Annotated in this window: 45 protein-coding genes (2 of these 45 only partly in view); 9 read left to right on the top strand and 36 right to left on the bottom strand. The window is 68.5% G+C overall.

The genetic code is table 11. The features are described 5' to 3' along the window. From BLQ28_RS13150 to BLQ28_RS13120, 7 genes are all read right to left on the bottom strand, one after another. Positions 1 to 1,178, bottom strand: the 5' end (the start) of a protein-coding gene (locus BLQ28_RS13150) for an efflux RND transporter permease subunit (protein WP_093239804.1). Its footprint begins 1,999 nt before the window's first position; 1,178 of the gene's 3,177 nt are visible here — the first part of the coding sequence; its start codon is at positions 1,176 to 1,178; its stop codon lies beyond the left edge, outside the window. Next, positions 1,175 to 2,698: an efflux RND transporter periplasmic adaptor subunit gene (locus tag BLQ28_RS13145; protein WP_093239802.1), complete on the bottom strand. Its 1,524-nt coding sequence runs from the start codon at positions 2,696 to 2,698 to the stop codon at positions 1,175 to 1,177. The genes BLQ28_RS13150 and BLQ28_RS13145 overlap by 4 nt, the downstream gene beginning before the upstream one ends. After that, the gene (locus BLQ28_RS13140; protein WP_093239799.1) at positions 2,695 to 3,930 is read right to left on the bottom strand and encodes a TolC family protein; all 1,236 of its coding nucleotides are present in this window, start codon (positions 3,928 to 3,930) and stop codon (positions 2,695 to 2,697) included. The genes BLQ28_RS13145 and BLQ28_RS13140 overlap by 4 nt, the downstream gene beginning before the upstream one ends. Before the next feature lie 76 nt (positions 3,931 to 4,006). Further along, positions 4,007 to 4,393 carry a hypothetical protein gene (locus BLQ28_RS13135; protein WP_093239796.1) on the bottom strand — a complete coding sequence of 129 codons (387 nt, stop codon included), beginning with the start codon at positions 4,391 to 4,393 and terminating at the stop codon, positions 4,007 to 4,009. Between the two features lie 80 nt (positions 4,394 to 4,473). Continuing rightward, positions 4,474 to 5,190, bottom strand: coding sequence for a peptidoglycan DD-metalloendopeptidase family protein (locus BLQ28_RS13130; RefSeq protein WP_256327284.1), 717 nt, complete (start codon positions 5,188 to 5,190; stop codon positions 4,474 to 4,476). Positions 5,191 to 5,328: 138 nt separating this feature from the next. Continuing rightward, complete coding sequence (locus BLQ28_RS13125) at positions 5,329 to 6,468, bottom strand: DSD1 family PLP-dependent enzyme (protein ID WP_093239794.1); 1,140 nt, start codon at positions 6,466 to 6,468, stop codon at positions 5,329 to 5,331. Positions 6,469 to 6,481: 13 nt separating this feature from the next. Continuing rightward, positions 6,482 to 7,153, bottom strand: coding sequence for an HAD family hydrolase (locus BLQ28_RS13120; RefSeq protein ID WP_093239791.1), 672 nt, complete (start codon positions 7,151 to 7,153; stop codon positions 6,482 to 6,484). A gap of 72 nt (positions 7,154 to 7,225) precedes the next feature. Here BLQ28_RS13120 and BLQ28_RS13115 point away from each other — a divergent pair, with 72 nt between their 5' ends. Both BLQ28_RS13115 and BLQ28_RS13110 read left to right on the top strand, forming a co-directional pair. Next, the gene (locus tag BLQ28_RS13115) at positions 7,226 to 8,146 is read left to right on the top strand and encodes a LysR family transcriptional regulator (protein WP_093239788.1); all 921 of its coding nucleotides are present in this window, start codon (positions 7,226 to 7,228) and stop codon (positions 8,144 to 8,146) included. A 125-nt stretch (positions 8,147 to 8,271) separates the two neighbouring features. After that, positions 8,272 to 9,234, top strand: coding sequence for a TauD/TfdA dioxygenase family protein (locus tag BLQ28_RS13110; RefSeq protein WP_093239785.1), 963 nt, complete (start codon positions 8,272 to 8,274; stop codon positions 9,232 to 9,234). Positions 9,235 to 9,305: 71 nt separating this feature from the next. On the opposite strand, the gene BLQ28_RS13105 is transcribed toward BLQ28_RS13110, so the two are convergent. From BLQ28_RS13105 to BLQ28_RS13090, 4 genes are all read right to left on the bottom strand, one after another. Continuing rightward, entirely contained in the window at positions 9,306 to 9,917 is a 612-nt protein-coding gene (locus BLQ28_RS13105) for an alkylhydroperoxidase domain protein (RefSeq protein WP_093239783.1), read from the bottom strand. 5 nt (positions 9,918 to 9,922) lie between these two features. Further along, positions 9,923 to 10,570 (bottom strand): CMD domain protein, encoded by a 648-nt coding sequence (locus tag BLQ28_RS13100; RefSeq protein WP_093239780.1) that lies wholly within the window; start codon positions 10,568 to 10,570, stop codon positions 9,923 to 9,925. A 5-nt stretch (positions 10,571 to 10,575) separates the two neighbouring features. After that, positions 10,576 to 11,682 (bottom strand): putative FMN-dependent luciferase-like monooxygenase, encoded by a 1,107-nt coding sequence (locus BLQ28_RS13095; protein WP_256327283.1) that lies wholly within the window; start codon positions 11,680 to 11,682, stop codon positions 10,576 to 10,578. Positions 11,683 to 11,835: 153 nt separating this feature from the next. Then, positions 11,836 to 12,546, bottom strand: a complete 711-nt coding sequence (locus BLQ28_RS13090) for an SDR family oxidoreductase (RefSeq protein ID WP_093239774.1) — start codon at positions 12,544 to 12,546, stop codon at positions 11,836 to 11,838. Positions 12,547 to 12,682: 136 nt separating this feature from the next. Here BLQ28_RS13090 and BLQ28_RS13085 point away from each other — a divergent pair, with 136 nt between their 5' ends. Then, the gene (locus tag BLQ28_RS13085) at positions 12,683 to 13,576 is read left to right on the top strand and encodes a LysR family transcriptional regulator (RefSeq protein ID WP_093239772.1); all 894 of its coding nucleotides are present in this window, start codon (positions 12,683 to 12,685) and stop codon (positions 13,574 to 13,576) included. Between the two features lie 85 nt (positions 13,577 to 13,661). On the opposite strand, the gene BLQ28_RS13080 is transcribed toward BLQ28_RS13085, so the two are convergent. The 5 genes from BLQ28_RS13080 to BLQ28_RS13060 all read right to left on the bottom strand — a co-directional run bounded on the left by BLQ28_RS13080 (position 13,662) and on the right by BLQ28_RS13060 (position 16,243). Then, a complete protein-coding gene (locus BLQ28_RS13080) occupies positions 13,662 to 14,075 on the bottom strand; it encodes a hypothetical protein (protein WP_143012484.1) in 414 nt (137 codons plus the stop codon). Positions 14,076 to 14,181: 106 nt separating this feature from the next. After that, positions 14,182 to 14,676 carry an arsenate-mycothiol transferase ArsC gene (locus tag BLQ28_RS13075; RefSeq protein ID WP_093239766.1) on the bottom strand — a complete coding sequence of 165 codons (495 nt, stop codon included), beginning with the start codon at positions 14,674 to 14,676 and terminating at the stop codon, positions 14,182 to 14,184. Between the two features lie 46 nt (positions 14,677 to 14,722). After that, positions 14,723 to 15,334, bottom strand: coding sequence for a prepilin-type N-terminal cleavage/methylation domain-containing protein (locus BLQ28_RS13070; RefSeq protein WP_093239764.1), 612 nt, complete (start codon positions 15,332 to 15,334; stop codon positions 14,723 to 14,725). Continuing rightward, on the bottom strand, positions 15,335 to 15,730 hold the full coding sequence (gene gspI, locus BLQ28_RS13065) for a type II secretion system minor pseudopilin GspI (protein WP_143012483.1): 396 nt from the start codon (positions 15,728 to 15,730) through the stop codon (positions 15,335 to 15,337). Between the two features lie 15 nt (positions 15,731 to 15,745). Continuing rightward, a complete protein-coding gene (locus BLQ28_RS13060) occupies positions 15,746 to 16,243 on the bottom strand; it encodes a prepilin-type N-terminal cleavage/methylation domain-containing protein (protein WP_176801101.1) in 498 nt (165 codons plus the stop codon). Between the two features lie 179 nt (positions 16,244 to 16,422). Between BLQ28_RS13060 and BLQ28_RS13055 the strand changes: the two genes are divergently transcribed. Then, positions 16,423 to 16,890, top strand: a complete 468-nt coding sequence (locus tag BLQ28_RS13055; RefSeq protein WP_093239759.1) for a type II secretion system protein N — start codon at positions 16,423 to 16,425, stop codon at positions 16,888 to 16,890. Between the two features lie 30 nt (positions 16,891 to 16,920). Here the strand turns inward: BLQ28_RS13055 and BLQ28_RS13050 are convergent, their stop codons facing one another. From BLQ28_RS13050 to BLQ28_RS33500, 16 genes are all read right to left on the bottom strand, one after another. Beyond that, complete coding sequence (locus tag BLQ28_RS13050; RefSeq protein ID WP_143012482.1) at positions 16,921 to 17,553, bottom strand: transposase; 633 nt, start codon at positions 17,551 to 17,553, stop codon at positions 16,921 to 16,923. Positions 17,554 to 17,650: 97 nt separating this feature from the next. Next, positions 17,651 to 18,265, bottom strand: a complete 615-nt coding sequence (locus tag BLQ28_RS13045) for an RNA polymerase sigma factor (protein ID WP_093239754.1) — start codon at positions 18,263 to 18,265, stop codon at positions 17,651 to 17,653. Positions 18,266 to 18,383: 118 nt separating this feature from the next. Next, on the bottom strand, positions 18,384 to 31,295 hold the full coding sequence (locus tag BLQ28_RS13040) for a filamentous hemagglutinin family protein (RefSeq protein ID WP_176801100.1): 12,912 nt from the start codon (positions 31,293 to 31,295) through the stop codon (positions 18,384 to 18,386). A 77-nt stretch (positions 31,296 to 31,372) separates the two neighbouring features. Further along, a complete protein-coding gene (locus tag BLQ28_RS13035) occupies positions 31,373 to 31,723 on the bottom strand; it encodes a FecR/PupR family sigma factor regulator (protein ID WP_093239748.1) in 351 nt (116 codons plus the stop codon). Positions 31,724 to 31,795: 72 nt separating this feature from the next. Beyond that, positions 31,796 to 32,779, bottom strand: coding sequence for a FecR family protein (locus BLQ28_RS13030; RefSeq protein ID WP_093241598.1), 984 nt, complete (start codon positions 32,777 to 32,779; stop codon positions 31,796 to 31,798). A gap of 8 nt (positions 32,780 to 32,787) precedes the next feature. Further along, positions 32,788 to 33,336: an RNA polymerase sigma factor gene (locus BLQ28_RS32965; protein WP_176801099.1), complete on the bottom strand. Its 549-nt coding sequence runs from the start codon at positions 33,334 to 33,336 to the stop codon at positions 32,788 to 32,790. Then, positions 33,333 to 33,986 (bottom strand): STN domain-containing protein, encoded by a 654-nt coding sequence (locus BLQ28_RS32960; RefSeq protein WP_176801098.1) that lies wholly within the window; start codon positions 33,984 to 33,986, stop codon positions 33,333 to 33,335. The genes BLQ28_RS32965 and BLQ28_RS32960 overlap by 4 nt, the downstream gene beginning before the upstream one ends. 384 nt (positions 33,987 to 34,370) lie before the next feature. Then, positions 34,371 to 35,657: a substrate-binding domain-containing protein gene (locus BLQ28_RS13020; RefSeq protein ID WP_093239744.1), complete on the bottom strand. Its 1,287-nt coding sequence runs from the start codon at positions 35,655 to 35,657 to the stop codon at positions 34,371 to 34,373. A gap of 212 nt (positions 35,658 to 35,869) precedes the next feature. Continuing rightward, entirely contained in the window at positions 35,870 to 37,075 is a 1,206-nt protein-coding gene (gene gspF / locus BLQ28_RS13015; protein WP_093239743.1) for a type II secretion system inner membrane protein GspF, read from the bottom strand. 14 nt (positions 37,076 to 37,089) lie between these two features. Next, complete coding sequence (gspE, locus tag BLQ28_RS13010) at positions 37,090 to 38,535, bottom strand: type II secretion system ATPase GspE (protein WP_093239741.1); 1,446 nt, start codon at positions 38,533 to 38,535, stop codon at positions 37,090 to 37,092. After that, positions 38,532 to 41,153: a type II secretion system secretin GspD gene (gspD, locus tag BLQ28_RS13005; RefSeq protein WP_218121929.1), complete on the bottom strand. Its 2,622-nt coding sequence runs from the start codon at positions 41,151 to 41,153 to the stop codon at positions 38,532 to 38,534. The genes gspE and gspD overlap by 4 nt, the downstream gene beginning before the upstream one ends. Positions 41,154 to 41,176: 23 nt before the next feature. Continuing rightward, a complete protein-coding gene (gspM, locus tag BLQ28_RS13000; RefSeq protein ID WP_093239740.1) occupies positions 41,177 to 41,803 on the bottom strand; it encodes a type II secretion system protein GspM in 627 nt (208 codons plus the stop codon). Beyond that, entirely contained in the window at positions 41,800 to 42,990 is a 1,191-nt protein-coding gene (gene gspL / locus BLQ28_RS12995) for a type II secretion system protein GspL (RefSeq protein WP_093239738.1), read from the bottom strand. The genes gspM and gspL overlap by 4 nt, the downstream gene beginning before the upstream one ends. Further along, entirely contained in the window at positions 42,987 to 44,012 is a 1,026-nt protein-coding gene (gene gspK / locus BLQ28_RS12990; RefSeq protein ID WP_176801097.1) for a type II secretion system minor pseudopilin GspK, read from the bottom strand. The genes gspL and gspK overlap by 4 nt, the downstream gene beginning before the upstream one ends. Before the next feature lie 4 nt (positions 44,013 to 44,016). Beyond that, positions 44,017 to 44,472 carry a type II secretion system major pseudopilin GspG gene (gene gspG, locus BLQ28_RS12985; protein WP_093239734.1) on the bottom strand — a complete coding sequence of 152 codons (456 nt, stop codon included), beginning with the start codon at positions 44,470 to 44,472 and terminating at the stop codon, positions 44,017 to 44,019. Between the two features lie 64 nt (positions 44,473 to 44,536). Beyond that, complete coding sequence (locus tag BLQ28_RS33500; protein WP_143012504.1) at positions 44,537 to 44,611, bottom strand: AgrD family cyclic lactone autoinducer peptide; 75 nt, start codon at positions 44,609 to 44,611, stop codon at positions 44,537 to 44,539. A gap of 157 nt (positions 44,612 to 44,768) precedes the next feature. Between BLQ28_RS33500 and BLQ28_RS12980 the strand changes: the two genes are divergently transcribed. Continuing rightward, on the top strand, positions 44,769 to 45,095 hold the full coding sequence (locus BLQ28_RS12980; protein WP_176801096.1) for a Rap1a/Tai family immunity protein: 327 nt from the start codon (positions 44,769 to 44,771) through the stop codon (positions 45,093 to 45,095). A 245-nt stretch (positions 45,096 to 45,340) separates the two neighbouring features. Here BLQ28_RS12980 and BLQ28_RS12975 read toward each other — a convergent pair whose 3' ends face one another. Together BLQ28_RS12975 and BLQ28_RS12970 are read right to left on the bottom strand one after the other, a co-directional pair. Continuing rightward, positions 45,341 to 45,976: a hypothetical protein gene (locus tag BLQ28_RS12975; protein WP_093239731.1), complete on the bottom strand. Its 636-nt coding sequence runs from the start codon at positions 45,974 to 45,976 to the stop codon at positions 45,341 to 45,343. A gap of 68 nt (positions 45,977 to 46,044) precedes the next feature. Next, the gene (locus BLQ28_RS12970; RefSeq protein ID WP_176801095.1) at positions 46,045 to 47,196 is read right to left on the bottom strand and encodes a tetratricopeptide repeat protein; all 1,152 of its coding nucleotides are present in this window, start codon (positions 47,194 to 47,196) and stop codon (positions 46,045 to 46,047) included. A 195-nt stretch (positions 47,197 to 47,391) separates the two neighbouring features. Here BLQ28_RS12970 and BLQ28_RS12965 point away from each other — a divergent pair, with 195 nt between their 5' ends. After that, positions 47,392 to 50,088, top strand: coding sequence for a bifunctional acetate--CoA ligase family protein/GNAT family N-acetyltransferase (locus BLQ28_RS12965; protein WP_093239728.1), 2,697 nt, complete (start codon positions 47,392 to 47,394; stop codon positions 50,086 to 50,088). A 43-nt stretch (positions 50,089 to 50,131) separates the two neighbouring features. On the opposite strand, the gene BLQ28_RS12960 is transcribed toward BLQ28_RS12965, so the two are convergent. Further along, complete coding sequence (locus BLQ28_RS12960) at positions 50,132 to 53,344, bottom strand: amidohydrolase family protein (protein WP_176801094.1); 3,213 nt, start codon at positions 53,342 to 53,344, stop codon at positions 50,132 to 50,134. A 167-nt stretch (positions 53,345 to 53,511) separates the two neighbouring features. On the opposite strand from BLQ28_RS12960, the gene BLQ28_RS12955 reads away from it, so the two are divergent. Both BLQ28_RS12955 and BLQ28_RS12950 read left to right on the top strand, forming a co-directional pair. Beyond that, positions 53,512 to 54,522 carry an Lnb N-terminal periplasmic domain-containing protein gene (locus BLQ28_RS12955; protein WP_093239725.1) on the top strand — a complete coding sequence of 337 codons (1,011 nt, stop codon included), beginning with the start codon at positions 53,512 to 53,514 and terminating at the stop codon, positions 54,520 to 54,522. Continuing rightward, a complete protein-coding gene (locus BLQ28_RS12950; protein WP_093239724.1) occupies positions 54,522 to 56,462 on the top strand; it encodes an esterase/lipase family protein in 1,941 nt (646 codons plus the stop codon). Before BLQ28_RS12955 ends, BLQ28_RS12950 begins: the two co-directional genes overlap by 1 nt. On the opposite strand, the gene BLQ28_RS12945 is transcribed toward BLQ28_RS12950, so the two are convergent. Next, complete coding sequence (locus BLQ28_RS12945) at positions 56,459 to 57,502, bottom strand: tetratricopeptide repeat protein (protein WP_256327282.1); 1,044 nt, start codon at positions 57,500 to 57,502, stop codon at positions 56,459 to 56,461. The two genes, BLQ28_RS12950 and BLQ28_RS12945, sit on opposite strands and share 4 nt — an antisense overlap. A gap of 82 nt (positions 57,503 to 57,584) precedes the next feature. Here BLQ28_RS12945 and BLQ28_RS12940 point away from each other — a divergent pair, with 82 nt between their 5' ends. After that, positions 57,585 to 57,671 carry the start of an ankyrin repeat domain-containing protein gene (locus BLQ28_RS12940; protein WP_093239721.1) on the top strand. It continues 1,596 nt past the right edge of the window, so only the first 87 of its 1,683 coding nucleotides appear in the window; its start codon is at positions 57,585 to 57,587; the stop codon falls past the right edge of the window.

The following is a 57,671-nucleotide window of genomic DNA, read 5'->3' as shown; positions in this document are numbered from 1 at the left end:
CCCAGCGACATGATGTTGGCGTTGACGCCCTGCCAGTGCATGACGATGAACGCGGCCAGCACGCCGACCGGCAAGGCCACAACCGCCACCAGCGCCGAGCGCAGATGGAACAGGAAGACCGCGCAGACCAGCGCGACGACGATGAATTCCTCGATCAGCTTGCCGCGCAAGTTATCGACGGCGCGGTCGATCAGCAGCGAGCGGTCGTAGGTCGGCACGATCTCGACGCCCGGCGGCAGGCTGGGCTTGAGCGCATCGAGCTTGGCCTTGACGGCCTCGATGGTCGAGCGGGCGTTCTTGCCCGAGCGCATGACGATCACGCCGCCGGCCACTTCGCCCTCGCCGTCCAGCTCAGCAATGCCGCGCCGCATCTCGGGGCCGACCTGCACCGTCGCCACGTCGCGCAGCAGCACTGGCGTGGCACCGGACACGGCGAGCGGGATCGTGCGGAAGTCGTCCAGCGAGCGCAGGTAGCCGCGCGAGCGCACCATGTACTCGGCCTCGGCGAATTCGACCACCGAGCCGCCCGATGCCTGATTGGCCTTCTGCAGGGCCTCCACCACCGCCTGCTGCGTGATGCCCAGCGCGCGCATGCGGTCGGGGTCGAGCACCACCTGGTACTGACGCACCATGCCGCCGATGCTGGCGACCTCGGCCACGTCGGGCACCGTCTTCAGCTCGAACTTGAGGAACCAGTCGTTGAGCGCACGCAGCTGCCCGATGTCGCGCGCGCCCGTGCGGTCGACCAGTGCGTATTCGTAGACCCAGCCGACGCCTGTGGCGTCAGGCCCCAGCGAGGCGTTGGCGCCCGCGGGCAGCTTGCTCTGCACCTGGTTCAGGTACTCCACCACGCGCGAGCGTGCCCAGTACGGATCGGTCTTGTCGTCGAACAGCACGTAGACGAAGGAATCGCCGAAGAAGGAATAGCCGCGCACGGTCTTGGCGCCGGGCACGCTGAGCATGGTGGTGGTCAGCGGATAGGTCACGAGGTCTTCGACCACCTGCGGCGCCTTGCCGGGGAAAGGCGTGCGGATGATGACCTGCGTGTCGGAGAGATCGGGCAATGCGTCGAGCGGGGTGCGGGCCACCGACCACCAGCCGGCAGCCACCAGGAACACGGTCGCGATCAGCACCAGGAAGCGGTTGCCGACCGACCAGCGGATGAGCGCGGCGATCATGGCTTGGCGCCTTGCTGCGGGTTGTTCACGCGCTGCACCGAGACCAGCTCGTAGCCCGTGGGGCCGCCTTCCCTGAACTCGAAGCGGACCGTGTCGCCGGGCTTGATGTCGGGGAAGGCCTCTGGCGTGGCCTTGGCGAAGCCCATCGTCATGGCGGGCCATTTGAGCGTTGCGACGGGGCCGTGCGAGATGGTGATGCCGTCGGGCGCCACGCTTTCGACCTTGCCTTCTGCCTTGTGGACCATCGCGGCTGGCGCCGAAGTGCCCGTGGTCGGCGAGGCTGCTGGCGCCGCCATGTTGCCCAACACCGAGCGCAGCCGCGCTTCGGAGTCGATCAGGAACTGGCCGCTGGCCACCACCTGGTCGCCATCGGCGAGGCCCGAGACGACTTCGATGTCGTCGCCGAGGTCCACGCCCAGCGACACGTCTCGCGGCTCGAAGGCGCCGTCGGCCTTGCGCACGATGACGACGGCGCGCTTGCCGGTGCGGATCACGGCTTCGGCGGGTACCACCAACCGGGTACTGCCGGCACTGGCCACCTGCAGCCGAAGCAGCATGCCGGGTACGAGCTTTCCGCTGCGGTTGTCGACCTCGAAGCGGGCCTTCAGGGTTCGCGTGGCCGCATTCACTTCGGGAAGGATCTCGTCCAGCGTGCCGTCGAAAGACTGCGACGCATCGGCCTGCAGGCTCGCCCTGACCTTCTGGCCGCGCGCGAGGTGCACCGCTTGTGCTTCCGGAATTTCGACCACCGCCCAGACTTTTTCGAGGCCTGCGATGCGGAACAGCGTCATGCCTGGCGTGACCGCGACGCCTTCGCGCACGCCCAGTTCGGCCACGACGCCATCGGCCGGCGCGGCGAGAACGTAGCGCGCCTGCGCGGTGCCCGTCTCTTCGCTGTGCCGGACGAGATCGGCCGGGATGGACATGGCGCGCATGCGCTCGCGCGCCGCCGCGATGAGGTCTGATGAAACACCGGACCGCTTCAGCGCAAGCAGCTCGTTCTGCGGGCCAAGCCATTCCGGCGCGAAGACCGTCGCCAGGGCCTGCCCCTTGCGCACACGCTCCATCGGCGCGCGCACCGACAGGTGTTCGACATAGCCGGCAACGCGGGTCTGCACGGCGACGCTGAGCCGTTCGTCGAACTGCACACTGCCGACCGCGTCGAACGACGTGGCACTGGCCTCCCGCCGCACGCTGGCGTAGCGGATGCCCAGGTTCTGCTGAATCGAGGGGCTGATCTTCACGCCCTGTTCTTCTCCACTGCCGCTCGCGCCCGTTGCGCTGTCGGCATACACCGGGACCAACTGCATGTCCATGAAGGGCGACTTGCCGGGCTTGTCGAAGCGCTGGCCCGGCACCATCGGGTCGTGCCAGTAGAGAACCTTGCGGCCATCGGCGGTCGCTGGCGCGGCCATCGACGTATCCGCAGGCTGGGCCGTCTTGCGGCCCAGGTAGAAAGCGCCCGTGGCGAGCAACAAGGCGGCCAGCGCAGCAGCGCCCATCGTGTGTGTTCTGTTCATTGCGCCACCTCGGCGGTCAGCGGCCGGAAGGCCAGTTGGATTCGGGTCTTGGCAAGGTCGCGCTGCAGCGTCAGCAGCTTGCGCTGCGCCTCGACCTCGGCGTGCCGTGCCTCGAACAGGACGACGAGACTGCCCTGGCTCGATTGGTAGGCCGCCAACGCGGCGGCCGTTCTTTGCGCGGCGGGCACGACGACGCCACTGCGATAGCGGTCGATGCGTTGCTGCAGGCGTTGCGCATCGCCTGACAGCGACCGGTACTCGGCGGTCGCGGCCCGGGTGGCTTCGGCCAGGTCGGCTTCGGCCTTGTCGACCAGGGCCCACCGGCTTGCGGTATCGCGGTCCTGCCGCTCGCCGGGCGCCACGGCCAGCGGAATGCTCACGCCCACCGACACCATGTCGGCATAGCCGGTACGCTGGCCGTAAGACACCTCCCAGGTCCAGTTGGGCTTGCGGTTCGACGCGGTGACGTCGGCCGCGCGGCTGGCCACATCGACATCGCGCTGCATCGCCGCGACCGCGGGGTGGCCGGCGACATAGTCCTGCTCGCTGGGGAGCGGGATGACGTCGGGCGGCGCCAGCTCGCCGGGCGGCATGCCGACCCAGCGCTCGAACGCGACGCGGGCGGTGTTCTGCTGTTGCCGGATCTCGGCCGTCTCGTCTTCCGAGATGCCCCGCGCGCCGGCCAGTGCCAGCACGTCCTGGCTGCTTCCCGAGGCCGAGGACAGGCGTGTGCGCGAGGCTTCCAGCTCTTCATGGGCGTGGTGCTCCATGAGGGTGGCGAGCTTCAGGGTCTCGCCTGCGTAGAACGCGTCGAGGTACGCGAGCGCGGCTTGCAGGCGGGCATCGGCCGCGGCGACGCGTGCCTGTACCGCCTCGCGCCCGACCGAAGCGTCGGCCGCGGCCTGCCGCGCGGCCCGCTTGTCGGCGGACAGCCATTCCTGACTGATGCCGATGCGCTTCATCGTCATCGAATCGCGCGTGGTGTTGAAGCGATCCGGCCCTGTCGCGGGCAGGTTGTCGATGCCGACGCGCAAGGTCGGATCGGGCAACTGCGCCGCGGCACGGGAGGCCTCCGTGGCGCTCAGTACGCCGGCACGGGCGGCACGCGCCGCCTCGGAGCGCTGGACGGCAAGCCGAAGGGCCGCGTCAAAGGAAAGAGGTGCGGCCGCCGCAAGGCACGGCAGCGATAACGCGGCGGCCAGGGCGGCCGCGCGCGGAAAAGGAATGGACATGAAAACTCCGCAGACGAACGAGGCAATCGCTGGCGAGCGGACAAGCCGCGCCAGCACCGGTCAGTCGACGGAAATTTCAGACGCGAAGTCTGCGCGTGGCGAGAAAGACGGGGTCGGGTGGTGGATGCTGCTGTTCGGGCTGGGCCTGCACCGGGAGCGCATGGCCCTCCGACACGAGCACCAGTGGCATCACCACCACCTGCACGATGGCGGGCAGCGACGGCGTGGCCAGCTTCACCGGCTCGAACGACAGCGACATGTCGGCCGCGTGCTGGTAGCACAGCACGGGCTGCGCCATGTCCATGCCTTCGCAGGGCTCGCCCGACGCCATCATCTGCGCCATCGACGAGGTGTCGGGCACGCCCGGGCACACGTAGCTTGCCAGCGCCAGCTGCGAGAACAGCAGCGACAGGACCACGAGGAACGCGGTCGTGCAGCGATGGAAGGCGGAGCGGGACGACATGTGCGGCGGGAGTGTAGCGCCGTTGGCCCGGGCACGATGGCACCCGGGAAGCACGGCCCTCTTTTCAGCTCAGCGCTTTCTTATCTGGCCGGCAGGTACTGCCTCGGATCGACGGCCTTGCCGCGGTAGCGGATCTCGAAGTGCAGCTTGGCCTCGCTGCCCATCTCGGCGATCTTCTGGCCGCGTTGCACCTTCTGGCCCTGCTTGACCAGCATGGTCCGCACGTTGGTGTAGACCGACATGTACGAGCCGCCGTGGTCAACCATGATGACGCTGCCGTAGCCCCGCAGCGTTTCGGTGGCGGCCACCGAGCCCGCGCCGATGGACAGCACGGCCTCGCCGGCGCTGCCGCTGATGTCGATGCCCTTGTTGCTGCTGCCGTTGAAGCCCGCGACAACCGGACCCTGCGAGGGCCAGCCCCAGTCGCTGCGCCGGGACGCGGGCGGCACGACCGGATCGGGCTCCCTGGCCGGCGCCGTGGACCGGGGCGGCCTCGGGCGGTCGGCGCCGCTGGCGCTTCGCGAAGGCGCGGGCGCATCGGACGACGATGCGCCACCCGGCGGCACCACGCGCAGCACCTGCCCCGCTTCGAGGCGGTCAGGGTCCTGGATGTTGTTCCAGCGCGCGATGTCGGCGGCCGAGCGGCCCGACTTCGACGCGATGCGATAGAGCGTGTCGCCCTGCTGCACGACGTATTCGCCGGGCCCCGCCACCTTGGGTGCCGTGGTGCACGCCCCCACCATCAATGCCGCCATCAGCGCGAGGCTCGCGCGCCACTTCCTGCCTGTCACAACCACTACCGGATTCCTTCCTGGAAGACTGGGATCTCGCGCCCCCATGTGCCCGGGGTCGCGTTCGAAGAATCCGCAGAGGCTACCAGCAGTGGCTGAAGGGCCCTGTCGCCTTGACCCCAGAGCCCCTTCGGGCCCCGGAAGTCACCAGCCGTGGAAGCGCCCCCAGCGCGCCAGGCGGCCGTCTTCCGACAGCGCGTGGTACTCGGGAAACTGCGCGCCGGTGGCGCAGGCGTGGTTGGGCAGGATGCGCAGCCGCGTGCCGAGCGGAAAGCGCGCGGCAATGCCGCTGTCGGGTGCGCCTTCGCCCGACAGGATGCCGTGCTCCTGGTTGGCCGCGCTGAGCACATAGCCGTCGAGCACCTTGCCGTCGATGTCGCAGACCTGGCCGTAGCCGAAGTCGTGCCGCTGCTTTTGCGTGCCGCGGTCGCGGCTCATGGCCATCCAGCCCGCATCGACGATGGCCCAGCCTTTTTCGGCCTGGTGGCCGATGACCGTGGTGAGAACGCTCAGCGCGATGTCGTCTTCGGTGCAGACGCCGACATTGCGCATCACGAGGTCGAAGAACACGTAGACGCCGGCCCGCACCTCGGTCACGCCGTCCAGGCGCTCGGCCATCAGCGCGGTGGGCGTGGAGCCCACGCTGACCACGGGGCACGGCAGGCCCGCATCGCGCAGCCGTTGCGCGGCGCGCACGCAGCCGGCGCGCTCCTGCTCGGCGATGGCACGCAGCGCCTCGGGCGTGTCGAATTCGTAGCTGGAGCCGGCGTGCGTCATCACGCCGCCCAGGCGCATGCCGCCGTCGTGCAGCACGCGCGCCACGTCGAGCAAGGCGTCGTCTTCGGGCCGGATGCCGGAGCGGTGGCCGTCCGTGTCGACTTCGATCAGCACCTCGAACACCTCCCCCTGCGCGCGGCCGAACTCGGCAATGGCGCGCGCCGACGCCACGTCGTCGGTGAGGATGACCAGCGCGCAGCCGCGCCGGCGCAAGTCCAGCGCATGCGGCAGCCGGTGCGGCGCCATGCCGACCGCATAGAGGATGTCGGTGAAGCCATCGACGAAGAACTGCTCGGCCTCTTTCAGCGTGGACACGGTGATGCCCTGCGCACCCGCATCGCGCTGGGCCCGGGCGACCTCGGCGCACTTGGTGGTCTTGACGTGCGGGCGAAAGCGCACGCCCAGTTCGTTCATGCGCTGCTGCATGCGCGCGATGTTGTGCCGCATGCGCGTGCGCTCGACGATGGCGGCGGGCGTGTCGAGGGTGGCAAGGGTCGAAGAAGCCATGGGGTAATTCCGTTCAGAGTGTCTGGGCCGAAGCGAAGGTGCGCAGCCACGGCAGTGCCGGTGCGAGCGTGGCGCCTTGCAGCTCGGGCGGCGGCGCACCCTGCGGCAGCGCCAGGCCCACGCGGTTGTGCCAGTAGGTGCGCAAGCCGACCACCGAGGTGCCGAACATGTCGTAGCCCGAACCGGCGATGAAGGCGGCGTCTTCGGCCTGCACGCCCAGCTGGTCGAGCGCGGCGCGGTACGGGCGCGGGTCGGGCTTGTAGAAGCCGGCCTCTTCCGAGGTGACGACCGCGTCCCACCCGATGCCGAGCCGCGCGGCCGCCCGATGGCCGAGCTGGCGCGAGCAGTTGGTGACCACGGCCAGCTTGCAATGCGGCTGGAGCGCCAGCAGCAGTTCGCGCGCGCCGTCCCACACGGGCAGCGTGTCCCATTGGGCTTCGAGCGCATCGGGGGCAGAGTCGGCCATGCCGGCGTTGCGCGCGGCTTCTTTCACGAGTTGCTCGTAGGGCACGTAGGCGCCGCAGCCATAGGTCAGGCGCAGGTACTCGGCGCGCCAGGCGCGGCCTTTTTCTTCGGAGCCGGCGGCGGCGTTCCAGACGGTCGAGGAGTCGAGCAGCGCGGTCAGCAGGTCGAACAGAACGGCGCGTGGGTAGGTGGCGCCAGGGGGCGTTGTGGATGCTTGCATGAGCCCGGACTTTACGTTTCAAAGCCCCTGTCGTGCTTCAATACGCCGTCATCAATCGTTAAGCACAAGTGAATGATCCAGATCGAGGACATGCAACTGGCGGCTGCCCTGCTGCGCGAGCCCTCCCTGAGCGCCGCGGCCCGTGCGCTCGACGTGACGCCGCCCGCGCTGTCGATGCGGCTGCGCAAGCTGGAAGCCGCACTGGGCCTGTCGCTGGCCACCCGCACCTCGCGAAAACTCAGCCTGACGCCCGAAGGTGAACGCTTTGCGCGCGAAGCCGCCGCGCTGCTCGGGCAGATCGAAGGCCTGCGCGAATCGATGCAGCGCGACGACCGCCGGCTCGCCGGCACCCTGCGCATCGCGGCGCCCTTCGGCTACGGCCGGCAGTACGTGGCGCCGATGCTCGCGCGCTTCGCACGTCTGCATCCGGGGCTGCACGTGCAGCTCGACCTGCGCGAGACACCGTGGCCCGACCGGCACGATGCCGACGCGGTGATCCACATCGGCGCGGTGCGCGATTCGTCGTGGGTGGCGCGCACGCTCAGCGCCAACGAGCGCTGGCTGTGCGCCAGCCCCGAATACCTGCGCCTGCACGGCGTACCGCATGTTCCGCGCGACGTGATGGCGCATGCCTGCATCAGCATCCGCGAGAACGACGAAGACGTGACGCTGTGGCACGTGCGCGCGGCCGGCAACGCTGCAACCGGCAAGCGCGCTCCGCAGCGCGAAACGCTGCGCATCGCACCCGCCTACGTCACCAACGACGGCGGCGTGGCGCGGCAGTGGGCCGAACAAGGCCTCGGGCTGGTGCTGCGTTCCGAGTGGGACGCGGCCGACGCCATCGCGCGCGGCACGCTGGTGCGTGTGCTGCCCGACTGGCAGTTCGACAGCGCGCCGGTGCTGCTGCTGGTGCCGACCCGCAAGGGGCGCACGGCACGCATGCAGGCGCTGGTCGAGTTTCTCGAACTGAGCTTTGGCACCGCGCGCAAGTGAAGCGCGGGCGGTTCGCCGCCGCATCCGTTACAGATGATTCGTGCATGTAGAAGCAACGAATCGGTCGTTGGTCGCGCGCAAGCTGCGCCACAGAATTCGTGGCCCTGAACAGAGGAGATTCCACGATGAGCGACAACAAGGTCCCTTCTTCTTCCATCGACACGCGCTTCGGCGATCTGCAGATCCGCCGCGTGGCCGGCCACATCGGCGGCGAGGTGCAGAACCTGAAGCTTTCCGCCGAGCTGCCGCAGGAAGCGATCGAGCAACTGAACGCGGCGCTGGTCAGGCACAAGGTGCTGTTCTTTCGCGGGCAAGACCATCTCGACGACGCCGCGCACCAGGCCTTCGGCGGGCGCTTCGGCCGCACCGTGGCGCACCCCACGGTGCCCTCGCCCAGCGGCACGAAGCTGTTCGAGCTCGATGCCTCCAGGGGCGGCGGGCGCGCCGACTCGTGGCACACCGACGTGACCTTCGTCGACGCCTTTCCCAAGATCTCCATCCTGCGCGCGGTAACGATCCCGGCCTTCGGCGGCGACACCGTCTGGGCCAACACCGCCCTGGCCTACGAGCGCCTTCCCGCGCCACTGAAGCAACTGGCCGACCAGCTGTGGGCCGTGCACAGCAACGACTACGACTACGGCGCCGATCGCGTGCTGGTCGACGAAGAGCGGCTGCGGCATCACCGCAACGTGTTCGTCTCGGCGGTGTACGAGGCCGAGCATCCGGTGGTGCACGTGCACCCGGTGTCGGGCGAGCGCGCGTTGCTGCTCGGGCATTTCGTGAAGAAGCTGGTCGGGCTGTCGAGCGCCGAGTCGGCGCGCATCTTCGAGCTGCTGCAGAACCGCGTGACCCGGCTGGAGAACACCGTGCGCTGGAGCTGGCGGCAAGACGACGTGGCGATCTGGGACAACCGCGCCACGCAGCACTTTGCGATCAACGACTACGGCGACCAGGCGCGCCTGGTGCGGCGCGTGACGGTGCACGGTGAAACCGCCGTGGCCATCGACGGCCAGCGCAGCCGCACCCGCAGCCGGCCCGAGGCGACGAACGACGCGCGCATCGACGAAGTCATCACCGCCACGGCGTGACGGTCTGAAGGCCTGACGGCCGGCGTGGCGCACGGCCCGTGCGGCGAAGCCACGGGCCGGCCGACACCTGCCTATGCCTTCGCCGTCTCTTGCGGCTCGCCCAGCGACAGCATCAGGCGGTTGGCCCAGTTGAAGAAGGCCGCGCCATAGATCACGTCGACAATTGCAAGGTCGTCCAGCCCCTGGGTGCGCAGCCGCTCGATGTGTTCCGCTCCGAAGGTCGATGGGGTGGACGACAGCGCGACAGAAGCCGCCACGATCGCATTCCACCGTTCACCCAGTTCCGCGCCCACGCCTTCGTCCAGCAGGCGCTGCACGGCTTCCGTGCGGTGCGAGAAATGCGAGGCAAAACGCGCATGCACCGACGCGCAATAGATGCAGCCGTTGTAGCGCGAAGCGGCCGCCGCCGACAGCTCGCGCTCGGCGCGCGGCAGGCCGGCTTCGGGGTTGTAGAAGATGTCCTTGTCGGTGCGCGTGCGGGCACCCAGGATGTCGGGGTCGCGCGCCAGCAGCCGGAAGTACGGCGACTTGGCGCGGGCCGCGTCCACCAGGCCGGCGTAGTGCCGCTCGGTCAGTTCGGCCTCGGGCAGCGGTGGCAGCCAGGGCAGCCATTCGAGCTGCGCCTGCGTGAATGCGGTCGGGTGCGTGTTGTCGGGATGGGTCAGGGTCGATTCGATGGTCATGGTGTTCAGGCCGTGGTTGCAGGATGCCGGGCCAGCGACTGGAGGCCCGTGACGACGCGGATCTGGAACGCGAGAAAGGCCACGAGCTGCGACAGCGTGACGATCTCGGTGCTCGACCAGCCTTCGTCGAGCAGCGTCTGCAAGGCGGCAGGGCTCGCGTCGCGCGGATGAAAGACGAGCAGGTGCGCGTGGACAAGGGCCGCGGACAGGCGGGCGCCCAGCACCTCGCGGTGCGTGTCGCTCACCGTGTACGTGGGGCCGGTGGTGTCTTCGGCACTGAGCGGGCCGGCGGGATAGCGCCCGTAGGGGCCCTGCGCGGCGGAGCGCCTTGTCTCAGTGGCGATGGCTTCGGCCAGACCGGCGCGTGGGCCCTGTCCGGCCAGCCCGGTGGCGTAGAAGTTCGCCACATCGGCTTGCCCGTGCAGCCCGGCGACGAAGGCCGCGACGGCAAACCTGTCGACCTGGGTGAAGTGCCCGAACACGGGCGGCGTAGGCGCGAACAACGCAAGGTAGCTTTGCTGCGCATGCGTGCGCGCTTCCTGGCGCCGCGCGCGGATGAGGTCGATGACGTCGCCCGGCGCCACGCCGACAAGGCGGTCGATCACGTCGGGGATGGAAGGCGTTGGAGAAGAAAGCGAAGAGGAAGAAGCCATGGCGTTCATGCAGCCTTGAGGAGTGTGTGGGTAGGTTGAAGGTCGGCCGCATCCGCGCCGCGCACCCAGCCCAACGCCGGGGCGACCACGGTGGCTGTCAGTTCGATGGAGCGCAGGATGGCGTCGTGCGGCGGGTCGATGGAATGCACCTGGCAGACCAGGTCGGTCACGCGCTGCAGCGTGCTGTCGGCGCGCAGCGAGGCGATCACGTCATCGGTCGTGCCGACGTGCACGTCGTAGGCGGCGATCAGTTCGTCCAGCGTGGCATCAGGCCCGACGCGGTCCGAAAGACCTGCCTGCCCCGACGAAGCGAAACGGGCCGCCGCACGGCGCAGGCCGATGTCGGCCAGCCGCAGCGCCTCGTTGCGGGTCTCGGCCACGAAGACGCTGCGCGAGCCGACGATGCGCGGTGTGCCGCCGGCCGGCAACGCGGCCAGATAGGCATCGACGATGGGGTTCTGGATGTCGGCCAGCGTGGCGTGGGGTGCGTCGGCCGAGCGCGGCTGCGTGCGCGAAAGCATGAGCCCGTCGCCCGCCAGCCCCGCGCGCGTGCCGCCGCTCACCGAGAAGGTCGCCTGCCAGATGCGGCCGGACAGTTGCGAGGCCGCGGGGTACAGCGTGTCGCCGCCGGGCAGCGGTTGCCCGGCCCAGGCCGCGCGCACCAGCGCGAGATGCTTCGCGAAGATGGCCGGACGGTCGTCGCTGTCGAGCCCGAACGCAGCAAAGGCCTCGGGCGTGCCGCCCGTTCCCACGCCCACTTCGAGCCGGCCACCGGACAGCAGGTCGAGCACGGCCGCGTCTTCGGCCACGCGCACCGGGTTTTCCAGCGGCAGTGTCACGATGCCGGTGCCCAGCCGGATGCGCCGGGTGCGCGATGCCACATAGGCCAGGAAGACGAAGGGCGATGGCAGGCCGCCTTCGTGCTCGTGGAAATGGTGCTGCGCGACCCAGGCCGAATCGAAGCCGAGGGCCTCGGCATGCGCGATCTGTGCGGCCACGAGGCGATAGCGTTCGGCGGCCGTGGCATCGTCGAGCAGCCGGCTGAAGAAACCCAGGCGCAGCGGCGCGGCGCGCTGGAAAGGCGTGAAGGAAGAGGAGGAAGGTGCGGACACGGTCGGGGTCCCTTCCGCCGGGAGCGGTGTCCGCGATCTGGTGCCCGGCATCCGGAAGGAAAAAAGTTGCGAGGAAGCCGTCGAGTTTTGCCCGCAACACCGCATCGCCGGAAATGCGGATTTGGAGTTTGCTTATCTGTTTTTCATGGCCACTCAGCGCAGCGTGTAGCCGCCATCGACGTAGATCGTCGAGCCGCTCATGTTGCCGTTGTCGAGCAGGAAGAGCGCCGCGCCCGCGGCTTCGGCCACGGTGCCGAAACGGCGGTTGAGCGTCAGCTTCTCCCACATCTCGCCCACGGCCTTGAAGACTTCGGGCGGCTTGTTGCGCCACAGCTCGCTGTCGATGGTGCCGGGCGATACGCAGTTGACGCGGATCGGTGCCAACTCCAGCGCCAGCGCGCGTGCCAGCCCTTCGACCGCCGCGTTGCATGCCGCGTAGGCCGGCGCGCCAATGGGCCGCACCGAAGCCGCGCCCGACATCAGCACCACCGCCGCATCCGGCGCGAGGTGCGGCAAGGCCGCGTGCACGGTCCAGTACTGGCCCCAGAACTTGGCCTTGAACACCGCCTCGGCCGCCTCTTGCGAGTCTTCGCGAAACGACACCGAATGGTTGACGGAGCCCGGCGTGAACAGGCCGGCCAGCGGGCCGCTGCCCTCGAAGAAGGCGGCGATGGATGCGCGCTCCCTCGCGTCCACGGTGCGGGCGGTGGCGAGCGGGCCGAGCTTCTGTGCCGCGGCCTCGGCCTTTTCGGGCGAGCGCCCGCCGATCAGGACGCGGTCGCCGCGCGCCACCAGTTGCTGGGCCAGCGCGAATCCCATGCCCGAGGTGCCGCCGATGATGGCGTATGTCTTGACTGTGCTCACAAGGTGCTTTCGTTAGGGGTTGAACTCATGCACCGATGCTAGGAAGCCATGCGCCAGAGGTAAAACGATAAGATTTCGCGAGACCCGCGCGCCGGGTTCCGCAATCGATCTCCCCCTCGCAGCACTCCTCCCCCGAATGTCCAACCTCGAGCCGCATGGCCCCATCCGCGTCTTCCTGGCCGTCTGCCAGGCGGGCAGCTTCGCCAAGGCCGCGGATGGACTGGCGCTGACGCCCTCGGCCATCGCCAAGACCATCGCGCGACTCGAAGCGCGCCTGCAGGTGCGGCTGTTCGACCGGACCACGCGCCGCCTTTCGCTGACGCGCGAAGGCCAGACCTACCAGGAGGCCTGCCAACGTGCGACCAGCGACATCGACCGGGTCGAGGCCTCGCTGGCGCAGGCCGCTTCGATGCCCAGCGGCACGCTGCGCGTCAGCCTGCCGCCGCTCTTCGGCACGCAGGTGATCGCGCCGGTGCTGTACGGGCTCGGCGAACGCTATCCGGCGCTGGCCTTCGACATCTCGTTGGACATCGAGCGCGTCGACCTGCTCGCGCGCGGCATCGACCTGGCCGTGCGCATCGGCGAGCTGCCCGACGTGACGGGCCTCACGGCGCGGCGGCTCGGCACGCAGGAACTGGTGATGTGCGCCTCGACTGCCTATGTCGAGCAGCACGGCGAGCCGGCCACGAGGGACGCGCTTGGCGCGCATGCATTGATCGCGACCGCGCATCGCGGCCAGCCGGTGCCTTGGCAATTGATCGATGACGAAGGCCGCATTGAAAGCTGGTCGCCACCCTCACGGCTGCGCACCGACAGCAGCATGCTCACCCTGGCCGCCGTACGTGCCGGCCATGGCATCGGCCTGCTGCCGCGTTGGCTTGTGGCCGACGACCTCGCTGCGGGCCGCCTGCGCACCTTGATGGACGGCCGGATCGCGGGGCATCTGCCGATCCATGCGCTGTGGCTCACGGCGCCGGTGATGCTGCCGAGGCTCAGGGTGGCGATCGACGCGATCGTCGAGGCGGTGTGAGGCGCGCTGCGATCCGTGCGATGACAGATCGCTTTGGGCTCTGCCGCTGAATTTGGCGCAGCCTCACGCCTCAACCATCCACGGCCTACCGGGAACCCCTCCGGTGAGTGATACGACGCGCAAGCAAGAGCGCGGAAGCGAGCATCAGCACAAGCCCGCTGGCAGCTTCAGCCCAGATGGTGAGATTCGTCGCGAGCGTGTGCTCCGAGCAAAGGGCCAGTGTGTAGTGCGCAAGCCCGTCAAGGCCGAAGGCCCCATACGCGCCGACCAGCAGAACGCCCAGCGCATGAAGACCGAGCCGTGCGACAAACAGGCCCGCAACGCCCAGGCTGGTGATGGCCAGCCAAACGAGATACACCTGCTCTCGCGTCAACCAGGCGGGCATGTTGGGATAGAAGGCAATGAACTCGGCGTTGTGGGCGAAGTGCGCCAGGCTGGCGACGAAATACACCGCGACAAGCACCCACATATGGGCCGGGAAAAGTGATCTCTTGGGCATGGCCCGCATTGTGTGCCAGCGGTTTGATCGTATGGATGCCACGCACAATGCCTTGGCGCCTTGCGCGCAAAAGTGGGGCGACTGAAGCCGCCCCTTCCGCACTGACCTAGCGCATGTACCCGAGGTCCCGCACGTCCGAGCGGACCGCCGCCCTGTCGGCCCCCTGCATCGGCAGGCTGACCAGCAGCTCCAGCCGGCGGCGCAGCGAGAACAGCAGCTGGATCGCGCCGTGGGCCGTCTCTTCGACGTCCTTTCCTGCCGCCACATCGGGGTAGGCCCACAGCGCGGCGTCGGGCTGGCCGGGCCATGACGGCTCCAGCGGCTGGCAGGCGGCATCGAGCGTGATGACGAAATCGGCCACGGGCGAATTCGAGCGCGCGAAGTCGTCCCAGCTGCGCGGCGGCCTGTCCGGCACGGGCATGCTGGCGCTCTTCAGGGCGCCGATGGCCGCGGGGTGGATTTCGCTGGCAAGTTGTCCGGGCTGACCGCAGGAATGGGCCGAGAACCGCGTCGGGTCCAGGTGCGCAAGGCATGCTTCGGCGAGGATGCTGCGCAATGAATTTCGCCGGGAGACGAAGATCACCGCTATACGTTTTTGCATGGAACCCTGACTATAGCCACGCTTCGTGACCTCTGTCACCGCCCGCTTAGTCGAGCACGAAAACGCGGCGAAAGGTCTGGACGACGCCGTCGCCGCGGTTCTTGATGCCCAGCTCCAGTTCGAGCCCGGTCGCGGTGGTGCGCGCGGGTGCCACGCCCGGCAGGTTGCGCCATCCCTGGCCGGGTTCCCAGGCCCGAAGCTGGAAGACGGACACCGCATCCAGCATCGCCACGCGCGCGGTCGCATCCGGCGCCGGCAAGGGGAACGAGGCCGACGCCGGCCCCGTGGCGCGATACAGCGCATCGCCGCGCCGCCACCACTGCACGCGCTGCCATTGGCCCGGCGCGGCCGGTGCCGCGCGGACGATCTCCAGGAAGAACGGCAGATCGTTCTGCCTGCGCACCAGCAACGCCGGCGGCAGCACTTCGGCCGCGGCAGGCTGCGGCAGCTCGGTGGTCGCGCGCAGGGCCACGTCGCGCTCCAACTGGTCTAGCGCACGCATGAGGCGGGCGATGTCCTCGGTGCGTTCTTCGAGCATGCCGTGGGCACGCGAGACGCTGTCCAGGCCGCGCCATGCCATCAGGCTCACCACCGCCATCAGCGTGATGGCGATCATGACTTCGATGAGCGTGAAACCCGCTTGCCGTCGCCGCTGCATCTAGCGGGTCTCCTGCAGGCGGGTGCGCAGCGAGGCCAGCCGGTTGCCGCCCTCTTCCGCCAGGTACACGTCGACCGCCGCGGCGCGCATGCCGTCGACGGCCGGGCTCAGCTCGAGCCGGCAGACCAGCCGCACGCCGCCTTGCGGGCACGGGCCGCGAACCACGCCCGGCGTGTTCGGGCCCTGGCCGATCTTCAGCTCGGCCAGCAGGTTCTCGGCGGACAGCATCGCAAGCGATTGCTGCTGCAGCAACCCGAGGTTGGTGATGGTCAGGCTCGACGCACGCACGATGGCCGCGAGCGCGATGCTGACGATGGTCAGCGCCATCAGTACCTCGATCAGCGTGAAGCCGAGCGAGCCACGGGATGGCGTCGATGATGAGAACGGCATGCGCATGATGGGCAATGCTTGCTAGTGCACCTCGTAGCCGCCCGCCGCGTTGCGCTGCACCACGACCGTGGCGTCGCCATGGCGCAGTTCCATCCGCCAGCCCGCGCCGATGGGCTCCGACGTGAGCAACACCGGCTGCGCGGGCGTGACCTGCACCGGCGCCACGCGCCACTGCCGGGGGCGCAGCTCGTCGTCGCGCGCAAAGTTGTCGAGCACGCCCGCTGTCGACACCACCGGGATCGCGCTGCCGGGCGCGGCGTACCAGGTTCCGCGCGCAAAGCTGTAGCCCTCGCCATCGGCCTGCCATGCGATCACGCGGCCGTCGATGCGCACCTCGTTCTGCGCGACGGCCAGGTGCAACACCAGCTCATGCGCATCGCGCCGCAGGTCTTGCGCGGGGTCGGGCGCGATGCTCAGGCTGATCGCCGCGGTCGCGATGCCGACGATGACCATCACGACCATCAGCTCGATCAGCGAGAAGCCGCGTTCGCCGGCTTTGGTCGGGGTTCCCTGTGGCATGCGCACCTTCATGTCGCGGCGCCCGGGGGATTCGCGGGGCCACGGCCCATGCTAGGCGGCCTGTGTGATGCCCCCGTGAAAGCGCCCATGCAAGCGCCCATGAAAACGCTGACACGAAAAGCCAACACCGCCGTGATAGACACGACAGGCACGAAGCCCAACGACCGCCAAGGAAAACCATGACCGCCATGCGCACCATGACCATCGCAACCCATCCCTCCGCGAAATACATCGTCCATGCGGTGGGCCTGCTGCTGGTGGTCGCGGGCATTGCGACATGGGCCCGCGTGCTCTACAAGCCCGCCCCGCCCGCCCCCGTCGCGCGGGTGCAGGCCACGCAGGCAGACCCGGCGGGCGACGTGCTCGCCACGTGGTTCGGCCCCGGCGAGCTGCGCGCGAACATCGCGGTCAAGGGGCTCATCAAAAGCGCGGACCAGGGCGTGGTCGTGCTGGCCGTCAACGACGCGCCCGCAAGGCCCTACCAGGTCGGAGAAACGCTGGCCCGCTCGGTCACGCTGAAGGCCATCGAGGCCGATGCGGTGGTGATCGACAAGGCCGGCACCACCGAGCGCATCGCCGCGCCGGTGATCCCGCAGCCCGCGACGCCGGGCATCGCCAGGGCCACGCCGGCCGGCGCTGCGCGCTGACGCCCGCGAGCCGCACCGGCGGGCCGGCATTTACCGCACCGCTTCGTGCGGCCTGGCGCCCGGCGTGGCGGACGGCGCCGACGCCCAGGCCGACAGGGCGTGCAACAGCCCACGGTTGACCCGGAAATCGCCGTCGCCGGACTCCGGCAAAAAGGTGTGCGACAGGCACCGCGTGATGACGCGCACCGCCCGCGCATCGGCCCCCACGGCGTTCAGCTCGCGTGTGAACGCCGTGCGCGCAGGCAGCTCGTCGGCGAACTTCTCGAAGCCCACGAACCAGCGGAACAGCATGTTGTAGGTCAGGCTCTCGTGCACCTTCTCGCTGTCTTCCAGCGAATAGATGATCTGCAGCATCAGGCACTTGAAGAGCCTCGCCGCACCGATGGTGCTGCCGTGCTGCCGCTCCAGGTCGGCGAGCAGGTCGCGCTCGTAGCGCAGCGCGTCTTCCACCAGGTCGTGCAACGGCACGAGGGGATGGCTCTGCGGCACCAGTGCGCGCAGGTTGTCGGCCTGCACCCAGGCCTGGTGGCTCACGATCCACACCCATGGCGAGCCGTAGCGGTTGACCGCCACCGGCTCCTCGCGCGCCCGCTCCACGATCTTCGAGAGCTTGGCGTCCAGCTCCTGCATGGTGACCCGCATGGGCGACATCCACTTCATCATCTGACTCCCTCCACTTCCTGAATGACTGTGCAACAGGATGCGCGACAGCAGCTCGCGCAGAGGTGTCGCATCCGGTAAGCCGCTCCCTGATCGATCATCAACGCAGCACGCCCAGCGCCTGCCGCAGCGCGGTGTCCACCTTGCGCACCGACACGCCATGGCGCCTTGCCACCTCCTGGCGCGACATCTCGTGCCAGCGCAGTGCCAGCAGCACCGACTGGTGGCGGCGCGGCAGGCGCTGCATGGCGCGGTCGACTGCCGCCACCTCCGAGCGCGCCTCGGCGATCAGCTCGGGGCCGGGCTGCCCGTCGGCGATCACGTCGACGTCCGCCCCCTCGTCGTTCACGCCGATCCAGCGCTTGCGCGCGCGCAGGCTGTCCATCGCGAGGTTGCAGGCCACGCGGTAGATGTAGGCCTCGGGGTTGGCTGGCGTCTCCTGCGAGCGGCGCTCGCCCAGGCGCAGCCACGCATCGTGCAGGCATTCGCTCGCCAGGTCCGAACACCCGAGCTGCCGTTCCAGGCGCTGGTGCAGCACCGCGTAGTGCGCCGCCAAGTGAGCCTGCAGATCGAGCGCGGGCGCCGTTGCCTTCTTCGGTGCGCGCAGTTCCACGGCCGGCAGCGGAATGCGCTCGTCGAGCCGTCGCCAGACCGATGGGAACAGCATGGAGAACCGGTCCGGCGCAGGGCGGATCGCCTGGGTGTTGAGGGTCATGATGGTTTTCGCTGAACGCCCGGCCTGCCCGCGTCCGGGATCGCCGGTTGCGGGAAAGGCCAGGCCTTGAGACAAGAAAGGAACAGGTGCGCCCGTCGACGGGGACGCCGGGCACGTGTCAGCGTTGCAGGTTGGCGCGCTCCTCGTCCGTCAGTTGCCGGCTCGCCGACGGCGGCAGGCTGCCGCCCCCGAGCACGCGGATCACGCTGCGCGGGTTGTAGGCGACCGGCGTGCCGGCCTTGCCGGCAGGTGCCTCGCTGTTGCTGTTGTTGTCGGGTGCGGGTTCGTTGCCGAAGCCGAGCACCCGCACCGTGAAGACCGAAGGCAGTGCCTGCCGCGCGGCGGCGCGTTCGCGCTGCATCGCGTCTTGCGCCGCCATGCTGGCCTGCGACGCGGCCGCGCTGGCGTTGGTCAGCGCGCCGATGTTCACCGACGCGATCACCGGCAGGCCCGACGACTCGCCCTTCACCTGGATGTTGGCCGCGTTGACCACCTGCAGCGCCGCCACGTTGACGTTGCCCGACACCCGGATGCCGGCCTCGCCCGCATCGATGGTGCCCAGCGGCGCGATCAGGTCGACGTCGCCCGGCGGCACTTCGGCGATGGGCGCCAGCGTCGCGATGCCCGCGCCCGAGCTCGGCACCTGCGGCGAGATCCCGACGTTGCCCACGTTGTCGTAGACCACCTTCGGCGGCGTGAACAGCACCGTCGTCTTGGAGCCGCGGCCGGCGTTGATGTCGCCCTTCTCGGACCACGCCAGGATGCTGCCGCCGAAGGTCGTCATGATGCGCGACAGGCCCAGCAGCAGACTGCCTTCGCTGAACAGGCGGATGTCGCCCTGCCCTTGCGTCATCACGCCCGACGTGGCCGGCGGCACCGCGCCCTGCACGCCGAGAATGATCTTGCCGCCCGGCGCCAGCATCTCGATGTCACCACCGAAATTGGTGCGCACGCCCGAGCCGCCGAACATCGTGATGTCGCCGCTGCGCGCAACCGGGTTGCCGGCCGCATCGTTGTCGGGGAACAGCGTGGCGATCATCTCGCGGCCGCGCAGGTACGAGCCCGTGCGGCTGCCGGTCTTGCCGTTGTATTCGCGGCCGCCTTCGCGCAGCTCGGCGTAGTACACCTGCCGCAGGAAGATGCGCTGCTGCTCCGGTGCGAGGCCGTAGAAGTACGACAGGGCCTGCGCAGTGCTGCCGCTGAAGCCGTAGCGCGCCTTCAGCCACGCGGCGAGTTCGACCTCGTAGGTCTTTGCCGCCTTGCCCGGTTGCTGGGCCAGCGGCGTGCCGGCCGCCGCGAGCTTCGACGGATCGAGGTAGCGCGCACGGATCGCCGACATGTCGAGGCCTGATGCGCCCACGCCCGCCATCAGCGCGATCGACGCGCCCGGCCGCGTGTCGCCCGCCACAACCGGCCCGATGGACGTGATGCCGCCCCGGTCTTCCTGCAGCAGGTTGCGGCCCGCCGAGACTTCGAGCGTGCCGGGGCCCGCGACGTCGAAGTTGGCATAGAGGATGTCGCGGCCGGCGGAGACGATGGAGACGTCGGTGGGGCTGTTGTGGACGATGAGGTTGCCGTGGAGCTTGGCCGCATTGATCTCCCTCGGACCTCCGGTGGAGGTGCCCGGTGCGTTGCCGGCACTGACGATGTCCCGGTTCGCCTTGATCCAGACCGGTCCGGCGGCGTTGTACCAGGCATCCACGCCAGGTCCTCTGTCCACTGTCTCGCCGGTCTTCAGGCCGACGATGTCGCCACCCGCGGCGTAGAAGCGGATGGGCGATGCATCGGCCGGACGATCCAGGCGCACCGCCGCCGTGTTCGGACCGAAGGCGAAAAGCGTGGGGCCATTGAACGTCGTCGTGATGCCGTTGTTCGACAGCGCCGTTCCGTCCCTGGAAACATTGCCAACAAGGATGTCGCCAGCCCCGTAGGCCTGGCCGACGAACGCGGGATTGAACGGCGTCGGCACCGGCGTGCCCGAGCCGGACATGCCGACCGAATACTGCCCCGCGTAGATCGATCCGCCCGCGAGCATTTCCAGCTCGCCCGATGTCGATGGTGCAAGGGTCAGGCCATAGGCGATCTTCTCGGGGATGCCCACGGTCTGCGGCAATGCCGCGTAACCGTAGTAGAGGCTCCCCGTCAGCGCGGCGGCGCGGAAGATCGAGGGATAGACGATCCATCCGTCCTTCGACGTGACCGCAGGGCTGACGTCCCCCGTCGTCGTGATGGGCGCAAGCTGGCCGCCGGCCGACACCAGGTTGATCGCGCTGTGAGGGGTCCAGAGACTGAACCACCCCTGGCCGCCCCCACCGTAGCTGCCGCCGCCGGCGGAAAAGGCGGAACTGTTCGGTGTGTTGCCACGCCCCGGGTCGGACGCCCCACCGAGCACCAGGTCACCGCGTGCCTGCAGATAGATCGCCGTGTCACCCGGTACGAGATTGATGCCGGCCCGGGCATTTCCGTAGGCTGCCGTGAAGGGATCGATGCCGCGTGCATCGGTCGGGTCGTTGAACGCAAAGCTGCTCGACAGGTACTGCAGGCCCACACTACCGATCGAGGCGGCGCTGACCTGCGTGGTGCCGCGCAGGTTGGCGATGGCACCGGCCAGCGGATTTTTTTCCGCCACCGTGCCGAGCTCGCGATGCGGGTTGAGGGCGCCGGCAATGCGCATGTCGATGTCGCCGCCGCCCGTCAAGGTCAGGCCGCCATCGGCGCCGACCCGGCCCGTGCCGCCCACTGCGACCATCAGGCCATCGCTGCGGTCGACACCGCCTACCGCAAGGCTGCCGCGCGTGCCCATCGTCCCGGCATCCCCGCCCACGCGGACGCGCACGTCGCCGCCCCCCAGCGTACCGATGCCGGTGAAGCCGGTCAGGTCGGGCGCTTTTCGGTCGCTCGCGGCGCTGGTGGTCGGGGTGTAGGTGCCGAAGTTGATCCACCAGGCGGTCGGGACCGGAGTACCGATCGCCGCCGTACCGGAGCCCTGCCGCCAGAGCCAGTTGCCCGGCACCACGCTGCTCGTCGCGGCGCCGGTCAGGTCGCCCACCAGGTTGCCGCCCGCAGCGACCAGCACATTGCCGCCCTGGTCGGGATACCAGGCGTGGTAGCCAGCGAGCGCGGCGCCGTAGTCCACGGGCTGTGTGCCGAGCAATGTTCCGTCGGCGGCCGTGCCGCGCGGGCGGTCGAAAGCGGCACCCACGGCCGTGGCGGCCCCTGCGGTGTAGACGCCGTAGAGCGAGTCCATCCGGATATCGCCGGCGGCAACCAGGTCCAGATCGCCCGTTCCGGTGCGAACGACACTGAAGGCCGGCGAGACCGGGTAGCTTCCCGTCACGATGGTCTTGTCGGCGACCACCTGGCAGAAAGATGGGTTGGCCTTGCACAGGGCGCGATCGGCCTCCTGCACCGGTGTTCCGGCGGCATGCCCTGCGGGGTTTCCCACGGCCCAGACGTAGTCGGGTTCGAGGCGGCACTGCTCTGCAATGCTGCAAGCGTCGAGTTGGTCTGGCGGTACGGGTTTTCCTGGCTCGCCGCCGAAAAAGTTGTCGTCGGTCCAAACCTGGGTTCCACCAGGAACCGTCGACGTGGCGTACCCCTTGACGGCATGTGTATCGCCCAGCTTGATTGCACCCGACGACGCCGGATTGAGCGCGCGCCGGTCGGCGGAGCCCAAGTCGGCGCCCGCCACCAATTGCATGTCCCACGAGGTGGCGCCCGCGCCGAGCATCGGCGCGACCGCCCAGTTGCGTCCCTGCACGCCATTCGTCTCCGGGCGCAGGTTGATCGGCTGGTTGTTGGGAAGCTCGATCCAGGTGCCCGACGGAATCAATGAGCCCCGCGCGAGCTTGACCACGCCGGTAGCTGTCATATCCACCGGCAGCGCCACGCCCTTGGGCCAGGTCAGCGCCGCCACGGCCGCCGGTGCGCGCAGTGCCGTTCCGGCTCCGAGCCGCATGCCGGCGCCAAGCGTCACGGCAGCCGGCAGCACCGCACCGGCGGCGTAGGCCAGCGAGCCGTCGGCGTTGTAGATATTCGCGGCGACCACCGTTCCCGCCGGCAAGCCCAGCTTGCCGGTCAGCACCGCGTCCACCGGCAACACGGTGCCGGCGGGCAAGGTCATCGCGGCCACGGCCACGCTGTAGTTGAGGGTCGATCCGACCGGAAAGCGCGTACCGGTATCGAGCGTCACGCCGTCGATCGGCACCACGACGTCGCCGCCGAATGTGGAACTGCCATTGGCACCCACGTAGCGCGCCTCCGCCAACACCCAGCCACTGTCGTCAGGCGTCGCTGCGGGTGGCGCGAAACCGTCGTTGATGCTGCCGTGGATGTTGAGGTTGCCGGCCGCGCGGATCGCCAACCGTCCCGGCTCGCCGAAACCGCGCCGCGCCGGATCGCTGCGGTTGGCATCGGGGCCATAGCGATAGCCCGAGAAGTCCAGGTCGCCCAACACCGTGAGATCGCCGTGCGGGTTGAGCACGCTGTCGCTGACGATCTCCACGCCGGGGCGCAGGTGGTAGCTGCCCAGGCCCGACAGCCGGCTGCCCAGTGCGACATTGCCAATCGCCGCGTTGATGAAGGACTGGCTGTCGCCATCGATGCGGTCCAGGTAGCCCTGCGTGATGAGCTGCGGCCGGTAGCCCGACACGTCGGGCAGGCTGGCCAGCGGCGCGTCGTCATAGCGCCGGAAGGCGTTGACCGCCACGGTCTTCGCCCCCTGGATGACGGGCGCGCCATTGACCGCGACCGCCACGTCGTTGGTGCCGACACGCGGCGCATTGAGGTCGAGCGTGCCGCGTGCGCGGCCGTCGTTCTGGCCGGCGCCCGTACCCGTGGGTACCTCGGTGCCGGCACGCAGGTCGATGCGCACACCGCTGCCCAGCGTCAGCGTGCCCGCGCTGCTGGTGAGGTCGACGATGGCCCGGTTCGGGCTGTCGATGATCTTGCCGTAGCTGTCCACGCGCAGGCCGGTGCCGTGCGCATCCAGCGTGCCGTTGACACGCAGGTCGCCCTTGGCCGCCAGCCGGATCGTGCCCACCTGGTAGCCGCTCGCATCGATGCGGCCGTCCACGCGGAGGCTGCCACCGTCCAGCGTGATCGCCACCTCGCGGGCCTTGACGCCGTCGCCCACGGCCAGGTCGCCCTGCTTGATCTGGAAGCGGCGGGCGCCGAATACGCCGCCCTCGTTCAGCCGGCTGTTCAGGCCCGCGAAATCGCCGAGGGTCTGCGCCCGCACGCTCAGCTCGGCCGCGTCATAGGGCACGACCGTGCCGCCTGCGTCGTAGGTGCCGCTGCTGCTGCCGCGGATCGCTCCGGCCAGATCGACGCGCCCGGCGCCCGCGCCCAGTGCGGTGGCCTCGACCGTGCCGCCACGGTTGAAACGGGCCGACACGTCGATGCTCGAGCCCGCAGCCTGCGTGATGTTGCCGGCGGCGCTGGACAGCACGAAGTCGCCGCCCCAGCTGTACTTGTCGACATCGAACAGCGACACCTTGCGCCCCGACAGGTCGACGCGCGAGGCTGCGCCCAACACGATGTCGTCGGTCGCCGACAGCACCAGCCTGCCGGAGGGCAGCACGACGCTGCCCTCCAGGCCGATGCTCTTCCCCCTCAGTTCCAGTGTTCCGCCCAGCGCATCGTTCGAAGCGCCCGCGCCAGCGCCTTCAGGCGCGGAGACGACGATGGCGCCGCCTGCGGTGATGCGGGTCTTCGAGCCCGCCTGCCCCGTCAGCAGCGGCGACACGATGGCCAGGTTGCCGCCTTCGTAGGCGTAGCCCGTGCCCGGCGTGTACGCACCCTGCCGGCGATACACCGACAGCGTGCTGTTGCCGTCGGAGGTCACGCGCTCGGTGGCCGCCAGCTTCACGTCGGCAAAGCCCAGCGCCATGCGCGCGTCTGTCGTGGTGCCGCTGACTTGCGCGTAAGGGCCGTGGCCCAGCACGATCGAACGGGCCGAAATGTCGAGCCGGCCGGCGCCCAGGAGCCCGGCAATGGCCGCGCCCGGCTGGCTGTCGGTGCCGGTCCAGACGAATTCGCCGGCACGGATCGCGGCCACGTCGCCCGCCGCGCCATAGCCGTAGATGGCGGGCGTGCCGAGCACCAGCCGGCGCAGGCTCGATGCGTCGAGCTTCACCGAGCCGTACATGTTGACGGCATCGCGCGCATTGAGCGTCAGCGTCTCCAGCGCCGGCGCACCCGTGGCCGTATTGCCGGCCAGCAGTTGGTCGAGCTTCGCCTGGTTCAGCACGAGGCCGCGCGGCAGCTGTCCGTTGGCGCTGGCGGCGGCGATGCTCGCGTCTTCGCCCAGGTTCACCGCGGCGAGCGCCAGCAGAAGATTGCGTGTGCCGTACGAGACGTTTCTGGACAAGGTCAGCGCACCGTCGGTGGCCACGGCCAGCGTGCCCTCCGACACCAGCCGGGTCGTGCCGTTGCAGACCGCGCTCACGCAACTGCCGATGTCGATGGCGACCGTCGTCCCGGGTTGCTGCCCCGGGGAAGGTTGCGCCAGCAAAAGGTTGAACCAGCCGTTGGACAGGGCCAGCACGCCGTTGCCGGTGAACACGTAGCCGTCGCTCGAACCGTAGCTCGGCGCGCCCTTGCCGATCGTGCTGAGCGAGGCACCTTCCTCGATGGTGATGCGGCCATCGGTGATCGAAGGCGCGGCGGCCAGGATGATTTCGGCGGCGGACAGGCTCGCGCCGCTGCGCACGACCAGGCTGCCCGCGCCTGCGATCTGGACCAGCCCGCCACGCTGCCCGTAGGTGCTGCCCATGGTGCCGTTGAGCAGCAGCCGGGGTGCGTTGAGCTTGTTCAGCGCGCCGTCGTAGACCGATGCGCCTGCCAGGGTTTCGTCCGCTGCCTGCCCTGTCGCCAGGACCTCGCCGACATTGCGCACGCTCACCGTCCCGCCGAAGCCCTTGCTGCCGGCCTGCGCACCCAGGCGCAGATCGCCGTCGAACTTCAGCCCGGTCCGGTCGCCATCCTCTTTGGCGGGCCTGGACAGGAAGATGTCCAGCGTGCGGGCATCCGAGGTTTGCATCGCGCGCAGAAAGCCGCGCCGTGCCGCGTCGGCCAGCACGAAGGCGTTGTAGTCGGTCTCGGTGTAGGCCGAGTAGCTGCGCACCTTGTCGGCCGGGGTGATGACGACCTGGTTGGGCAATGCGTCGCGGATCGGGGTATCGGCCACGCCCAGGTAGCCGCCGGCGACGTAGGAGCCATTGCCGGTGCTGGTGACGCCCGACAGGCCGACACGGTCGGCGGCGCCGATTTCCACCCGGAAGGCCCCCGGCAGAAGCGCGTAGCTGGAAGGCATCAGCGTGTAGGTGCCGGCGGGCAGGCCCGGCACGCCCGCTGGCACGGTAATCTGCTGCCCGATGCCCGGCGTACCGAAGCCCGCTTCAGGGGCCACCGGCGCATAGCGCGCCGCGCTGCCGGGCACGATGGCATAGACGGCGTTTCCGGCACGGCTGTAGGTGTTGACGGGGTTGGCATTGGCCAGGGCCGTGGTGAGCACGTTGACCGAACCGCCGCGTCCGCTGACGAAGCCGGCACCGGTCAGCGTGCCGCCGCCCGACAGGTCGAGCACGGCGCCGGCCTGTGCGTCCAGATGCCGGGCCTTCACCTGGATGCCCTGCGACAGATCGCCGACACCGCTCAGCACCACCGGCTGGCCGTTGTACTGGTAGCTCAGGCCGTCGACCGTGCCCCCATAGGGCATGAGCAAGCCCGCCCCGCTCACCGAGGTGATGCTGCCCGGCAGCAGGGTCACGCGCTGCGTCAATGCGGTCTGCTCGTCTGCCTGCGAACCCAGGGTCAGTTGCCCCAGCGGGGCCCGCACGATGCCGCCCTGTTCGATGGTCTCGGCGCCAAGGCTCAGGCGGCCAAAAGCCGAGTACGGCATGGCCACATCGCCTTCGCCATAGCGACGGATGGAAAGAACGCTGCCGGGGGCATAGCCCGTGCCCGAAGCCATGTAACCGGCGACGATGGAGCCCCCACCGCCAGTGCTCGGGTAGATCTGTGCCGCTGTCAGCAGGAGATTTCCCGTTGTCTTCAACCCGGTGCTGACGCCACCCAGCACGCGGAAGTCGCCACGGCTGGTCAGATCGACGGCGTCGAACCCGCGTCGGTCGACGGTGTAGCCCGAGGGGCGCAGGTTGACATCCGCGTGCGTGCCAAAGCCGACATCGTCACGAAGGTCGATCAGATCGGCCAGCACCGAGAACGAGCCGCCCCGCGGCTGCTGGGAGGGCCCGTTGGCCCAATGGGCCCTCGTCATGGTCGTGCCGTCCTGGGTTGCCCTGCGCGTCGTGCCGGCCAGGCGCACATAGGGCGCGGACAGCGACACCTTCGAGGCGGCCGCTGCGTTCTCGCCATGGGCATAGGTGCCCGCATACAGGCGCAGGCTCTGGTTCATGGCAAGCGCGACATCGCCATCGAAGCTGAGAGGCCCGTCGACAAGCATCGAAAGATTGCCGAAGCCACCGGCCCCGATGCGGTCCACGCCGATGCGCGCCGTGCCCGTGACCAGCCGATTCTTCGCGTCCGACAGGCCTCCTGCGCTGGCCAAGGCGCTGTCGCCTTGCGTTTGCGCCACCACCAATTCGCGGTGCCGCAGGATGCTGCCGCTCGCCGTCGCGACGTCGTAGATCGGCGAGGCCAGCGCCAGCGCCAGCGTTCCGCCCGCCGCGCCAGGGCCACCGGCCGCTGCCCGCAGCGTTCCATCCAGGTACAGGCCGTGGTTGGACTTGAGCACGATGGTGCCGCCGTTGCTGGCAACCGTCACGGGCGCCGGGGCACGGCCCGGCGCGTTGCCCACCGGGTCGAGCACGGCGCTGGTTCCCGAGGCATCGAGCAGCGCGCCGGGCCGGATCACGGTGAACACGTCGGCCGCATCGGCCTCGCTGGTCTTCTCCCAATCGAGCGTGCCACCGATGCTGATGGTGCCGCCATCGGCGACCTGGCCGTACACACGGCCGAAGTTGTCCCGCGCGGTGGCTGCACGCGCCGCGACGTCGAGCACCGCGCCCTCGCCGATCCAGACCAGGCCGGGCGTACCGGGCGCCGTGCCTCGGGGCCGGTCGATGGTGATCGCGCCACCTGGGGCACGGAGCGTGCCGTTGACCGTGACATCGCGGCCCAGCAATGTGATCGACTGGCCGGGGTCCACGGTGATCGCCGTGCCCGGCCGAAGGTCGATCGGACCACTGGCCGCAGTCGCGATGCCTGTACCGATCGTCGACTGCAGCACCACGCTGGCACCACCGCGCTGGGTGAGCACGCCGCGCACCGGGTCTTCGGTCCACACAGGGGGCGTCCAGCGCACGAGCGCGGTGGCCGGTTCGCTGCCGGTGGCGACCGTGTTCGCGGTATCGGCAAATCGGTAGACCGGCATCGCAACATCGAGCCGGGTGTTGTCGGCGACCACGGTGCCCAGATGGCCGTTGAGGTCGTAGCGGGCAAAGCCCGACTGGTAGACGGCCGCATCGATGGCGGTGTTGGCCAGGGTGGCCATGTCCTGTTTGAAGACCGAACCCGCGGCGACCTTCGTGCCGCTCTTGAGCGTGAAGTCGACCGGCGCCGCCTTGCCAGCAGCCACCGTCACGGTTTGCGGCCGGATGGCGAATCCATCCGGAAAGACATTCGCCGGCAAGACATAGCCGGCCGGGAACACGCCGTTGTCGGAGATGCCGATGAGCACCGAGCCGGCCGGCAAGGTCACCTTGGGCGTACCGTCGCCGTCCCTGCCACCGCTGAAGGTCTGCGGCACGCCATTGACGATGGCTTGCACAGCGTAGAAGGCGGCGTTGCCTGCGGATGCGCTGGGCAACGTCCAGTCGGCCGCCAGGGTGACCGTGTTGCCCGGGCTGTTGGCAAAGACCGGCACCGTCCCTACGGCCTCGCCAGGCCGGGCGCGCGTGCGTTCGTAGCGGTAGTCCACCGGCAGCAGGTCGCCGGCGCGGACCTGGTAGTCCTGCAGCAGCACCATGTCCAGCGGTGCGGCATCGCCCGCACCCAGAAGCCCGCCGGTGCCGCGCACCTTGCCACCAACCACGATGCCCGTGCCCGAGGCCATGCGCAATGTGCCGCCGCCGTTGACGCCATACCCGCGGATGTCGCCATCGACGGTCAGCAGGCCATAGGCCGGCGCACCCGCGGACTGCACATCGGCCCACAGCGTCACGTCGCCTCCGCGCCCTCCCCGTGTCTTGCCGTTCGCCAGCACGGCACCGCCCGAGGACACGTCGACCGTCGCGCCGGCCACGAGCGTCACCGCGCCCGAGCTGCGGATGTTCACGCTGCCGCCGTCCAGGTACGGCATGCCGCGCCCGTTGGCCGGATCGAGCTGCAGGTTGCTCCACAGGCCGCGCGCATCCAGCGTCACGCCCTTGGCCACGGTCACCTCGACCGGTGTCTTGTCCGCGGCGGGCATGGGTCCGTCCACGATGCCAGTGCCCGTCATGCTGCTGAGCACGTTGCCCAGCACGATCGACCCGCCGCGCGCCTTCAGGTCGGCGTTGACCGCGACCTGCGTCGCATGAAGCTCGATGTTGCCGCCCGGCTCGACCGAGAGCGCGCTCCCCACCGTCACGCTCTTGTTGGCCACCGCGACGATCGCGCCCAGGCCGAAGCCGTTCAGGCGTTCGCTGTCGATGTACAGCGCGTCCTTGCGCTCCTGCGGCAACGCGCTGCCTTGTGCCAGGCCGTTGCCGAGGTCCGGTTGCGCATGGTCGAACACGATGCGGTCGAGCGTGGGCAGCAGCGTGCTGTACTTGCCGACCGGACCCAGCTTCGCATCGGCGTTGTAGCCGGTCGTGTAGCTGCCCAGGATCAGTTGCGCTGCGTGCGCCGCCGCGTTGTGCGATTGGGCATAACCGTCGAGCGCCGCGTCGGCCTTCTCGGTCTGGCGCGGTCCCTGGTAGGCCTTGGCGGTGATGTCGCCTTCGAGCACGGCCGCGCCCGTGGCCACCACCAGCCGGCCTGCGTCGCGGCCCACCGTGTAGCCGTTCTCCATGCGCTGCTGCGGCCCGATCAGCGGGTTGTAGAAATAGTCCGTGGTCTTGTCGCCCCAGCGCTTGTGCTCGTCCTCGAAGCCCTTGTAGAGGCCCGTGTACGAGATGTTGGCCGGCGCGTTCGACACCTCGTAGAGCCTTCCGTCCGAACCCTTGAGCCAGCTCTGGCGGATCGCGCCGGTCTGCACGTCGAGCGTGCCGCCCGAGAGGTTGATGTTCGAGCCGGCCTGCGTCACCAACTCGCCGCCCGAGAAGGTCACGGTGCCGCCCTGCGCGGCCCACTCGCCGATGCCGTGGCCCTGCAGGCCCAGGTAGCCGCCGACCTCGAGCAGGCCGCCCGGGGTGTACCAGCGCTCCTTGTCGTAGCCGCCCGTGCCCGCGGCCACCCGCACCAGCTTGCGCCGGTCGATCCACACGTTGGCGTTGTTCAGCATCGAGGTGTCGCGGTTCAGCGGTGCGTCGCGCTGTTCGTTGCCCTGGATGTTGACCTTCACGTTGTTGGAGGACATGGCCACCTGCACGCCCACCGCGCCCGAGACATCGAGCCGCGCGCCGTCGGCCACGGTGCTGCGCCCAGTGGCCTTGCCGCCCGCGCTGACCGCGATCTGGCCGCCGGTGGCCAGCGTGGTGGAGCCGCCTTCGAACAGCACGCTGCCGCCCGAGACGATCTCGATGCGCGACTGGTCGCGGCGGTCGTCCAGCAGCGAGAGGTTGTCGAAGACCCCCTTTGCATCGGCGCGCGTGGTCGCCGTCAATGCGTCGCGCTGGCTGTCCAGCGCCGTACGGCCGTTCCTGTCGTCGATCAGCACAGCGTTCAACGCCTTCTGTGTGACGGTGACGATGCCCAGCTTGTCGCTGGCCGAATTCAGCAGGTGGATCGTGCCGCGCGTGTCCACGGTGGTGGTGGCGAGCGCCACGCCGTCCTGCACCACTCGGCGGCCGGCCAGCGTGATGTCGCCTTCGGGCGCCTGCAGCAGCCCGGTGTTGGCCACGCGGCCCGCCGTGCTGTCGGCGTTGAACTGCGGCGCCACCTCGTTGCCACGCGTGGTGGAGCCTTGATTGGCCGCCGTGCTCTGGCCGGGGCGCACGATGAAGAAATCGCCCGCCGCCAGTTGCACCTGCCCGCGCGGCGTCGTGATCGTGCCCGCGTTGCTCACCTCCTGCCCCATCAACAGCACGTAGCCGCCGCCCTGCTTCACCGAGCCCGGCGTGGCGGTCGTGATCCGCGCGCCTGCCTCGACCGTCACCGCGCCGCCCGCGTCGGTGAAGCTCGGCGCGTAGCTGTCCTTCGTCTGCGCGCTGTGGATGCCGCGTGATTTGAACTGGTCGTCGCTGATCTTCGCCGCGGCCGCCACCAGATTGCGCGTGTCGACCTGACTGCTGCCGCTGAACACCACGCCGTTGCGGTTGGCGATGAGCACCGTGCCGTCGGCCTTGATCTGGCCCTGAATCTGCGATGGCCGCGCCTGCGGGTCGTTCACGCGATTGAGCAGCGCCCAGTCGGCCTGCTGCTTGAAATCGACCGTGGTGTTGCGCCCGACGTTGAAGGTCTCCCAGTTCAGGATGGCCCTGTCGCCGGTCTGCTGGATCGCCACGTTCGTGCGGCCATCGGCCTGCTGCGTCTGCACGGGCGCGTTGGCGTTCTGCCAGCCGGCCGTGAGGCTGTTGGTGTCGACCTTCAGGCCGCCATCGGCCAGGCCGTTGGGCACCGACGACGGATCCTTCAGCGCCGCATCGCGCGCAGCGGCCTGCGCCGCCTGCTGCGCGGCAATGGCCTGCGCTGCGAGGTTCAGGTTGCTGATCGAACGCTGCAACTGCGCATTGGCCTGCTGTTGCTGCTGTGTCGGCCCCGCAAGGCTCGCTGCCGGCATGCCGTTGGGCAGCCGGCCGGTCTGCACCGCACCTGCCTGCGCCGCCCCCTTGTCCGCGAACCACGCGGGGCTGAAGGCCTGGCCCGCATGCGCCGCACCCAGCGCACCGATGGCCGCAAGTGCCACGGCCATCGAGCGCGCCATCGGTGTCAGGCGGAGATCACCGGCAACGATTTCGCTGGAACCTGCGGCGGACCGGCGCGAACGGGAGGTGTGCGGATTCAAGACCATGATTGCCTGGGACGAAGGTTCGGAGACAGGTTGTCGGACGCAGCGAAGGAATCCGCGCTGCGACTGGAGATGCGGATGTCGCACGCGCCAGCCGGAATTCGGGGGCGGCGGGCATGCCTTGGCTGTTCGCAGGCGACGGGCAGCAGCAGCCACAGCGCCATCGCTTCGCGCCAGGCCTGGGCATGCGCCGTGCTGCGCGCGCACCAGGCTTCGAGCGCCACGAACTCCGCCTCGCCGGCGCGAAAGCGGTTCAGCCGCACGAGCCAGTCCAGCGCTTCGCTCAGGCAGCTGTCGTCGCTGCGCGCGTCGCGTGGCCGGTCGTCATGAGGCTTTGCTTCCATACCTGCATGACGAGCCTGCGCGGGGCAACCCGTAAATTAATTTCGGGAAATCCGCGGCACTGCACGCGCGCGTCAGCTCAGCACGACGATGCCGCCCGGCAGGCTGCGCATGCGTGCGCCATACAGCTCGCGAATCATCAGCGGCGCGTTGTCGATGCTGCGCAGCGACACCTGCATCCGCACCAGCGTGCGGCCCAGTTCGTCGTTGCGCAGGAAGACCTTACCGGGGCGATAGCGGTTGATTTCGGCGACCACCTCCGACAGCGGCATGCGGTCGAAGGACAAGGTCCCGGTGCGCCAGGTGCTCACGCTGGCCACATCCGCGCGCACCACTTCGCGCAGGCCCGTCGCGTCGTAGGTCACCTGCCGCCCTGCCTCCAGCGAGCGCTGCTCGCCGCCCACCGAGACCAGCACGCGGCCATCGAGGCAGGTCACGCAGACCTGCGGGCCTGTATGGCGGATGTTGAAACGCGCCGCGCGTGCCTGCAGGCGCCCGCCACCCGTTTCGACGAAGAACTCGGCGGCGCCCGTGGTCACGACCTCGGCTTCGCCGCTCACCAGCTCGATGCCGTGTGCGTTCGCGCCGCCGATGCGGTTGACCAGCGTCTGGGTGTTCATGCGCACGCTGGCGCGCTCGCCCAAGGCGACCTCGCGTTGCTCGCCGGTGGCGGTGCGGTAGTCGGCCGCCATGTCGGTGACCGAGGGCCACAACCCCAGCGGCGGCTCGACCGCCAGCACGCCCGCCGCCACCGAGGCCGCGACCGCGCCACCGAGGAATGCGCGGCGCCCCGGCGAATGCAGGGCCCGCGAAACACCGGCCCACGAGAAGGCGCGTGTTCGCGACGCCTGGCGCGCGGCCTCTTCGGCCAGCAGCGGATCGAGTGCCGACCAGATGCGCATCACCTCGCGCCATGCCTGCGCATGCGCGGTGCTGTGCGTGGCCCATTGCCGGAATGCGTCGGCATCGGCGCGCGTGGCCTGGCCCGAATGCAGGCGCACCCACCAGGCTTCGGCCTGGCGACGCAGCGCTCCGGGTTCAGGTTCGTAGGAGGACATGGCAATCATCAGTATTTTCTCGGCCCGGCAAAGTGCCCGCGCTGGGCGGCCTCCACATCCGGCAAATGCTTCTTGCAATACTCCAGTGCCGCGCGAAGCTCTTTCTCGACCGTGCTCACGGACACGTCGAGCCGCTGCGCGATCTCGTCGTTGAGCTGGCCCTCGACGCGCGCCGCCACCAGGATGGCACGGCGCCGCGCGGGCATGCGGCCCAGCACGAGGCTCAGCGCCTGCACGTCGCTGCGCGCGCTGGCGATGCGCTCGGGGTCGCCGGCCTCGTCCACCACATGCACCAGCTCGGCGATCTCGCCGCGCACCAACAGCACGTTGTCGTGGCGGTAGTGATCGGTGGCGATGTTCGCGGCCATGCGCAGAAGGTAGGCGTCGGCGTTGTTCACCGAGCCCGTGTCGCCCATGGCGGCGAGCCGAAGCCACGTCTCTTGCATGGCATCGGCCGCATCGTCGCGCGAACCCACAATGCGCTCGAGCTTGCCGCGCAGCTCGACATAGCGCGCGACCATGCGCGCGCGCAGCGAGGACGAAGTGCTTTCGCTCATGGCACGCGCCCATCCGCGCCGGACACGGACGCTTCGCAGTCGGACTGCGCGCCCGGCCCCTCCGGCAGCAGCAGGACGACCAGCGGCTGCGGCAGCGAAGGCGGCGGCGGGCTGCCGACGGACATGCCGCGCACTTTCAGCTGCACGGCCGCATCGCGATCGGACACGCCGGTCGTGCTCAGCAGGCGAAAGCGATCCACCGTGCCGCGCGCATCCAGATGCAGCTGCAGCGCCAGGCGGTAACTGCCCGGACGCGTCTGCGTCGAGGCACACAAGGTGCTGCGCAAGGCCTGCTGGACCTGGGCGGCATAAGACTGATGCAAGACTTCCCCCTCGTTGAATCCCGATGCCTCCATGCCCGCGGGCTCGGGCAGCAGCGGCAAGGCCTTCATGCCCGGAAACCGCGACGCCCGGATCACCACCGACGTCGCGCTCGCGCGGCGCGCCTCCAATCCCGTTCCTGCCAGCATTGCCTCGAGTCCTTCCGGCGCGGTCATCGTTCCGCGCACCGTGCTCGAAAGCCGCTGTGCATGCTCCCCGTCGATCAATACGTCCAGCCCCGTGACCATGCTGTAGACAGCGATGGCATCGCCCAGACGCTGCGCCGCGATGTCGAACTCGATGCGCGCAGCGGGTGCCGTCGAAGCCATCGGTGCTGGTTGCTGCGCGTGCGCGTTGCTCGCGGCAGCCCCTAACGCGGTACCGACCAGACACCAGGCCAGTGCCAGAACACCAACCGGTGCCGAATTCGCTGTCATACCGGATGGGTGCACATGCTCCTGAACTGCCGAGGCCGCCGCCCGACGCACAGGCCACGTCAGCGAACCCAGACAACGTTAGTCCTCGGTGGTGACGTTCACATGACATTGCTAAAACGTATGCAGTCGTTGTCATTGGCCGCGGTGGTCGATGGCGCGCACGGAACAAAGCCCCGGGGCCCGGGCCACGCTTTCGCGCAGCCCGTTGCCTCGGGGCAGAACCGCAGCCGGCAGCCACCGCATCGCGGCGGCTGCACGGGCGCGATCAATCAACGATCAGGGACGGCCGATGCCGTTGCAGACGTTGGTGTTGCCGATGCCTTGCGAGCTGGAGGTCGTCAGGAAGGTCGTGTTGATCTTCGACTTCCAGTTGTCGGTGCCGTTCGTGCCGTCAGGCAGTTCGACGAAGCCGTGCTGGCGGATCTTGGCGCTCGGAACGTACAGGCGGGCCAGGAAGGACTTGACCTTGGTCAGTGCGCCGGAGTTGGCATAGCACTGGTTGACCAGCAGGTTGGTCGTGCCGAAGATCGGGTAGGCGGCGCCAGTGCCGGTGACCGGCGGCTTGATGTAGGCCGGGACCCAGGCCAGCGGGTCGGTGGAAGCGCCGTTGATCGGCAGCACCTGGGCGCCGAGTGCGACCTTGATCGAATCGGCGACCGGCAGGAAGCCATTGACCTTCGCAACGACCGTGTTGTTGCTCGGGTTGTAGGCCGGGTCCGGGCTCAGGTAGCCGATGCGGCCGGCCGTGCCGAACGAGCTCGACATGCCGCCGTTGCCGTCGACAAAAGTCCAGATCGCATCGGTTGCCGGATCTGCGGGGTCGGTGGCCTTGCGGGGTTGCGGGGTTCCAGCCGGGATCGCGCCAGCGACAACCTTGCGGAAGTCGTTGGAGACGATGAAGTTGGTGCCCGAGCATGCGGCGACAAGGTAGCGGCTCAGCAGTTCCGTGGTGCCGCTGGTTTCGTTGCGATAGACCACTTGAACCGGCGTGGTGTCGGTCGTGCCGAGCACTTCACCCCAGGTCCGGCCGCCCGGCGTCTTGGAGAAGATGGCGCAAACCTTGGCATCCGACAGGTCCAGGTTGGTGACGGCACTGACGGTGGAGCTCTTGTAGGGCACCAGCACGGCGGCGCCGACGGCGGGCAGCTGGATCAGGGGGCCCCAGCCTTGCAGGCGGGTCTTCGGAGCCGACGACGTTCCGAGGAAGTTGTCGTTGTTGTAGCTGTCGCGTTCGGCTGCGGTGAGCGCCGAATCGCTGCCGGCGAAGTGCACCGTTTGCGTGGTCGGCCAGAGCGGACGGGAAGCCTGGCTTTCGTCGCGGAACTCGCTGCCGGCCGTGGCTTGCGGGTTGTTGTTCAGGAAGGCCTTCTTGCCGGCGCCGCTGCCCGTGCCGGTGTAGCTGTAGTTGGTTTGGCCGACGCCGCTGGGCAGAAGGTCTTCATACAGGGGCTGGGGCAGCGTGGCGCCGCCGCCGACGGAGATCTGCGCCGAAGCTGCACCCGCAGCCATCAAACCCGCCATCATCACGGCCGACAGGGCGACCGTCTTGAACTTTGCATTCATGGAAACTCCTTTGAATGGACCAAAAGAAATGAGCTGCCAAGGACAGGCGTTGTTTGTGTGTTTCGCCTGCCCTTTCGCTTCCTGTGTCGCCCCTCTGGCGACGCCTTTGATCTTGCTTTTGGGAGGTGACAGCAGCCCGAAAAAAGCTCGGGAACACCGCGTTGAAAGTTCCCGAATTCATCGCGCTTTTTTCGCGCGATGCTCCCGAGAATTCAATGCACCATCTGGTTGATTTCCATGATCGGCATGAGCACGGCGAGCACGATCAACATGACCACGCCGCCCATCGCAAGGATCATCACGGGCTCCAGCAAAGTGGTCAGGCGCATCGCGCGGCGCTCCAGGTCACGGGAGAGGTTCAGCGCGGCACGCTCGAACATGGCCGCGAGCGCACCCGTCTTCTCGCCGCTGGCCACCAGATGCACGAGGTTCGACGGAAAAATCTTTTGCGCTTTCAGTGCCGTAGCGAGCGGCGTGCCCTCTTTCACACGGCCGGTGGCTTCGAGCACGCAGCGCTTGATCCATTCGTTCACCAGTGTCTGCCGCGCGGCCTCGAGCGCACGCAGCAGCGGCACGCCGGCATCCATGAGGATCGACAGCGTGGACGCGAAGCGCGCGGTGTCCACGCCCAGTGCATAGCGCCCCACCACCGGCATGCGCAAGATCAAGCCATGCCACCGCAATCGCCGCCCCGCATCGCGCAGCGACGCGCGCGCCAGCGCCCACGCGCCCACGATCAGCCCCGCCGTGAGCCAGCCCCATTCGCGCACGAAGGCGCTTGCAGCCAGCATGACGCGGGTGATGGTCGGCAGCTCCTGCCGCGCCTGCGCAAAGGCACCGATGACCTGCGGCACCACATACCCGAGCAGGAACACGACGATGCACAGCGACACGAAGCCGACGATGGCCGGATAGATGAAGGCCGTGAGCACCTTGCCGCGCAGGTTGTCGCGGTTTTCCAGGTAGTCGGCCAGCCGTTCCATCACGCGCGCGAGATCGCCGGAGTCTTCGCCGGCGCTCACCAGCGCGCGATAGATCTGCGGAAAGTCGCGTGGCCGCTCGCCCAGTGCATCGGCCAGGCGCATGCCGGCGCGCACGCCGTCGCACACCGCGCTCAACGACTCGGCGACGTGCTTGCGCTCGGCCTGTTCGATGGTCGCGACCAATGCGGCTTCGAGCGGCAGGCGCGCGCCCAGCAGGCTTGCCAGTTCGCGCGTGGCCCAACACAGATCGGCCGCGCCGAGCTTGGGGCTGAGCCACGCGAGCGCCCCACCGCTTGCGGCCTTCTCTCGAATGTCGAGCGGCGTGAGACCGCGCTCGCGCAACTGGGCGCGCACCGAGCGCGCGGACTCGCCTTCGGTGGTGCCGCGCTGGATCTCGCCGCCGGCGGTGGCGGCCTCGAACTCGAAACGTGCCATGTCGTGCAGCCTCCTCAGGCGTCGCGCGTCACGCGCAGGATCTCCTCGGCGGTGGTGATGCCCTCGCGCACCCAGCGTTGCCCGTCTTCACGCATGGAGCGCATGCCGTGCCGCACCGCCGCGGCGCGCATGGCTTGTTCGTCGCCGCCCTCGTGGATCAGGCGCCGGATGTCTTCGTGCACCACGAACAGTTCGTGGATGCCGGTACGCCCCTTGAAACCCGAATGGCCGCATGCCGGGCAACCCACCGGCACGTACGCGACGCTGCCATCGGGCTTCGTCTGCTGCACCTTGCATGCGGGGCACAGGCAACGCACCAGCCGCTGTGCGAGCACGCCGAGCAGCGAGGACGACAGCAGAAAAGGCTCGATGCCCATGTCGGTCATGCGGGTGACGGCGGAGACGGCGTCGTTGGTGTGCAGCGAGGCCAGCACGCCGTGGCCGGTGAGCGACGACTGCACTGCGATCTGCGCGGTCTCCAAGTCGCGGATCTCGCCGATCATGATGTTGTCGGGGTCTTGCCGCAGCGCGGCGCGCAAGGCCGCGCCGAAGGTCATGCCGATCTTGCTGTGCACGGGAATCTGGCCGATGCCCGGCAGGTCGTATTCGACGGGGTCTTCGACGGTGAGGATGTTGCTGGTGCTCAGGTCGAGCTGGCCCAGCGCCGCGTACAGCGTGGTGGTCTTGCCGCTGCCGGTGGGGCCGGTCACGAGCACGATGCCGTGCGGCTGGCGCACCAGCCGCGTGAGTTCGGCCAGCGTGTCGGGCGCCATGCCCAGGCGTTCGAGCCGCAGGCGGCCTGCATCTTTTTCGAGCAGGCGCAGCACGGCGCGCTCGCCGTGTGCTGTGGGCACCGTCGACACGCGCACGTCGATCGGGCGGCCGCCGACGCGCAGGGTGATGCGCCCGTCTTGCGGCAAACGTTTTTCTGCGATGTCGAGCTGCGACATGATCTTGATGCGCGATATCAATGCCGCATGCAGCGCCTTGCGCGGCGCCACCACATCGCGCAGCGTGCCGTCGACGCGGTAGCGCACCACCGAGTGCGTCTCGAACGACTCGAGGTGCACGTCGCTGGCGCCATCGCGCGCGGCCTGGGCCAGCAGCGCGTTGATCATGCGGATGACGGGTGCATCGTCCTGCGCATCGAGCAGGTCAGTGACGGCGGGAATGTCCTGCATCAGGCGGTCGAGATCGACCTGCTGCTCGACCGCGCCGACCACCGATGCGGCGTCGTCGGCATCGGCATAGCTGTTGCCGAGCAGCGCGTCCATCTCCTGCGGGCTGACCTGTTGCAGCGGCAGTTCGCCCAGCATCAGGCGGGCCTCGACAATGGCCCAGCCCGGCGTGCGTTCGCAGACCACGAGCGACGGCGCGGCGCCCTCGTCATGCCGCACGATGAGGCGCTGGCTGCGCGCCCATGCGTGGGGCAGCACGGCGGCTTGCGGCACGGCGCTCATGGCGTCACCACCATCTCTGGCCGGTAGCCGAGCTCGCGCAGCACGGCGATGGCGTTGTCCACCGACTGCGGATCGCGTGGAACGTCTGCGCGCACCATGTTGCCCTCGCCGCCCGGCCCGCTCACGATGTAGGCCCCAATGCCGCTGATGCGCACCCGCTTGACGACAAGCACCGCATCCGATTCGGTCTTCACGTCGGCGATCTGCACCACGGCGAGCTTGTCGTTGGCGCTGCCGTAGAGCGCGGTGGGGTCCGAGTCCACCGTCACGCCCCTGGGTAACTGCGAGCGCGTGACCGGCAGCGGGGCCTGCACCTCGGGCGACCGGCGCAGCTCGGTGGCCGACGCGGTGGGCGGCGGTGTCTGCTCGCGCGTGCGCTCCCAGTTCTGCGGACGCAGGTCGACCTCGGGCGCGCGGCCCACGGTGGGCACGTCCGAAGGGGGCAATGCAGGCCCGCCGAGATCGGGCAGCACCCCATGAGGCATCGGCCGCGAGCGCCCCTGCCGCGCGCGCATGAAGTTGTAGCGGTCGAGCGTGAGGCTGCGGCTCGCGTCGGCATCGCGAATCACGTAGGGCCGCAGAAAGACCATCAGGTTGGTCTTGACGCGCTGGCGCTTGTCGTAGCGAAACAGGTTGCCCACCACCGGCAGCGAGCCCAGGCCCGGCACGGCGTCGGTGCCGTTGGTGACGTTGTCTTCCATGAGCCCGCCGAGCACCATGATCTGGCCGTCGTCGACCAGGATGCTGGTGTCGAGCGCCCGCTTGTTCGTGACGATGCCGCTGGCCGCGCTCGATGCCTGGTCGTCGATGCTCGACACCTCCTGGTAGATGTCGAGCTTGACCGTGCCGCCCTCGGAAATCTGCGGGCGGATGTTCAGCTTCAGGCCGATGTCCTCGCGCTGGATGGTCTGGAAGGGATTGGTGCTGCTGTTGCCGTTGGTGATGTACTGACCGCTCACGAAGGGCACGGTCTTGCCGACCATGATCGAGGCGGCCTCGTTGTCCAGCGTGAGGATGTTGGGCGTCGACAGGATGTTGGCGCCGCCCTTGGTCTGCAGCGCGCGCGCCAGCAGCTTGAGGTTGAGGATCTCGCCCACGCCCGGCAATTTGACGGTGCCGTCGACCACGCCGATGTTCAGGCCGCGCGGCATGGCCTCGATGGTGTTGCGCGCATTCGGGTTGAGCGTGGCACCGCCGAAGTTCGCACCGCCGATCACGCGGCCGTTGCCCCCGCCGGCCATCCACTGGATGCCCAGCTCGGAGACGTCGGTCTCGGTCACCTCGACGATCAGGCTTTCGACCAGCACCTGCGCGCGCCGCTGGTCGAGCGTGTCGATCACCCGGCGCAGGCTGCGGTACATCGGCTCGGGTGCCGCGATGATGAGCGTGTTGGTGGTGGCATCGGCCTGCACCGTGACGCCGCCGGCCGAGAAGGCGGTGGAGCCGCTGCCGCCGCTCGCAGTGCCGGACTGGCCGCCTGTGCCACCCGCGCCCCCGATGCCGCGCAGGCCACCGCTCGTCGAGCTGCTGCTGCCACCGCTGCCGGTCGTGCTGCCCGTGCCACTCGTGCTCCGGTTCGAAGAACTGCTGCCCGCCGCGCCATTGCCCGCGCCGTTCGCGCCCCCTGCCCCGCTGAGCATGCCGCCCGCGCCCAGCGCCGCACGCACCGAGCCGCCGCCGGTGGTGGCCGGGTCTGCTGGCGACTCGCCCGTGAGCAGCCCGCGCAGCACGCCCGACAGGTTCACTGCCTGCGCGTTGCGCAGGTAAACCACGTGCAGGTTGCCCGGATCGCTCTGCGCATTCTCGAGCTTGGCGACCAGCTCGCGGGCCAGCGAGGTTCGCCCCGGGCTGCTGGAGCGGATCACGATGCTGTTGGAGCGCGGGTCGGCCAGCACCACGATGTCGCGCTTGCCTTTGTCGCCGCTGCCTTCCAGCAGTTCGGTGGCGAGCCCGGCGATGTCCACCGCCACGCCGTTCTTCAGCTTGATGACTTCCGAGTCCAGCGAGGTCGGCGTGTCGATGCTCTCGATGATGCGGGCCAGCCGTTCGAGGTTGTCGATGTAGTCGGTCACCACCAGCGTGTTGTTGGCCTGGTAAGCGGTGATGGTGTTCTCGGCCGCGATCAGCGGCTTGAGCACCGGCACCATGGCCTCGGCGTTCTCGTAGTTCAGCCGGAAGGTGCGCGTTGCCAAGCCGCCGCCGGGGTTGCGCGTGTTGACCGAGCCGCCCTGCATCTTGGCGTCGGCCACGGGCACGACGCGGCTGACCTCGCCCACATCGACGATCGCAAAGCCACGCATGCGCAATGCCGACGCCAGCATGCTGTAGGCCGTGGCCGCAGGCACCTCGCCTTCGGAGACCAGCGTGATCTGCCCCTTCACGCGCGGGTCGAACAGGAAGTTGCGGCCCAGGAATCTGGCCAGCGCCGAGACCACGGAGGTGATGTCCGCATCGACGAAGTTCAGCACCACCTTGTCGTCCCTGCCGCTGCGGGCGGGCTGCGGCGCGGGCGCGCGCTCCACGGCCGCGGGTGCGCCGGCTGTCGCGCCGGTCGCGCCCATCGCACACGGCGGCAAGGCGGCCAGCCCGATGCAACAGGCCACGGTCCATCGGCGCATCGCTGCGCCTTTCATCTCTCGTATCACGGGCCATCCTTGTAGAGTGAGGTGGACTGAAGCTCCACCACGCCGCGCACATGCCCTTGCGGGCCGGCGGCTGGGTCTGCGGCGGCGCTGTCCGTGCGGTCGAGCACAGCGCCGGTGAGTTCGAGGTCGGTGCGGGCAGACACGGCCAGCAGCCACGGAAAAAACTTCGCGGCAACAACCGGCTTGGCGAACTCGATCCGCCATGCCTTTGCCGGCACGGGCTTGCCGGTGGTCGGCGGTGCATCGGCCACCATCGCATCGATGCGGTAGAGGCCCTGCAGGCCTGCGCGGTCCAGCCCTGCCTGCAGCGGTTCGCTCGCACCGGCGGCCGGTTGTGCCGTTGGCACGCCCGACAGCACCTGATCGAGTTCGGCGGATTGCGCACGCAGCTTCGGCAGGTCGCGCTGCCAGCGCGTGACGTTGTCGAGCGCCGGCTTCGCGAAGGCCAGCCACAGCACGGCGAGCGTCATCACGAGGGCGGCGCTGCACACGGCTAGGCGATCGCGCGAAGACAGCGCGCACCACCGGGTCGTTCCCTCGCGCAGCCATTGCCGTGCCGGAGCCAGGCGGTGGAGCATCGGACGCAGGCGGTGGAGCATCGGACGCAGGCGGTCGGCGATCACGGCGCGCCCTTCTTGACGACGGCGCTGTCGGGCGCGGTGGTGGCCACGGTCACGCGCATGCCCTCCGCGTCGCTTTGAACGGCGAGGCCTTGTTCGGTGGCCTTGGTCTGCAGCGCATGCCACGCCTCGGCGCTCGGCGCGGCGCCTTCACGCCAGCGGACGCGCAGTTCGCCCGCCGCGTAGCGCAGCCCCTGCACCTGTCCCGGCGCCGCCTGTGCCAGCAGGCCCGTTGCCACACGCAGTAGACCCGCTGCATCGCTGGTGGCCGATGGCACCGCGCCGGCCGCGAGCGCCTCTTTCTGCTGCTTCGCCTGCTTTACCGGATCGACGACCACCGGCACGTCGGGAAAGGCTGCCTTCACCCGCGCCGCCATCTGCCGCTTCAACGCCAGCCCTTGCGATGCCAACTGGCTCGCGTAGACGTTCAACCCGGTCAGCCACACCGCAACGGCAACGACACCCCAGGCGACCGCCGGCCGCACCAGCGCCGCGGCTGCTTCGTTGCCCTCGGCTTCGCCCGACGACAACGCCCAGCGCCAGCCATCGCCCAACCAGGCTTCGGCCGGATCGCCTTCGCCGTTGCCCATCCATTGCACGGCCGGAGGCTCCGCATCGCCACCAGCCTGCGCCGCCACAAGAGCCACCGCGCGGTCCACACCTTCAGGCAGCCACTGCGAAAAGCCCTGATGCAACCCCGTGCGGACCACGAGCCAGCGATCGACCTGGCGGGCCACCCAGCCTTGCGCCGGGCATGGCAGGAACGCGGCCGGAAGCTGCAGCTCGCGCACCACCAATCCATGCTGCCGCAGCAATGCGAGCCAGCCTTCGATGACATGGCGCGCGATCCATGCGGCAGGCACGACGCCGTCCGCGCCGCGCGGGCCGAAGCCCGTCACCAGCCGGTCCAGCGGCTGCAACGCGCAAGGCTCGATGGCGCCCTGCACCGCCGCCTGCAGCCGCCGGCCCGACAGCGGCGGCAACGTGAAGGCGGCCATCGGCACGTCGCCGGGATGCAGGCCGACTTCGAGCCGTTTCGCGTTGAAGTCGCCGGCGATGGCCGACAGGGCACGCACGCCGCCGTCGCGCCACCGCCCATCGGGCAGGCGGTAGCCACAGTGCACGGCGATATCGGATGCGTCGCCGCCCGTCCACGGCGGCAGCACCAGGCGCAGCAGATCGACCTTCACACACCCTCCCGCAACCACACCACGCGCGGCAGCGAGCGCTTGTCGTCATGCAGCAGGGCCGTCAGAACGAACTTCGTGCGCACGGTGTCGAGCACGCTCGCCACGCGAAACCAGTTGCTGGTGATGCCCACGCGCAGCTCGGTGAAGTCCTGGTCCGGCATGCGCAGGCGCTGGGTGAAGTCGCCCCGGTTGATGAACCACTGGCCCTTGTCGCGCGCCGCCAGCAAGGCGCGGGCACGCTCCAGCGAAAGCCCCGGCACGCCCGAGGCCACGACCTCGGCGCTCGCGGTGTTCGAGTTGATCCAGGTCCGCTCGGGCAGCACGGTCACGAAGGGCGTGAGCCGCGCGAGCACGTTGCCGTCCACGCCGGGCACGGCCAGCAGGTCTTCCAGTGCGCGCAGCCGCGGCGCCTGCGCGGTGCGCGGCAGTTCGGCCGGCAGGCCGAGGCTTTCGGAGACCTTGGCCGCCTGCACGCGAACGGTGTCGGGCACATTGCCGGCCGATTGCTGGTCGGCGTCGCCCAGGCTCAGGGCCACGCGCCGCATGATCGACTGCGCCTGCGGCGCGGGCACGCCCACCAGCGCGCACAGGCGCGTGAACACCTCGGCCTCGGCCGGATCGATGCGCCCCCGATCGACCAGGTTGCGCAGGTTGAACTTGCCCTGCTCGTCCGTGATCTCGCTGACCAGCCGCCCGCCATCGGCAGCGACCTGCCCCGCGCCCTGACGCGAGAAGGCCCGGTTCCACAGCCCGTCGAGCCGCGTGGTCGGTTCGCGCGCGGCCTCGGCGCGCAGCGTGCGCTGGGCCTCGCCCACTTCGCCGCGCAGCAGCCACCGGGCCTGCACGCGGAACTGCTCGCCCTGGGTGGTGCGGATAAAGCTCGACTGCCGCCCGAGCAGGCTGGCCGCCAGCACCGCGATCACCGCGACGATCAGCAGTGCGCTCACCACCGCCATGCCGCGCAGGCGTTCTTGCGCGGACGGGCATCCGCCCGCCTTCACGCGCCCCGGTTTGTCCGGCATGGCGCTACCAGGAGCCGATGTCGGCGTTGGCTTTCTCGCCGCCGGGCTCGCCATCGGCGCCCAGCGAAAACACATCGACCTCGCCGTGGGTGCCCGGGTTCAGGTACTGGTAGGGGTTGCCCCAGGGGTCGGCGGGCAGCCGCTCCAGGTAGGTGCGCCAGTTGGCCGGCGGCTTGCCGGCCGTGGGCTTTTCGACCAGCGCGCGCAGGCCCTGCGTGGCGCTGGGGTAGCCACCGTTGTCCAGCCGGTAGAGCTTCAGCGCCTGCATGATCGCGGCCACGTCCTGCCGGGCGGCGGTGGCGCGGGCCTGGTCGGGCCGGTCCATCAGGCTGGGCACGATGAGCGCGGCCAGCACGCCGATGATGACCAGCACCACCATCAGCTCGATCAGGGTGAAGCCGCGCTGCAGCGGGGAGACGGAGCGCCGACCTGCGCGACAACGGGTTGAACGTGCGGCCATCTTCCACTCCCGGAACAAAGGACATCAAGGGCTTTCACGCGGTCGATCCTCGCAGCGCAGCATGTCAGTCCGATTGAAAATCCTCGGGAGTTTCCGGTTGGTGGTGGCCGACAGAGCAGGCTGGCGCGGCGCGGGCCACCGCCGATGTCCAGACGCGGACAGTTGTTCAGCAACTGGATGCGAGTGGCCGGCGATCGGCTACAGTCGCCGGCGGATTCAACCGGTCGAATCCACCACTCGCAAACAACACTGGGCACGCCAAAATTGCCCGATTGATTGATACCAAGATGCCTGCGATGAAATACGCTTTTCTAATCCCGTTCCTCGTTGCTGGCGCGGCCCATGCGTACACAGGCAACGATCTGCTCAAGGAACTGGAGGGCACGGACTCACAGCAACTTGGGGCGGTCAACTACATTCGCGGAGTGTTGGCCGGGATAGAGACAATGGAAGCGGTTACTGAGCGGCGGCGTATATGCGTTCCCAACGGCGTAACGCTCGGCCAGATCAACGATCTTGTCCTGGCCGACCTTCGCAAAAATCCGTCTGGCCGCCATGAGGAAGCGTCGGACATTGCATTCCTCGCGCTTCTCAAGACGTGGCCTTGCAAGAAGGCGAAGTAAAAGCCGCCTAGGTCACACCGGACCCAGCCGCACTGAGGGCAATTACTCGCAGCGGTTGGGCTGCAGACCCAGACTGAGCCGCAGGTGCGCTCGAGTTTCAGCGGGGAGTGGGCGCGGCGCGTTGTCTTCGCGTCTCGAGAGGCAACGCTTTCGGGAAAAAGCGTACTTCCGCTGCGATCCCGCTACCGCCCTTCGATCCGTTCGAAAACCGACGCTCACCGGTCGGGTCGAAAAAACCAACACTTCTATGGCCGTGCCGCGCGAAAAAACCCATCAATCACCGTCTTGAATTGCCCATCCGTCGGTGCCTGATAAAGGATGGGGCTGTCGAAATCCGCGAGCGCGCCGACAAGCGCTGCCCCGATCCCCGCCCCCACGCCAGCATGCAGAGGAGACATCGTCGGCGGAGCGCTTTGAATGGCGATGGCTGTCGCCGCATCGATGCTGCCGTCGCGAGCCGGACTCCCCTGTGTCGCCAGCTCCCTCCTCTGCGAAAGGGCATCAGCCAGGTTTTTTGTCCTGATCTCCTGATAGCCGTAGTAGAAGTAGATGCGAGGCGACTTCGATGAGTCCGTGGGTATCCACACACCGCCCCTCAAAAGCGCCAGATCTGAGCCGAGCATCCACCACACCGAGTGCAAATCTCCGAGATAGAACTGACCAGCTGCGTTTTCCTTCTCGAGGCGATATGTTCCCTGCAAGAGATGGACCTCGGCCTCCTTTCCAAAGGCTCCCAGGAACTTGTACGAGGCGTCGGCTTCAAGATTGACGATGCGCGGCGATGTCGCCTTTTGAAGGCTGGAAACTTCAGGCGGGGCTGCACACCCGAGACCCAGGGAGCAGATGGCGCAGGCCAGCAAGACTCTCAAAATGCCCATCATCAAAAATCCCTCCTTGTCTTCGCTTCTGTCATGGCGTGACGCAAGTGAGCACAGCCCGCGCGTCGCGCTCAGACGTTCGCCGACGCCTCGCGCAACGCCTTGATATCGATCTCGCTGGTCCTTGTAGGTCGGCGCATGCGCCCGGCGGCGACTTCCCGGACGAGCACCCAGACCGAGCGTGTGATCGGGTCGTCGGGTTCGGCAGCACGTGCACTGTCGATCTCCTTGCGAGCGGCGACCATGTTGCCGGCGAGCAGATGGGCAACCGCGAGATTGGTCCGCAGGCCAGCGTCCCCGGGTGTCGCCTTCAGTGCCTCTTGTGCATAGAAGACGGCGACATCCAGCTTTCCAGCCTCGGTCGCGCTGATGCCTGCCTCCCTCGAGTAGGCTGCGGTGCCCGGATCGATGAGGTACGCCTTGGACAGGCGGTCGAGCGACGCGTCGAAGTCACCCAGCAACTGAAGCAACTTGCCTTGCATCCATAGCGCTGCTGCATTGCCCGGATGCAAGGCCAGAAGCTTTTCAAGCAGCGCAATTGCCTTGCGCATCTCGCGTGCGACAAAAAACCCAGGCTTGAACGGTGGCACCAGGGCGTAGATCTTGTGCTTGTCTGCAATGCCGCGGGCCTGGTCCCAAAGGCGATTGTGTTTGTCGCGTTGAGCGTCGGAAAGCTCCTGCCCGCCCTTGGGCTGAGTTCCGTACGGCCGCCCCACATAGACCTCGCACTGCTGTTCGTTGTCCCAGTAGACCTCGACGTTGCCCTGGCTGCGAATGAACTCCAAGCGCGAGGCGTCAGTGCGCACGAAGTCGAGTGGTTTTTGCGAGACCGATCCCTGGAACTTCCAGCCCCCGGGCATGACGATGCGCTGCTCGCGCGTTCCCTTGAGGAACGCGACCGCGACTTCGCCTCCGATCTCATCGAGCGACATCCGCGTTGTGCCGAGCCAAGGCGCTGGCGCGCCGCTTCGTCCGAGTTGCTCCACCAGGCACGCGTCGACTTCGCCTGCGCCAGAAGCTACACGCAGGCCAAGCGATTGCATGTGAACAAGAAAGGTCTCGGCGTCCGCGACAGCCATGAACCCGACGCTTGCGAGTTCATCGTCGAAGCAGAACGCTCCGGTCGGAATGGCAGCAACAAAGGTGGCCCATCCTCCAGGGATGCGTTCTTCGATGGCGTCGCGCCGCACGACCGCGCACACCGCTTCAATCAAGACTGCCATATCGCCCTCCAGCGACATCAAGTAACGCCAGATGGCGTCAACACGCGATTCTATGGGTGAGCCGGAGTCCATAGCCTGCCTGGACGCAGTCGCAGGCGGACCTCTGCTTCCGGCCTCAGCCGATGGAAGCGACGCTCGCCGTGCGAGGCACGAAAACCCGTTTGGATTCATCCCCCGATCAAGGCAGACTAAGGCATGGACAAGCATTTCCTGACCCCGCTTTTCGCCCCGGCTTCCATCGTCGCCTTCGTCGGCCACACCGACGATCCGGGCGGCCACGCCCCGGCGGGCCGCACGCTGCGCGAAGCCTTTCGCGCCGACCGTTTCGACGGCACCCTGCGCTTTCTGGATGTGCGCACCAAGGGCACGCTGGAAGAGCTGTCGCAAACCCATGCCGACCTGGCGCTGATCGCCCTCGCCCCGCGCGACGTGGCCGCCGCATTGGAGATCGCCGGGCGCATCGGCTGCAGCGCCGCCGTCGTCATGTCGAGCGGCATCGGTGCCGACCAGGCCGACCAGTGGCGCAAGATCGCGCGGCGCGAAGGGGTGCATCTGCTGGGGCCGAATTCGCTGGGCTTCCAGCGTCCGCTGCTGCATCTGAATGCCAGCGTGGCCGGGCCGCTGGCCAAGGCGGGGCCGCTCGCGCTGGTGTCGCAATCGGGCGCCCTCACCGCCTCGATGCTCGACTGGGCGCGGCAGAACGGCGTCGGCTTTTCCAGCGTGGTGTCGCTCGGCCCGCACACCTCGGTCGACATTCCGCAGGTGCTCGACTTCCTGGCGAACGACCAGGCCACGCACAGCATCATCGTGTACCTCGAAGGTATTGCAGACGCGCGCCGCTTCATGAGCGCGCTGCGCTCGGCCTCGCATGCCAAGCCGGTGGTGGTGCTCAAGGCCGGCCGCAAGCCCGCTGGCAACGAGGCCGCGCAGACGCACAGCGCCGCCATCGTAGGCAGCGACGATGTGTTCGATGCCGCGCTGCGCCGCGCGGGCGCCGTGCGGGTGCGCTCCTTCGTCGAGCTGTTCTCGGCGGCCAAGTGCCTGGCCTCGCGCTACCGCCCGGTCGGCAAGCGGCTGGCCGTGGTCACCAACGGCGGCGGGCCCGGCGTGCTGGCGGCCGATTGGATCAACGAGATCGGCCTTGACCTGGGCAAGCTGTCGGCTCCCGCACAGCGCTTGCTGCAACCGACGCTGGCGCCGCTCGCCTCGCTGGCCGACCTGATCGACCTGTCGGAAGACGCGACTCCCGCGCACTACCGCGCCGCCATCGACGCCGCTTCGGCCGACAGCCAGGTCGACGGCGTGCTCGCCATCTTCTCTCCCAAGGCCGGTGCCGACGCAGCCGCCACCGCCAAGGCGCTGGCCGACATTCCGCGGCCGATGAACAAGCCGCTGCTGTCGTGCTGGATGGGCGATTCGTCGGTCGGCAAGGCCCGCACCGTGCTGGCCGACGCGACGATTCCGAGCTTTCGCACGCCCGAGGCGGCGGTCGGTGCCTTCGGCAACATCGCGGCCTTCTATCAGAACCAGCAGTTGCTGCAGCAGACGCCGCCGCCGCTGTCGGAGATGGCCAAGCCCGACATCGAAGGCGCGCGCCTTCTGATCGAAAGCGTGCTGGCCGAGCGCCGCCGCGTGCTGACGGAGATGGAGTCGAAGTCGCTGCTGTCGTCCTTCCACATTCCGATCACGCGCACGCTGCTCGCGCGCAGCGCCAACGAAGCCATGATGATCGCCACGCAGCTGGGCTTTCCGGTGGCGCTCAAGATCGATTCGCCCGACATCCCGCACAAATCCGACGTCGAGGGCGTGGCGCTCAACGTGCTCAACGGCACCAGCGCGCGCGACACCTACATCGAGATGATGGAGCGCGTGACGCGCCTGGCACCCGAGGCGCGCATCAATGGCGTGACCGTGCAGAAGATGGTGCGCGCGCGGCGCGGCCGCGAAATCTACGTGGGCATGGTGACCGACCAGCCCTTCGGCCCCGTCATCGTCTTCGGCGCGGGCGGCACCATGATCGAGCTGCTGAACGACCGCGCGATGGAACTGCCCCCGCTCAACCAGTTCCTGGCGCGCCGGCTCATCGAACGCTCGCGCGTGGCAGAAACTTTGGGCGAATGGCGCGGTGCGAACGCGGTCGACATGGAAGCGCTCGAACACGTGCTGCTGCGCGTGTCTGAAATGGTGTGCGAGCTGCCCGAGCTGCGCGAGATGGACATCAACCCCATCATCGTGGACGAGTCGGGCGCCATCTCGGTCGATGCGCGCATCGTGGTCGACAGCAGCACGCAGGCGGTGGCAGCGGGCCATGTGGGCAACGGCTACCAGCATCTGGCGATCATGCCGTACCCCGCGCGCTACCGGCGCGAATGGCCGCTGCCCGGCGGCAGCACCTACATCGTGCGGCCGGTGCATCCGAACGACGCGCAGATGCTGCAGGCGCTGGTGCAAGGCCTGTCGCCCGAAAGCCGCTGGTTTCGTTTCGTCTCGCGCTTCCACGAGCTGCCGCCGTCGATGCTCTCGCGCTTCACCCTCATCGACTACGACCGCGAGATGGCGCTGGTGGCCGTCGTGCTCGACCGCAGCATCACACCCGACGGCACCGTGCTCGAAAGCGAGCGCATCGTGGGCGTGTCGCGCTACATCACCAACCCCGACCAGACCAGCTGCGAGTTCTCGCTGGTGGTGGCCGACGAGTTCAGCGGCAAGGGCATCGGCTCTCGCCTGATGGAAAGCATCATCGACGTGGCCCGCGACAAGGGCTTGGCCGAAATCGACGGGCTGGTGCTGGCCAACAACCCCGACATGCTGAAGCTGGTGCGGCGGCTGGGGTTCAGCGTCAAGCCTTTCCCGGAAGACCCGGACTTCAGGCTTGTGACGTACATGCTGTAGCCCCTCGCCCTGAGGCGAGGGGCCACGGCGCACGCAGTACCGCTCAGTCCGCGTGGTTCATGTCCGTGCATTCATGCGGATCGGCGCGGCACATCTTCTCGTAGGCCACCACGGCTTTCCTGCGTTCGCTCAAGGCCAGCGGCGTGCGGAACGGCGCAAGGATTTCCGCGAGCGACATGCTCACGCCGTTCTTCACCACGTACTCGACGGCGGCCGCGGCCTTCAGGTCTTGGAGCGGGTTGCCACGCACCACCACCAGGTCGGCCAGCTTGCCGACCTCGACCGTGCCCAGGTCCTTGTCGACCCGGCTCATCTTCGCGGCATTGATCGTCACGTCCTGCAGCGCCTGGAAGTTCGAGGCCGCCATGCCGGCCGCGCGCAGGTTGGTCTGCAGCGCGATGCCGGGCGCGACCAGCGGCGTGTCGGTGCCGATGGCCATCAGGCCGCCGGCGCGCTGCACCTTGGCCGATTGCTCGGCGTCCTTGCGGGCGCCTTGCAGGATGGCATCGGTCGGCACGGCCGTTCCCGTGAGGCCGGTCAGGAAGTTCGGCGGAATCAGCAGGTTGAAGCGGTCGTCGGTGGTCATCGACGCGTCTTGCCCCACCAGCGCGAGCGATGAGAACAGCGTGTCGACCAAGTGGAAGTCGGCCTTCGCGTGCAGGTCGTAGGCATCCTGGTACGTGAAGCCGCCGACCGACTTCGACCAGCCATAGCCCATGCGCTGCGTGGCCGACAGGTGCGTGGTGCCGGCAATGCCCGCGGCCGCACCGGGCGCCAGCATGTGCGTGCCGGTGGGCACACCCATGTCGAGCCCGGCCTGCGCGATCTTCGTCATGATCGGGATCGGCGCGCGCACATAGGACTTCAGGTAGTCGACCCCCATGGCCTTCGCCTTGGCGATCTCCAGGTCGGCCACCTCGGGCGTGCGCAGGGTCCGCGCAAAGCTGTAGAAGAGCCGGTTGCCCTCCCACAGCGGCGGCGAGACGAACACGCGCGGCCCGACGAGGTTGCCTGAGTCGAGTGCCTCACGCATCTCGATGCTCTGGTGCAGCGGGCCGGCGACCGATTGCGTCGACGTGATCCCGTAGGCCAGCATCGACGCCGCCACCTGCCCGAACTGCCCGCCCTGGTACAGCGTGAGCGGATGGAAGTGCGGGTCCCACAGGCCCGGCATGACCGTGAGCGCCGAGGCATCGATGAACTTGGCCGCTGTCTTGGCCGACGACGGATCGTGCGGCCGGATCGCGGTGATGCGGTTGCCGTCGATCACGATGTCCACGTCGGTGCGCAGGTTCTCGCTGTTGCCGTCCCAAAGACGACCCGCATGCACGATGGTCGTGCCCTTCGACACGGCCTGCGTCCACGAAAGCGTCAGCGGCACTTCGGTCGCGCTCGAGCCGTCGGCGGCGATGGTCTTGAGCTTGTCGGTGGCCTTGTAGAGGATCGTGCGCGAATCGCCGGCCCACGAAGGCAGGTCGGCCGCTTCCTTGGTGATGGCCACGGGCGCGCCGGCTGGCGAACCATCGGGCTTCAGCGGCATCACATGCAGCACCGAATCCATGATGAAGGCGACCTTGGTGCCGTCCGGCGACACGGTGGCGGCGCCCTCCTCGCGGTCCGATATCTGGCGCGGCACTTCGGCCACTGGATAGAAGGTGCCGGTCTTGGCCGCCACGTCGATCACGCGCAGCTTGTTGTAGCCCTCGCGGAAGCGGTTGTTCATGCGTTCGTTGTCGACCAGCACCACCTTCTTGCCATCGGGCAGCCACGAGGGCGTGCTCACCTGCGAGCTGACCTGCGCGATCACGGTCTGCGCCGTGCGCGAGCCCACGTCCCACACCTCGAGCTGGCCCGAGCCGGTGGTGTAGGCGATGCGGTCGCCGGTGGGCGACATCTTCGGCGTGACCATCGACTTGGCGCGGATCGCCGCCAGCCGCGTGCGCTTCTTCGTCGCGATCTCGACCTGGTCGATGGCCAGCGCGCCGGCGTTGTCCTTCTCGGTCGAGAAGTACACCGAGAGCCCATCGGGCGTGAACTGCGGGCTGCCGTCGCGGGCGATGTCGTTGGTCAGGCGCACGGGCGCCTGGCCGATCTTCATGACCCAGACGTCGTTCAGCGCGACGAAGGCCACGCTCTGCCCGTCGGGCGAGATCACCGGGCCGCTGATGCCGCGCACCGGCTGCGGGCCCATCACGTTGAAGCCCCGGTCCTTCACCTTGGTGATGGCCGGGCGGCGCACCGTCAGCATTGCGCTGAAGGGCACGTCGGCCGGCTCGGTGCCGGCGGCGCTGCGAATCCTGATCTTGCCGTCGGCCGTGTACATGAAGCGGCCGTCCGCCATGTAGCGGACCGGGAACGGAAAGAAGTCTTCGCCCGGCGCCACGTCCTTGCCGGCGACCGTCAGGGCCTTTCGGTCGTTCTGGAACACGAGGCCGCTGCCATCTGGCGTCCACGCGGGCATGGTGCCGGCGCCGACGAGCTTGGGTGCCTCGCTGCCGCCAATGGTTTTCGTGAAAACGCGCGCCGTGTCCACGAAGGCGATCTGCTTGCCATCGGGCGACACGACCGGGTTGCTTTCCGCGCCGGGGCCGGTGGTCAGCGCCGCGTAGGTGGGCTCGCTCAGCGACACGCGCCAGACCTTGTACTGCCCGTCGTTGCTGCGGTCCGACGCGAAGACGAGGCCGTTGCCATCGGGCGTCCACGCCGGCTCGCGGTCGTCATAAGGGCCGGTCGTCACGCGGCGCAGGTCCGCGCCATTGGGCCGCACGACCCAGATGTGATAGTTGCCTTCGGCGTCGTAGTTCTGGAACGCGATCAGGCTGCCGTTAGGCGACCACACCGGCGCGGTGGGTTCCATGTCCCAGCTGGTGATGCGCGTGGCGCTGCCGCCGCCGGCCGGAAGGGTCCAGAGCGCGCCCATAGCAGTGAAGGCGATGCGTTTGCCATCGGGCGACGGCGCGGCCGCCATGTTGGTGCCCTCGTGGAACTCGACCGACACGTCCTTGGTCGAGCCCTGCAGGGTGTTCACGCTCACCACCGGCACGGCCGGTGGCGTGACACCCGAGAGGTCGACATACGGAATCCGGCCCCCGCCATCGCCGCCGCACCCCGCAACGAACAGCGATGCCGCAGCCACCGCCACCAGCGTTGCCCTGCGGGTTCTAGTGAGCGGATTCGGAAAGGGGTTCGATGGAAGTACCGGGCGGTACGAAACCGACGGACGTGCGAGTGCCGCCGCATGCTTGCGCATGTTCATGAGCTTGTCTCCTGTTGGTCTTTTTTCTATTCGCAACTTCGCTTGCGAACGCGCGGCACGCGACATAACAGTTGCAACGTGCCAGGGCACTTTGTGTGTGCTTTCTGACAGTTCGCTTACCTGTTACGTATAGAGATAATTGCGGCACTCATCTACTGAAGCTCCGAATGTTCTTGCGCTTTTGCGGCCGCCTCTCGGCATCGCTCCTCGTGTTGCTGACCGCGCTGTGGGCCTGCCTTGCGCTCTGGTACCAGTTGCCGGGGCCACCTGCGGTGAAGATCGGCGCCGCCATCCTGTGGGCCGGCTTCGGCCTTGCCGCCATCGCGTTGTTGTGGCGCGGCAGGGCGGCACGCGCCCTGCTCTCCTATGCCGTGGGCTTTGCGATGCTGATGGCGTGGTGGGGCACCATCCTGCCTTCGCAGAACCGCGTATGGGCCGACGACGTCGCACGCCAGCTGAGCGGCCATGTGGACGGCAACGTGGTCACCCTGCAGAACGTGCGCAACTTCGACTGGCGCAGCGACACCGACTACACCCAGCGCTGGGAAACGCGCCGCTACGACCTCGACCGCATCCGCTCGATCGACGTGGCCCTTTCCCATTGGTCCGGCCCCGCCATCGCGCACACGCTGGTGTCCTTCGGCTTCGACGACGGCCAGTTCGTCACCTTCTCCATCGAGATCCGCAAGGAACGCGGCGAGAGCTTCTCGTCCATCGGCGGCTTCTTCAAGCAGTTCGAGCTGAGCCTCGTTGCGGCCGACGAGCACGACATTCTTCGCGTGCGCACCAACGTGCGCGGCGAAGACATCTACATGTACCGCGTGACCCTGCCGCAGCCTGAAATGCGTTCGCTGTTCCTGGCCTACGTCGATGAAGCCGCTTCGCTGGTGCGCGCGCCGAGCTTCTACAACACGCTCACCGCCAACTGCACCACCATCGTCTACGCGCTGGCCAAGCGCATCGTGCCCGGTCTGCCGATGGACTGGCGGCTGCTGGCCTCGGGCTACCTGCCCGGCTACCTCTACGACGTGGGCGCCCTGCCCGCGGGCTACAGCCTTGAAGCGCTGCACACGCAAGGCCGCATCACCGAGCGCGCCATCGCCGCCGACAAGACCCCGGGCGCGGACTTCTCGCAGGCCATCCGCCGCGGCCTTCCGGGCGCAGGGGCCACGCCGTGATGCACGCTCGCGGCTTCTCGCTGCCCGCATTGCTGTGTGCCGCCCTGCTGCTGGCCGGTTGCGCGGGCGTGCAGGTCGGATCGATCTCGCCGGCCGAGTACCTCGCGCAGCGCCGTGGCGACGTGCTCACCACCGGCCGCCTGAGCACCTCGGCGCAAGAGGTTCTGCGCGTGATCGGCTCCGACGCCGACCTGTGCCTCAAGGACGGCCAGGCCTGCCGGCATGCGCTGGCCGATTCGCGGGGCATCACCGACGAACAGCGGTTGTCGGCGCTGTCGGAGGTCTGGCTGCAGGTCGCGCTGACAGAAGAAAAAAGTGGCACGGCCACCAAGGCGCCGGCCACGGCCGCCATCGATGCATGGCTGGAAACCGCCCGCTACGCCTACGCCTACCTCTTCTTCACCGCGCGCAACCCGCGCGATCGTGCCTTCGAAGACCGGCAGACCCAGGTGCGCGACTACTACAACTACGCGGTGCAGCAGGCCATCACCGGCCTGTTCAGCCGCTACCAGAAGAGCAACCCGCTCGGCGCCGAGGGGGCGCAGCCGGCCATTCCGCAAGTGGCCGACTGGCACATCGACAGCGACCTGTCGGCGCTGCAGTTGCCCACCGGCGCGATGCTGCCGCGCGAGCTGATTCCGGCCGCGTCCCTCACCTTCTCGGGCCTGCGCAACATCTACCGGCGCGACGGCTTCGGTGCCGAGCTGGTGGCCGTGACCGACGAGCGTCCGCATCAGGACAAGGTGCCCTATCGCGAGACGCCATTCCCCGCCCTCACGGCCGTGCTGAAGTTCGATGGCGACGACCTCGCGCAGGTGCTGGCCACGCGCTCGCTGCGGATCGTGGCCTTCGACCCCTACAAGACATCGACGGTCAAGCTGGCCGGACAGGACATTCCGCTCGCCGCCAACTTCACCTCGGGCTACGGCCTGTGGCTTGCGCGCTCCGACTTCGCGCTGCAGGCCCTGCGCAGCCTCTTCGGCAGCGCCAACGGGCTCACGCAGCCGCGCATCTACCTGATGCAGCCCTACGACCCGAACCGCCGCACGATCATCATGCTGCACGGCCTGGCCAGCAGCCCCGAGGCCTGGATCAACGTGGCCAACGAAGTGCTGGGCGACGAGACCCTGCGCCGCCGCTACCAGGTCTGGCAGGTCTACTACCCCACCAACGCGCCGCTGCCGATCAACAACCTCGCGATTCGCGAGGCCGTCACGCAGACGCTGGCGCATTTCGACCCCACGGGCCAGGCCGAAGCCTCGCGCAATATCACGTTGATCGGCCACAGCATGGGCGGCGTGCTGTCGCGGCTGATGGTGTCTTCGTCGGAAGACAAGCTCTGGGACGCGCTGCTCGAGAGCTATCCGATGCAGGGCGCGCAGCAGGTACGCATCGAAAAGCGGCTTGCGCCCTACCTGCGCTTCGAGCCCTTGCCGCAGGTGAGCGATGCGATCTTCATTGCGTCGCCGCACCGCGGCACCGACTTCGCCAACAACCGCATCGCGCGCTGGGTGGCCAACCTCATCACGCTGCCGGTGACGATGCTCGGGCAGCTGAGCGACATCTCGCGCGAGCTGATCCGCATCGCGCCCGGCAAGCAGGACCTGGGGCCGCTGCGCATTCCCAACAGCATCGACAACCTGAGCGACCGCGACCCCTTCGTGCGCCTCTCATCGGGCCTGCCGATGAACCCGCGCGTGCGCTTCCACTCGATCATCGGCAACGACACGCCGGGCGTGCCGCTGGCCGAGTCGAGCGACGGCATCGTGCCGTACGCGAGTGCGCATCTCGATGGCGCGGCGTCTGAGCTGGTGATTCCGTCGCAGCACAGCGTGCAGGAGGACCCGCTGGCGATCCTTGAGATCCGGCGGATTCTGAGGGAGCAGTTGGCGCCTGCCGAGACGGCCGTCAATGCACCCGGCGCCGCAGCAAGGCCCTAGGCCTTCTTGTTCTTCGCGCTGGCCTGCCGACCTCGCGCCTGCTTCAGGAAATCCGAGAAGAGCGAACTCTTCTCGGGGAAGCGCGTCAGGCCTTCCGCAAAGACGTCTTCCGCCGCCTCCAGCTCTCCCAGCCGCATGAGGCATTCGCCTTTTGAAAAGAAGGCCGCCACGCCATCGGGGTTCACGCGCAGCGATTCCTCGAAATCGCCCAGCGCATCGCGGAAATTGCCAAGTTCCATGTGCGTGAACGCGCGATTGTCGATGGCCTCGGGAAACGGAGGGAACAGATCGACCGCCGCGCTGTATGCGGCAATGCCCTCCAGCTTCAGGCCCTGCGCACAGAGTTCGTTCGCACGCTGATAGTGCGCATTGGCCTCGTGGATGATCGACTGGGCGTCCCGCCCCGTCGCCTCAAGGTAACGCGGAAAGTCCGTGAGCTTCAGGTATTCGAGAAAGCCGATCCGTTCGCTCTCGGCGATTGGCCGATTGCCGATCAACGTCCAGCCCTCACCGAAGCTGCCGGCGTCGATCGGGGCATGCCATATCAGCACCTCGGCATGCGCGAGCGATTCGACGGTGGGCGCTTCGGCCATCGGCTGGTAGCTCAGGCAATGGGCCGCCGCCGATCCATCGGGCCACGGATCAACTTCGAGGATCTTCACGGGCCGCCAGCCCTGCGCATCGCGCATGGCGATCAGGTCACCCGGCTTCACCACCAGCCAGCTTGCTGCCGGCGCCTCCGCATGATCGGCAGCAGGCGCAGCGGGCGCAGGAGCCGCAGAGCCGGCGAGGCGCGCGGCCAGCCGCTGGATGAATCGAGTGAGCATGGTGAGGTGCCTTGAAGATCGATGACGGTGGCGGGCAGGAGCCGATGACTTTAGCCGCTGTTCGCGCCGCGACAGCGGCTCCCATCGCTTCGAGGTCCGGCCCTTGTCGGGATGCTGCCTTGTCGTCGCGCGTCTTGTCGCACCCCTGCATCGCGCTACCATGTCGGCCGCGGTACAAGCCGCGCCCGGGCCCGCGGGAAGGGTTGAACCCACTTGTTGTCTTCATATGCCAATCCATCCACCTTTTGTGCAGCCGGATTTGCGGGCCATCGGCATCTGATGCACGGAGGTTCATGTGAAACGCATTCCCGCCCGGCCCGACATCGATCATCTGAAGAAGCAAGCCAAGGCGCTGCTTGTTCTTTGTCGAAACAACGACCCC

It is taken from the genome of Variovorax sp. EL159, assembly GCF_900100965.1.
Taxonomy (GTDB): Bacteria; Pseudomonadota; Gammaproteobacteria; order Burkholderiales; family Burkholderiaceae_C; genus Variovorax.
This window is presented reverse-complemented; position numbering and strand designations above follow the sequence as displayed.

Excerpts from the sequence above, each read along its gene's own strand:
- BLQ28_RS13145 (WP_093239802.1), bottom strand. The coding sequence starts at position 2,698 with ATGAACAGAACACACACGATGGGCGCTGCTGCGCTGGCCGCCTTGTTG.
- BLQ28_RS13140 (WP_093239799.1), bottom strand. The coding sequence starts at position 3,930 with ATGTCCATTCCTTTTCCGCGCGCGGCCGCCCTGGCCGCCGCGTTATCG.
- BLQ28_RS13135 (WP_093239796.1), bottom strand. The coding sequence starts at position 4,393 with ATGTCGTCCCGCTCCGCCTTCCATCGCTGCACGACCGCGTTCCTCGTG.
- BLQ28_RS13125 (WP_093239794.1), bottom strand. The coding sequence starts at position 6,468 with ATGGCTTCTTCGACCCTTGCCACCCTCGACACGCCCGCCGCCATCGTC.
- BLQ28_RS13120 (WP_093239791.1), bottom strand. The coding sequence starts at position 7,153 with ATGCAAGCATCCACAACGCCCCCTGGCGCCACCTACCCACGCGCCGTT.
- BLQ28_RS13115 (WP_093239788.1), top strand. The coding sequence starts at position 7,226 with ATGATCCAGATCGAGGACATGCAACTGGCGGCTGCCCTGCTGCGCGAG.
- BLQ28_RS13110 (WP_093239785.1), top strand. The coding sequence starts at position 8,272 with ATGAGCGACAACAAGGTCCCTTCTTCTTCCATCGACACGCGCTTCGGC.
- BLQ28_RS13105 (WP_093239783.1), bottom strand. The coding sequence starts at position 9,917 with ATGACCATCGAATCGACCCTGACCCATCCCGACAACACGCACCCGACC.
- BLQ28_RS13100 (WP_093239780.1), bottom strand. The coding sequence starts at position 10,570 with ATGGCTTCTTCCTCTTCGCTTTCTTCTCCAACGCCTTCCATCCCCGAC.
- BLQ28_RS13085 (WP_093239772.1), top strand. The coding sequence starts at position 12,683 with ATGTCCAACCTCGAGCCGCATGGCCCCATCCGCGTCTTCCTGGCCGTC.
- BLQ28_RS13080 (WP_143012484.1), bottom strand. The coding sequence starts at position 14,075 with ATGCCCAAGAGATCACTTTTCCCGGCCCATATGTGGGTGCTTGTCGCG.
- BLQ28_RS13075 (WP_093239766.1), bottom strand. The coding sequence starts at position 14,676 with ATGCAAAAACGTATAGCGGTGATCTTCGTCTCCCGGCGAAATTCATTG.
- BLQ28_RS13070 (WP_093239764.1), bottom strand. The coding sequence starts at position 15,334 with ATGCAGCGGCGACGGCAAGCGGGTTTCACGCTCATCGAAGTCATGATC.
- gspI (WP_143012483.1), bottom strand. The coding sequence starts at position 15,730 with ATGCGCATGCCGTTCTCATCATCGACGCCATCCCGTGGCTCGCTCGGC.
- BLQ28_RS13060 (WP_176801101.1), bottom strand. The coding sequence starts at position 16,243 with ATGCCACAGGGAACCCCGACCAAAGCCGGCGAACGCGGCTTCTCGCTG.
- BLQ28_RS13055 (WP_093239759.1), top strand. The coding sequence starts at position 16,423 with ATGACCGCCATGCGCACCATGACCATCGCAACCCATCCCTCCGCGAAA.
- BLQ28_RS13050 (WP_143012482.1), bottom strand. The coding sequence starts at position 17,553 with ATGATGAAGTGGATGTCGCCCATGCGGGTCACCATGCAGGAGCTGGAC.
- BLQ28_RS13045 (WP_093239754.1), bottom strand. The coding sequence starts at position 18,265 with ATGACCCTCAACACCCAGGCGATCCGCCCTGCGCCGGACCGGTTCTCC.
- BLQ28_RS13040 (WP_176801100.1), bottom strand. The coding sequence starts at position 31,295 with ATGGCGCGCTCGATGGCCGTGGCACTTGCGGCCATCGGTGCGCTGGGT.
- BLQ28_RS13035 (WP_093239748.1), bottom strand. The coding sequence starts at position 31,723 with ATGGAAGCAAAGCCTCATGACGACCGGCCACGCGACGCGCGCAGCGAC.
- BLQ28_RS13030 (WP_093241598.1), bottom strand. The coding sequence starts at position 32,779 with ATGTCCTCCTACGAACCTGAACCCGGAGCGCTGCGTCGCCAGGCCGAA.
- BLQ28_RS32965 (WP_176801099.1), bottom strand. The coding sequence starts at position 33,336 with ATGAGCGAAAGCACTTCGTCCTCGCTGCGCGCGCGCATGGTCGCGCGC.
- BLQ28_RS32960 (WP_176801098.1), bottom strand. The coding sequence starts at position 33,986 with ATGGCTTCGACGGCACCCGCTGCGCGCATCGAGTTCGACATCGCGGCG.
- BLQ28_RS13020 (WP_093239744.1), bottom strand. The coding sequence starts at position 35,657 with ATGAATGCAAAGTTCAAGACGGTCGCCCTGTCGGCCGTGATGATGGCG.
- gspF (WP_093239743.1), bottom strand. The coding sequence starts at position 37,075 with ATGGCACGTTTCGAGTTCGAGGCCGCCACCGCCGGCGGCGAGATCCAG.
- gspE (WP_093239741.1), bottom strand. The coding sequence starts at position 38,535 with ATGAGCGCCGTGCCGCAAGCCGCCGTGCTGCCCCACGCATGGGCGCGC.
- gspD (WP_218121929.1), bottom strand. The coding sequence starts at position 41,153 with ATGCGCCGATGGACCGTGGCCTGTTGCATCGGGCTGGCCGCCTTGCCG.
- gspK (WP_176801097.1), bottom strand. The coding sequence starts at position 44,012 with ATGCCGGACAAACCGGGGCGCGTGAAGGCGGGCGGATGCCCGTCCGCG.
- gspG (WP_093239734.1), bottom strand. The coding sequence starts at position 44,472 with ATGGCCGCACGTTCAACCCGTTGTCGCGCAGGTCGGCGCTCCGTCTCC.
- BLQ28_RS12980 (WP_176801096.1), top strand. The coding sequence starts at position 44,769 with ATGAAATACGCTTTTCTAATCCCGTTCCTCGTTGCTGGCGCGGCCCAT.
- BLQ28_RS12975 (WP_093239731.1), bottom strand. The coding sequence starts at position 45,976 with ATGATGGGCATTTTGAGAGTCTTGCTGGCCTGCGCCATCTGCTCCCTG.
- BLQ28_RS12970 (WP_176801095.1), bottom strand. The coding sequence starts at position 47,196 with ATGGCAGTCTTGATTGAAGCGGTGTGCGCGGTCGTGCGGCGCGACGCC.
- BLQ28_RS12965 (WP_093239728.1), top strand. The coding sequence starts at position 47,392 with ATGGACAAGCATTTCCTGACCCCGCTTTTCGCCCCGGCTTCCATCGTC.
- BLQ28_RS12960 (WP_176801094.1), bottom strand. The coding sequence starts at position 53,344 with ATGAACATGCGCAAGCATGCGGCGGCACTCGCACGTCCGTCGGTTTCG.
- BLQ28_RS12955 (WP_093239725.1), top strand. The coding sequence starts at position 53,512 with ATGTTCTTGCGCTTTTGCGGCCGCCTCTCGGCATCGCTCCTCGTGTTG.
- BLQ28_RS12950 (WP_093239724.1), top strand. The coding sequence starts at position 54,522 with ATGCACGCTCGCGGCTTCTCGCTGCCCGCATTGCTGTGTGCCGCCCTG.